Here is a 44,099-nt window from a genome sequence, read left to right on the forward strand (position 1 = left end):
GTGGGCGCGGCGGGGGCTGCCCTCCCGGCCCCGGCGGCGGCCGGGGACGGGACCGCCGACAGCGTGACCGTGGCCGTCGCGACGGGTTCCAGCGTCGCGCCGAGGGACGGCACCGCCGTCACCGTGATCGGAGGAACGCGCTCCACCGAGGGCTGGGAGGACGGCGCCGCGGTCGCGGTGACCCGGTCGGCGGGAGTCCGCGCGACCCCGGGCGTCGCCGGCGGGGTCACGATCTCCTCCGGCGGGAGGCTCGGCTCCACCTTCGGCGCCACCGGCGCCCCGCTCGGGACCGCGGACGCCTCGGGCGACAGGACGGGAGGCAGAGGAACGGGCCGGAACAGCACGTATCGTCCGTCCGCGCTCATCGACAGGTCCGCCGCGCCCCGGCTCGACGAGGTCCAGGTACGGCTGTCGCCGGTGCCGGTGTCCGTGACCACGAGGTCGCCCGTCCCGGGCGTGCCGCGGCAGGGGACGGTGGTGTAGGCGATCGTCGACCCGTCCCCGTCGACGGCCAGCGAGGTGATCCGCCTGCCCTCCGGAGGCCCGTACGGCAGCACCCCCCACGAGCCGACCGTGCCGTCGTCGGCGATCCTGAGCTGGAAGATCCGCGGACGGCAGTCGGCGGTGCGCGAGGCGACGTAGAAGAGCCGGTTGTCCTGTGCCGCCTGGATGGCGGAGTAGGACTCGCCGTCGGCGGGCGGGTCGACCGTGCCGGTGACCTTCCCGTCGCGGACGCTCTTGATCGTGACGCCGTCGGGGCCCGCCTCGGCGAAGTACGACGGCGCGGACGGCGGCCCCGCCGTGGTGCCGGCGGCGACGTTCATCGCCCCGCCCCCGTGGCGGGCGACGGCCGCGCCGCCCGCGACCGCGACGGTCACGGCGGCGGCCGCGGCGATCGGGACCAGCCAGGGCCGGCTCGCGCGGCTCGTCCGGGTGCTCGGCCGGGCCTCGGGCTCGAACGGCGGCACCTCGTCGACCGTCTCGCCCACGGCCCTCGTCGCGTCGCGCAGGCGGTTGATGATCTCGTTCATCGGGGTTCTCCCAGGAGGCGGCCGAGCGCGTCGAGCGCCCGGGAGGTGGTCGACTTCACGGTCCCCCGGCTGACCCCCATGACCTGCGCGGTCTCCTCTTCGGACAGCTCCGCGTAGTAGCGCAGGACGAGGGCCTCCCGCTGGCGGCGCGGCAGGCGGTGGAGGGCCTCCATGACCTCGCGCCGCTCGGCGCCGAGCAGGGCCGCCGACTCCGCCGACCAGACCGGCGGGTCGTACGTCCCGGCGAACCAGGACGGCAGCCGGCGGCGCCGAAGGACGCTTCGCGCGTTGTTGAGCACCGAACTGCGGAGGTAGACCAGGGCCTTGTCCCGGTCGCGCAGGTCGCCGAACCGGCGGTGCAGGCCGAGGAACGCGTCGTGGACGACGTCCTCCGCGCTCTCGCGGTCACCCACCATGATCAGCGCGAGCCGGGTCAGGCCGAGGGCGTGCTCGGCGTAGAGGCCCGTGATGGCGGCGTCGGCGCCGGCCGGTGGGGGCGAGGAGGTCATCGGCTCCCCGGGGGGTTCGTCGAGATCCAGCGTTTCGGCCTTCATGTACCAGAGACGCCCGACGCCGGGTCAGGTTGCTTCGTCCCGCCCGCCGCCGTTTCCCGCCGCCGCTTCCCGCCGCCGCGTCCTTCCGTGCGGCGCCCGTTCGGTCAGGCGAGGCCGGGGCTGCGCAGGGCGAGGGTCATGGCCTCCACGGCGATCTGCGGGTTGACGTTGGCCGCGAGGCGCTCTCGGCACCGCATGATGGCGTCCGTACGGCGCATGGTGTCCTCCGGGGACGAGGCCCGGGCCACGGCCTCCACCTCGTGGCGGCGGTCCTCGTTGGCCAACTCGACCCGGGCGCCGAACTGCACGGCCAGCACGTCGCGGTAGAACGCCACGAGGTCGAGCAGCGCGAGGTCGAGCGAGTCGCGCTTGATCCGGGTGGCCCGCGACTTCTGCAGCGTCTCCAGCTCCTTCAGCGCCCCGGCGCCTCCGCGGACCAGGCCCTTGTTGAGCCCCTTGCCCGAGGAGCCCTCACCGTAGACCTTGCGCAGCTCGGCCGTCTCCACCTCGTTGAGCGCTGTGGTGGCCGCGTCGGCGTCCTCGGACGAGGTCTTCACCAACCGCTCGGCCGCCGTGATGCACTCGGCCACGCCCGTGAGCGACCGGGGGATGGACAGCACCTCGTCTCTGCGGCGCCGCGCCTCCTCGTCGAGCGCGAGCCGCCTGGCCCGGCCGATGTGCCCCTGCGCGGCGCGGGCCGCGAACAGCGCCGTGTCGTGCGGCACGTCGTCGCGGGTCATCAGCACATGGGCCACGGACTCGGTGGCGGGGGTGCTGAGCGTGACGACCCGGCAGCGCGACCGGATGGTGATGATCATGTCGTCGGGCGAGGGGGCGCACAGCAGCCACACCGTCCGCGGCGGGGGCTCCTCGATGGCCTTGAGCAACGCGTTGGCCGCCGCCTCCGTGACCCGGTCGGCGTCCTCGAACAGGACGATCCGCCAGCGGCCGAGCGTCGGCGCCCCCGCCGCCTTCAGCACCAGCTCACGGGTCTGCCGGACGCTGTAGGACAGCCCCTCCGGCCGCACCCACGTCACGTCAGGATGCGAGCCCACCTCGACCTGGTGGCACGCGTCGCAGTGGCCGCACCCCTGGTCGGGGCAGAGCAGCGCGGCCGCGAACGCCCGGGCGGCCGTCGACCGGCCCGAGCCGGGCGGCCCGGTGAACAGCCAGGCGTGGGTCATGCCGGCGCCGCGGCCTCCCGCGACCGCCTCGGCGGCGGCGGTGGCCGCAGCCCGCAGGACGGCGACGGCCCTGTCCTGGCCCACCAGATCCCCGAACACGCTCACGCCATCAACCTACCCTCGCGATCACGCCGTCCGGGCCGGACGTCCACAGCCTGTGGACAACCTCAGTCGCGGATGGCGGGCATGGTTCCCGTCGCCGCCTCGGCCTCCTGGGGCACCGGGTCGGGCAGGATCTCCCGGACCCGGTCCTGGATGAGGCGGGACACCTCCTCCTGCGGCAGCGTGCCGTCCACCACGAAGTAGCGATCGGGGCCGGCCGCGGCCAGCGCCCGGAACTCCCGCCGCACCCGCTCGTGGAACTCCAGCGGCTCGGCCTCGATCCGGTCGGCAGGGGAGGCCATCCGGCGCAGCCCGACGGACGGCGGCAGGTCGATCAGCACGGTCAGGTCGGGCACGAGGCCGCCCGTGGCCCAGGCGTTGACCCGCTCGACCTCCGCCCGGTCGAGGGAGCGGCCGGCGCCCTGGTAGGCCAGCGACGAGTCCACGTACCGGTCCGAGATCACCGTCGACCCCCGGTAGAGGGCCGGCCTGATGACCTTCTCGACGTGCTCGGCCCGGTCGGCCGCGTACAGCATGGCCTCGGCCCGCGGCGACAGGCCCTGGTGGCTCGCGTCGAGCAGGATGGCCCGCAGACGCATGCCCACCTTGGTCGAGCCGGGCTCACGGGTCTGGACGACGTCGAAGCCCTGGTCGCGCAGCCAGATCGCGAGCAGCCGCGACTGCGTGGTCTTGCCCGATCCCTCTCCGCCCTCGAAGGCGACGAACAGCCCGCGCGGCTGCTCGTCCTCCTCCGGGACGAACGTCTCGCCGCGCAGCGCGGCGAGCAGGTCGACGCCGATGGGGATGCCCCTCCGGTCGTCCATGTGCCGCAGGGCGAGCAGGCCGACGGCGACCGCGAGCAGCGCGGCCAGCACGAGCACGAGGTTGGTGCCGTCGAAGTGGTAGGTCATCCGCCCGACCGCGAGCACGTGGCGGCCGAAGAACGCGGCCAGCGTCGAGGCGACGGCCACCACCAGCAGCAGCACGACCCGGGCCAGCGACTGCAGGAACGCGAACGTCCGGCCGCGCAGCCCGTCCTCCACCTCGAGGCCGATGGTCGTGTAGCCGATGATCCAGGCGATGCCGGCGCAGGCCCCCAGAATGACGGTGAGCACGACCACGACGACCAGGTTGGGGATGAGCGCGATCGCGGCCAGCGTCACCCCGGCCAGGATGATCGCCAGGCCGAAGAGCCGGCGCCGCGACAGCCCCTTGAGCAGCCGCAGGCCGAAGAACATGCCGAACGCCATGCCGAGGAAGACCGCGCAGAACACCGCGCCGTAGCCCGCGTCGCCGCCGTTCAGCGTCCCGACGTACGCCTTGGCGACCCCGACGACGGCGCCGCCCGCCGCGAAGGCGCCGATCATGCCGATGATCAGGCCGCGCACGACCCGGTCGCCGCCGGCGAAGCGCCAGCCGTCCACGATCTGCCGCAGCACCGAGGGCGCCGACACGTGCCGGACGTGGTTCTTCGGGATGGCGCGCAGCGTGAAGATCAGCACCGCCGAGACCAGGTACGCCAGGGCGTTGACGGTGAGGGCCACGTCGGTGGCCGTGATCCCGACCCCGGGGGCCGCCTTTCCCACCATCGTCACCACGGCCGACACGATCGCGAACACCGCCGCGGCGACCGGGGCCGTGCCGTACGTGACGAGGAGGTTGAGCTGGTTGGCCTCCTCGAGCCGGTCCTTCGGCACGAGGTTGGGGACGGTGGCGTCCTTGGCCGGCACCCAGAACAGGTTCACGCACTCCACCAGGAACGTGGCGACGATCACCCACTGGTAGGTCGCGACGATCGGGATCGACAGCACCACGGCGAACCGGGCCACATCGGCGGCCACCATCGTCGTCCTGCGGTCGAACCGGTCGGCCACCGCCCCGGCGAGCGGGCCGAGCAGGATCGCGGGCAGCATCTTCGCGACGAAGACGCCGCCGATGGCGAGGCTCTGCGCCTGGAAACCGGACCCGGCGGTCAGGTTCCCCGCGAGGGCCGTCAGGGCGATGATGTTGAGCCAGTCGCCGAGACTGCAGACCGACATCGCCGTCCACAGACGGCGGAACGGCGCGTTCGCCAGCACGTGCGGCGCCTTGCGTCGCGTGGCGGCCCGGCCAGGGGTGCTCATGATGTCAGCGTATCCAGGTGCTCGCTGGGCTGGGGAAACGGCGAGCGGGCCGGATTTGCCCCGCCTGCTCGTCGCCTGAGGGTATTACGTCTGCCGTGTCCCCGCAGTCCGGACGCGGGCAATGCTCTGACCCATTTCCCCGCCCCTACCCGGCCTGCGGGTGGAGCTCGATGAGCGTGATCTCCGGCGGGGCGCCGACGCGGACGGGCGGCCCCCAGAAGCCGGCCCCCCGGGTGACGTAGATCTGGGTGTCGCCGCCCCCGGCGCGGGGGAAGCGGGCCAGCCCGGCCACCACCGGCTGCTGCAGCGGCACGAGCAGGTTGAACGGAGCCATCTGCCCGCCGTGGGTGTGCCCGGACAACTGGAGGTCGACCCCGCGTGCCGCGGCCTCCTCCACCTGGAGGGGCTGGTGCGCCAGCAGCACGACCGGCCGGGAGGGGTCCCGCCCGCCGAGGGCCTTGTCCAGGTCGGGACCGTCGCCGGACGCCCGGCCGTTCAGGTCGTTCACCCCGGCGAGTTCGAGCGACGCGCCGCCGCGGCCGATCGTCACACGCTCGTTGCGCAGCGGGTGGACGCCGAAGGAGCGCAGCTCCTCGATCCATTCCTGGGGCCCGCCGGCCGTGTAGTACTCGTGGTTGCCGGTCACGAAGAACGACCCGAAGGGGGCGTGCAGGTCCATCAGCGGCGTCGCCAGCTCGCCCAGCTCGGCGACGGTCCCGTCCACGAGGTCGCCCACGATCGTCACGACGTCGGGCCGCAGGCCGTTGATCATACGGACGATCCGCTCGGTGTGGCCCCTGCCCGACAGCGGGCCGAGATGGATGTCGCTGACCACCGCGACGCGCAGCCCGGCCAGCTCCGGGCCGAGCCGGGGCAGCCGGATCGGCACCCGCTCGACGACCGGGTCGCCGAGCGCGGTCCGCATGCCGTAGCCGACCGTCGCCAGGGCGCCGGCGCCGACGATCGCGGCGGCGGTCCGGGAGACGAACAGCCGCCGGTCGACGAGCGGCCCGCCGGCCTTGTCCCCCTCCCGGGAGGCCGGGTCGCCCTCGTGGAGCGGCGCATCCGGCGCAGCCACGGTGCCCCCGCCAGCCGGCCCGATGCGGGACGCCGACGCCGACGCGGCGGCCGTCGCCGCGACGGGCGCCGCGTCCGCCTCCTCCGCCGCGCCGGTACGGCCCCGCCGCCGCAGGACGAGCCCGGCGACCGCCCGCGGGATCTCCATCAGCAGCCCGAACACGAACAGGTAGAACATGATCGCCAGCCACAGGTACCCGGGCCACGCGACGACGCGTTCGATCTCCATCCCGAACAGGCGTCCGCCCGCGACGGTCAGCACCAGCAGGGCGGCCAGCACGACCACGGCCCATGTGAGGATCCGGCGCGTCCGCGATCCCGGCCTCGTCGCCGCCCGGACCAGGCGCCGCCACAGGTAGTAGTGGACGACGACCACGGCCGCCAGGATCAGGAACAGGAACCCCACCGTCGTCTCCCCTCGACCGGCCGTCGATCTCCGGGAGACGATGATCCCACGACGTCCCGGCCCGGCCGTACGGAGACGGCCGGGACCGGACGCCGGTCAGGACTTGGCGGCGGGCTTCTTCGCGGGGGCCTTGGCCCGGGTCGTGGTGCGCTTGGGGGCGGGGGCCCGCTCCCGGCGCTCGACCAGCAACTCGGCCGCCCGCTCAAGGGTGATGTCCTCGACCGTGTCGCCCTTGCGCAGCGAGGCGTTGGTCTCGCCGTCGGTGACGTACGGCCCGAAGCGGCCCTCCTTGACCACCACCGGCTTCTTCGAGTTGGGGTCCTCCCCCAGCTCGCGCAGCGGGGGCGCGGCGGCGGCCCGGCCGCGGCCGCGGGTCTTCGGCTGCGCGAACAGCTCCTTGGCCTGCTCGATCGTGACCGTGAGCAGGTCGTCCTCGGACGCGAGCGAGCGCGAGTCGGTCCCCTTCTTGATGTACGGCCCGAAGCGGCCGTTCTGCGCGGTGACCTCCTCGCCGTCGATCGCGCCGACCACCCGCGGGAGCTGCAGCAGCTTCAGCGCCTGGTCCAGCGTGACCGTGTCGAGCGTCATGGTCTTGAACAGCGAGCTCGTGCGCGGCTTGACCGCGTCGGCCTTCTTCGTCCGCCGCTTCCCGTCGGCCGGCGCCGGCTCCTCGGGCAGGATCTCGGTGACGTACGGGCCGAACCGGCCGTCCTTGGCCACGATCGTGCGCCCGGTCGCCGGGTCGACGCCCAGCTCGCGGTCGCCGCTCGGGCGCGAGAACAGCTCCTCGGCCTTCTCCGCGGTCAGCTCGTCCGGGGCCATGTCCTCGGGGACGTTGACCCGGGCGCCGTCGCGGTCGAGGTACGGGCCGTAGCGGCCGACCCGGATGACGATGTCGGTGCCCTTGATCGGGAAGGAGCTGATCTCCCTGGCGTCGATCTCGCCGAGGTCGGTGACCATCTCCTTGAGGCCCTCGTCGCCGTCGTCGCCGTAGTAGAACCGGCGCAGCTCGGGGACCCGCTCGGCCCGGTCGTTGGCGATGTCGTCGAGGACCTTCTCCATGTCGGCCGTGAAGTCGTAGTCGACCAGGTTGCCGAAGTGCTGCTCCAGCAGGTTGACCACGGCGAACGCGAGGAACGACGGCACCAGGGCCGTGCCCTTCTTGAACACGTACCCGCGGTCGAGGATCGTTCCGATGATCGACGCGTACGTGGACGGGCGGCCGATCTCCCGGTCCTCCAGCTCCTTGACCAGCGACGCCTCGGTGTACCTCGCGGGCGGCTTGGTCGAGTGGCCGAGCGCGGTCAGCTCCGCCGCCGTGAGCCGGTCGCCCTCGCTCAGGGCCGGCAGGCGCTTCTCGGAGTCGTCCCGGTCGGTCGAGGGGTCGTCGGCGCCCTCGACGTACGCCTTCAGGAAGCCGTAGAAGGTGATCGTGCGGCCGGTGGCCGTGAACTCGGCGCGCTCGCCCGCGCTGGAGGCGCCCTCGACCTTCACCGAGACCGACTCGCCGACGGCGTCCTTCATCTGCGAGGCGACCGTGCGCTGCCAGATCAGCTCGTACAGGCGGAACGAGTCGCCCGACAGGCCCGTCTCGCCCGGCGTGCGGAACTCCTCGCCCGACGGCCGGATCGCCTCGTGCGCCTCCTGGGCGTTCTTCACCTTGCTGGTGTAGACGCGCGGCTTGTCCGGCACGTACGCCGAGCCGTACAGCTTGATCGCCTGGCCGCGGGCGGCGGCGACGGCGGTCTCCGACAGCGTGATGCTGTCGGTACGCATGTAGGTGATGAAGCCGTTCTCGTACAGGCGCTGGGCGACCTGCATCGTGTACTTCGCGGAGAAGCCGAGCTTGCGGCTCGCCTCCTGCTGCAGGGTCGTCGTCCGGAACGGCGCGTAAGGCTTGCGCGTGTACGGCCTGCGCTCGACGGACCTGACGGCGTACGACGCCCCGTGGAGCCGGGCGGCGAGGGCGCTCGCCGCCGCCTCGTCCAGGTGGAGGACGTCGGACCCCTTGAGCCGGCCGGTCGAGGCGAAGTCGCGGCCCTGGGCCACCCTCCTGCCGTCCACCCCGGTCAGCGTGGCGGTGAACGTGCGGGGGTCGTCGGCGTCGCGGCCGGTGTCGAACAGGGCCTGCAGATCCCAGTAGTTGGCCGCGGTGAACGCCAGGCGCTCCCGCTCGCGCTCCACCACGAGGCGGGTCGCGACCGACTGGACGCGACCGGCCGACAGCCGGGGCTTGACCTTCTTCCACAGGACCGGGCTCACCTCGTAGCCGTACAGGCGGTCGAGGATGCGCCGCGTCTCCTGGGCGTCCACCAGGCGCAGGTTGAGGTCGCGGGGGTTGGAGACCGCGTCCCGGATGGCGTGCGGGGTGATCTCGTGGAACACCATGCGGTGCACCGGGATCTTCGGCTTGAGCACCTCGCGCAGGTGCCACGCGATGGCCTCGCCCTCGCGGTCCTCGTCGGTGGCGAGGTAGAGCTCGTCCGCCTCCTTGAGAAGCTGCTTGAGCTTCGACACCTGGGACTTCTTGTCCGGGTTGACGACGTAGAGCGGCTCGAACTCGTGGTCGACGTTCACCCCGAGGCGGGCCCAGGCCTCGCTTTTGTACTTCTCCGGGATGTCCTCGGCCTTCTCCGGAAGGTCACGGATGTGGCCGATGCTCGACTCCACGATGTAGCCGCGCCCGAGGTACCCGGCGATCGTCTTCGCCTTGGCAGGCGACTCGACGATCACCAGGCGGGTTCCGCCGGCGTTGCCGTTGTTGGCTGGCACGCTGCTTCCTACCTCGCTGTCCGCTGTCGTTCCCCGTGTCCCGGGTTCCGTGCTCCCCAGGCTCTGTGGTCCCTCGTCCTTCCGGCTCGGCGCCGCGCGCCTACGCCCGCTCCGCCCGGTCCATCGGGTGGCCCCGAGGGGCCGTTTCGAAGGTACCTGCCGCGGCGAGTTCTTCCCTCTCGGGCTACCCGGTTATGTCCGGGAATGTAACTCGCCTGGACCTGTTATCCACGAGGACGCAGAATAGAGCCCATCCGGTTCCCTAGCACGCCCCGGAGACTAATGGCTGTGCTCGACTACTCCTACTTGGACCTGTATCTGCCGCGCGGCACCTCGCGTGAAGTGGCCCGCCAGATGCTCACCGAGCATGCGGAACACGGAGATTGGGAGCTCCAGAGACTGCGGTTGTATCCCGACGGCAGCAGGCGCATCCGGTTGCGCCGCAAGGTCATCCGCGCCTCGCGCACCATGTGAGTCGGGCCTCCTGCCGATCGTGCTCGTCCGGGACCGTACGGCGCCCCTGACCTTCTCTTTAGGGCCTGTCTGAAGACAGCGCTTTGCCCGCCCCGGGCCGCGCCCCCGGAGCGGGCAAAGCATCCGTGCCACCCTCCACTGGCTGGGAGGGAGCGTTCAGTGTCGCCCCGCCTGGCAGGCGGCCGGGTCACCCGGTGGCGGGCGGCTGGATCGCCGCCGCCGCCATGAGGCGGCCCGGTGCCGCCGCGTCGCCTGGCGCGAGCGAGAGATATCCCTTACTTCCGCCCGAGGCGGAAGCGGCGGGTGACGGCGAACAGGCTCGCCGAGGCGGCGAACATGGCGCCGAGGACCAGGGCGGCGAACGAACCGGAGTTCATCCCGGTCAGCCCGTTCGGCTGCTCCGCGCTCATCAGGCCGAGGTTGTCCAGCGGCAGGATGCCGGCGGTGTCCCGCAGGTCACCGGTCGGCAGGCCGCGCCCGGCGTCCTTCAGGGCGCCGCCGACGGGCAGCGAGCGGGTCGCGTCGTTCACCGTACGGGTGGAGGGCAGGGTGCGGGTGGTCCCGTCGAGCGAGCCCGTCACGTCGGACAGGGCCGGGACGTTCGAGGTGCGGGAGGAGCCGCCCGGCAGGGCGGGGACCTTCGGCGTCTCGGGCAGGCCCAGCATGTTCGGCAGGTCGCCGACCACCGGGGCCGACGGCGTCGCGGCGGCGCTCATCTGCTGCGGGACGCCGCTCGCCTCCTTCAGGCCGGACAGCATCGGCGCGGCGGGCATCGCCGGCATCATCGAGCCGCGCGAGACGGCCTTGGTCTCCTGACGCCAGTACCACCTGTGGTGCCCGTCGCGACCGCCGACGCGGGCGCCGCCGAGGCACCCCGCGGCCGCGTCGCCCAGGACCGCGACCGAGTTGCCGCAGACATTGATCGGGGCCGTGATCGGCGCCACGACCTGGTTGCCACCCAGGATCGAGGAACGGCCCGAGGTGACGTTGCCGCCTCCGCCGACGCCGCCGAGGACCGCCGCGCCGCCCGCGCAGCCCGCGCGGGACCGGCCGAGGACGGCCACCGCGTTGCCGCAGACATTGATCGGAGCGGTGATCGGCGCCACCACCTGGTTGCCACCCAGGATCGAGGAACGGCCCGAGGTGACGTTGCCGCCCGCGCCCCAGCCGCGGCCCCAGCCGCCGTGCACGGTGGCGCCGCCCTTGCAGCCCGCGAACGCCTTACCGGCGACGGCCACCGCGTTGCCGCAGATGTCGATCGGGAGGGTGATCGGCGCCACCACCTGGTTGCCGCCGAGCACGCTGTGCCGGCCGTCGGTCACGTTGTGACCGGAGCCGCCGCCCCAGTGACCGCCGTGGCCCCAGTGGCCTCCGTGACCCCAGTGGCCGCCGTGGCCGCCCTTCCAGCCGCCCTCGCAGCCGCCGTTGCCGTTGCCGCACACGTGGACGGGCGGGGTGACCGGCGCGATCACCTGGGTGCCGCCGCCGCCGGAGTAGCGGCCGTCGGTGTCGTGCCCGGACGAGCCGGGGTGCGTCCAGTGCCCGCCGCCGTGGCTCCAGTGGCCGCCGTGGCCCCAGTGCCCGCCGTGCCCGCCGTGCCCGCCGCCGACGGAGGATCCTCCGTGGCAGCCGGAGAAGGCGTCGCCGAGGACCGCGACCGAGTTGCCGCAGACGTTGACCGGAGCCGTGATCGGCGCCACCACCTGGTTGCCGCCCAGGATCGAGGAACGGCCCGAGGTGCGGTTGCCGCCGGAGCGGACCATCCGGGCGCTCTTGACGTAGGCGCCGCCGTGGCACCCGGCGGCGGCGTCGCCGAAGATCGCGATCGCGTTGCCGCACAGGTTGACGGGCGCGGTGATCGGGGCCACCACCTGATTGCCGCCCAGGACGCTGTCGGCGCCGCTGGTGACGTTGCGGCCCGCGCCGCCGCCGCGCCGCCCGGAGCCGCGGACGGCAGCGCCGCCCTTGCAGCCCGCGCGGGAGCGGCCGAGGACGGCCACGGCGTTGCCGCAGGCGTCGATCGGGGCCGTGATCGGGGCGACGATCTGGTTGCCGCCGAGGATGCTGCCGTACCCGGAGGTGCGGTTCTGCCCTGCGCCGCCGTTGCCGCCCTGGACCGCGGCCGCACCGCCGCGGGAGGCGGCCCGCGCGTCGCCGGCCACGGCGACGGCGTTGCCGCTGATGTCGATCGGAAGGGTGATCGGCAGGTTGACCTGGTTGCCGCCGCCGATCGAGCCGTCGCCCGTGGTGTCGGCGAAAGCCGTACCGCTGCCAAGGGTCATGACACCGGCGGCGAGGAACGCCGCGGGAGCCGAGCCCTTCGCCCACGTTCGCATAATGGTTACTCCTAGTGATTCTTAGGGGGATTTGCCTGACAGCTCGCGACAGAGGTCCATGCCGAGGCACAGCGGGGCTGTGGACGGTCACGAGGGTGAGAGACTCCGCGTCACTCGCGGGGAGAGCCCGCCAGCCCGGGCACCACGGCGCAGGGCAGGCTCGCGCACCGGTCGGCCGCACAGGGGACCGGTGCCAAGGGCGAGGTCAGTCGGGAGAGAAAGAAGGGTCGTCCGCCGCTGTGCGCACGACCGGGGGAACCACCGCCGCCAGTGGGGCGGGCAGCTTCGTGAAGCGCGGCTCGACTACCGGCCGCGCGACGTCCCCGGAAAGAGGGGATCCACCGTTCGTCTGCGGAACGAGCCCGCGGTCGCCCGGGGCGTGGTCCACGGTGGACGGTGGCGGGAGCACGGGCTTCGACTGGCTGGTGAGCCCGTCGACCGTGCGCCCGGCCATGGCCTCGGCGTTCGCCGAGGTCGGGTCGATCGCCGTGGGGAAACCGTCGGACCTCCCCCTGGCGGCGGAGCCGGCGCTCGACGCGAGCGACCCGGCGGAGCCCGCCGCGGGGAATCGGTCGGGGAGAGCCGACCCGGCGACAGAGTGTGAGGGAGCCGCCCCGGCCGCGGAGGACACCGCGCCGAAGAGGCCGCAGACCGCGCCGAACAGCCACCCGAGGGCGATCAGCCCGCCGATGACCAGTAGGCGCCCCAGACGGGAGCCGGCCGCGAACCGCGCCATCCGGCTGATCCCGCCGGACCCGGGAGGAGTGACGGGCGCGCCCGGATCAGCGGAGGGCGGAACCGCCCCCCGCTGCTCTTCCGGCGTGCGCGTCACGCGACCTCCCGAGTCCGCTGGGTCCGCCCGGTGCGGATCCAACCCTCAACGGAGAGTTACTGTAGCGGCACTCCACGTGATCGCAACACTTTTCTCAGCAGTAATCGAGGAATCGGTCAAGCACCCGTACGCCAAACTGGAGCGAATCCACCGGAACCCGCTCGTCGATGCCATGGAACATCCCGGAGAAGTCCAAGTCTTCGGGCAGGCGGAGGGGCGCGAAGCCGTATCCGCGGATGCCCAGCGTGCTGAACGCCTTGAGGTCGGTGCCGCCGCTCAGCGTGTACGGCACGGCCCGGGCCCCCGGGTCCTCCTCCTGCAGGGCGTCGGCCATCGCCTTGACCAGCGGGCCCTTGAACGAGGTCTCCACGGCCACGTCGTGGTAGACGAACTCGCGGGCGACGTCCGGCCCGAGCAGCTCGTCGACCGTCTGGAAGAACTCGTCCTCGTAGCCGGGGAGGAACCGGCCGTCCACGTGGGCGGTGGCGACCTGGGGGATGACGTTGGCCTTGTACCCCGCCTGGAGCATGGTGGGGTTGACGGTGTTGCGCAGCGTGGCGCCGATCATGCGGGCCAGCGGGCCGAGCGCGGCCACCGCCTCCTCGGCGTCCTCGGCCTTCACCTCGACCTCGAAGACCTCCTCGAAGAACGCCTGGACGGTGGGCGTGAGCCGGACCGGCCAGCGGTACCGGCCCAGGCGGCCGACGGCCTCCGCGAGCGCGGTCACCGCGTTCTCGTCGTTCAGCATCGAGCCGTGGCCGGCCCGGCCCTTCGCGGTCAGCCGCATCCAGGCGATGCCCTTCTCGGCGGCCTCGATGAGGTACACCCGGCCCTTGTCGCCCATCGTCACGCTGAACCCGCCGACCTCGCCGATCGCCTCGGTGCAGCCCTCGAACAGCTCGGCGTGGTTCCGTACCAGCCACTGGGCCCCGTAGTGGCCGCCCGCCTCCTCGTCGGCGGTGAAGGCGAGCACGACGTCACGCGACGGCCGCCGGCCCGCGCTCAGCCGCTGCCGCACGACCGCGAGGATCATCGCGTCCATGTCCTTCATGTCCACCGCGCCGCGGCCCCAGACGCAGCCGTCGGCGATCTCGCCGCTGAGCGGGTGGTGCCGCCAGTCGGCCGCGTCGAACGGCACCACGTCGAGGTGCCCGTGCAGCAGGAGGCCGTCCCGTGTCCGGTCGGTCCCCTCGATGCGGGCGATCACACTGGCCCGCCCGCTGTCGGACTCGAGGATGCGCGGCTCCAGGCCGACGTCGGCGAGCCTGCCCGCCACGTACTCGGCCGCCTGCCGCTCTCCGGGGCCGCTGTTGTCCCCCGCGTTCGTCGAGTCGATCCGGATCAGGTCGCGGCACAGCTCGACGACCTCGTCCTCCCCGTTAACCGGGATCATTGCGCCTCCTTCGTACGGCCGGCCGGCGAGCCGGATTCGCATGCTCCATTTCCTCACAGGTTGCCCCCCGGGGCGCGCGCGGGTTCGCGTCCGGGCCGGAGTGGGCGGGCGGAATCCCGGTATGAAGCACGGCGGGGACAGTGCTAACCTGTATCAGCCGACGCGGGATGACGATCCCGCGTAGGGCACCACGTCCGGGTGGCGGAATAGGCAGACGCGCTAGCTTGAGGTGCTAGTGCCCAGTGATGGGCATGGGGGTTCAAGTCCCCCCTCGGACACCAAGATCATTCTTGGGATCATATGAATATGCAAGATTGAGCTGACGCTCGGGCAGGATTGTCCGGGCGTTTCGCTTTTATCCGCCAGCTCAGCCTGGATGCACCGAGCCGATTCTGATGTGATTGCTGTGAAATGAGAGGAGGTGCCCTGCGAGCTGGGATGATGGGAGTTCTCTAAGCTTCCAAGATCCGCAGTCGAAGGACACCTCTCACGTGCGATTGTTTCATCAATCTCGGCGATCAACGCGATCGTGGTCTTGACGTTCAGGCCGTAACACGCCTGACCGGGCTGGACCCTTCGGGCGCCGCCGCGGTCGTCGCGTGACCACACGAGCAACGCCACACCGGCATCCGGTATTCGACCGTCTCCGGCCTAACCCCCGGCAGCTTCGTCACGTGCGCGCGGACGAACCCGGCGTCGTTCGGTCGGGGCCCGCTGTCATCTCCATCCGTGTGCCCCTTTCGGCAGCGCCGGCCGCCCGGCGGACGCTTGGGCCCATCCACCCCGTGGCGGCCCCTTCCGCGGCGCCGGTGAGGGCCGCGACCACGAGATCGCCGAGCGTGGACAGGTTGTAGCCGCCTTCCTGGATCATGACCGTGGGTCCGAGCGCGGCCAGTGCCGCGCACGCCGTGCGATAGGCGCCAGCAGTGACCCGCAGCGGGCTCTCGGGATCGTCGGCGGCCGCGTCCAGCCCCAGGGAGACGACCAGAGCGTCGGCGCGGGCCTGCCGGCACAGCGCGTCCACCGCCTCCAGCCACTCGTCGTCCCCGCTGCCCGGGGCGAGCGGCAGGTTGAGATTCGCGCCCTCGCCGGGACCCCGGCCGCGCTCGTCCGCGAAGCCCGCGTAGTGCGGGAACCATCCGGCCCCCGGGTCGACGTGGACCGAGCCGTACCGGACGTCGGCCCGGTCGTAGAAGATCGCCTGGGTGCCGTTGCCGTGGTGGGCGTCGATGTCGACGATCGCCACCCGCTCGGCCCCGCCCTCCCGCAGCGCCTGCGCGGCCACCGCCGCGTTGTTCAGGTAGCACGAGCCGCCGAACGCGTCGCGCGTCGCGTGGTGCCCGGGCGGCCGGCACAGCCCGTACGCCACCCGCGCGCCCCCGGCCACCAGGTCGGCGGCGGTCAACGCGACGTCCACGGCGGCCCGGATCGCCTCCCAGCTGCCCGGCCCGATCAGCGTCATCGTGTCGTAGCAGTGGCGTCCCGCCCTGCCGTGCGGGGCGCGCGGCTCCCGGAGGGGGAGCCCGGCCAGCATGCCGTCCGTGGGGAACAGGTAGGGGACCACCCGGTCCCGGCCGTGCTCGGCGGGATATCCGGCCCGCTCCCACTCCGCCCAGATCGCGGCCAGGTGATCGAGCAGCTCCGGACCGTGCACCGCACGCAGCACCGTGTCGTCGTGCGCGACGGCGGGCGTGATCGGGGCCCCCGCTGCGGCGAGCGCGTCCCGGATGACCACCGCCCGCCCGGCCACCTCGGTGCCCGCGTCCCGCACGCCGAGCCAGACCTCGCCCGCCGGATCGTGGCGTAGACAGGCGGGATCCCACACGACTGGAATATCACTGATTGTCATAGATCATCCCTGTATGAGTGGATATCATGCCGGCCATGCCGCGCCTTTCTGATCTCAACGTCGCCCTCGGCCCCTACCCCTCCGGCCGTACCGGATCCGTGCTGGACGTGCCGGGAGCCGGGCTCGGCCACGCGACCGTCTGGCGGGACGAGGAGCCACCGCCGGCCGGGCGCGGGATCGCCCGCACCGGCGTCACGGTGGTCGACCCGGGGGGCGACCTGTTCGCCTCGCCCGTCCCGATGGGCGGCGCGGTGCTGAACGGGGCGGGCGAGTGCACCGGCTTCATCGCCGGGCGGGAGTGGGGGCTCGCCGAGTCGCCGATCTTCCTCACCTCGACCATGCAGCTCGGCCGGGTGTACGACGCGGCCTGCGAGCTGCTCATGGAGGAGCAGCCGGCCATCGGCGACGACGACGTGATCATCCCGATCGTGGCGGAGTGCGACGACAGCTTCCTCAACGACGCCCGTCGGATGCAGGTGACCAGGGACGACGTCAGGGGCGCTCTGACGGCCGCCCGGGCTTCGATCGGCGGCTCGGAGTTCGCCGAGGGCGCGGTCGGCTCGGGGACGGGGATGAGCTGCCTCGGCTACAAGGGCGGCATCGGCACGGCGTCCCGGGTGCTCCCCGGCGGCCACACCGTGGGAGTGGTCACGATGACGAACTTCGGCGAGCGGGGCCGGCTCACCGTGGCGGGCGTGCCCGCCGGGAGGCTGCTGCGGCCGCCCGCCTCGCACGGCGAGCCGACGGCCCCACCCGCGGGCTCGTGCATCGTCGTCGTGCTCACCGACGCGCCCCTCGACGCGGCGGCGTGCACTCGCCTGGCCACGCGGGCCGGGCTCGGCCTGGCCAGGACCGGCAGCACCGCGCACCACTCGAGCGGGGAGATCTTCCTCGCGCTCGCCACCGGCCTGCGCGCCCCGCGGGGCGAGGCGCCGCGGGGCACGCCGCTGACCGGCCGTGCCCTCGACCCCTTCTTCGCGGCCGTGGTGGACGCGACGGAGGAGGCGGTGCTCAACAGCCTGCTCCAGGCGCGGACGGTCACCGGCCGCGACGGGAACACCTCCTACGCCCTCCCCGTGGGCGAGCTGGCCGCGCTGCTCCGCTCGCATCAGGCGGACGCGGCCTTCCCCGCCCCCGATTCCACTCCCTGATCGCCTGCGTACGGGTGGTGGCAGGCGGCCTGGTGGCCGGCGCGCCCGGCGGACAGGATCGGCGGGTCGGCGCCGAGGCACCGGTCCAGGTGGCCGGCCCGTTCGGCGGCGCCGGACGCGACCACCGGGCAGCGGGGGTGGAACCGGCAGCCGCCCGGCACCCGCACCGGGTCGGGCGGCTCCCCGGTCAGCACCGTCGGCGGCGTCCCGGCCTCGGGGAGCACCGAGACCAGCGCCCGCGTGTACGGGTGCCGCGGTGCGCCCAGCACGTCCTCCACCGGCCCGCACTCGACGATCCTGCCGAGGTACATCACCGCGATCCGGTCGGCGATGTTCCAGGCCAGACCGAGGTCGTGCGTGACGACCAGCGCGGACAGGCCGAGTTCGTCGCGCAGCCGCAGCAGCAGGGCGAGGATCTCGCCGCGGACCGACGCGTCCAGCGAGGCGACCGGCTCGTCGGCCACCAGCACCTGCGGTTCGAGCACCAGCGCGCCCGCGATGACGACGCGCTGGCGCTGCCCGCCGGACAGCTCGTGCGGGTAGCGCTGGAAGAACCGCTCCGGCGGGCGCAGCCCGCAGCGCGCCAGCGCGGCGGCCACCCGCTCCTCCTCGTCGCCGATGCCGTGGACGCGCAGCCCCTCGGCCACCGCCTCGTACACGGTGTGCCGGGGGTTCAGCGCCCCCGTCGGGTCCTGCAGCACGAGCTGGGCCCCGCGCCGGAACCGCTTCAGCGCCCTGCTGGTGTACGCCAGCGGCTCACCCCGGAACGTCACCTGCCCACCGTCCGGCCGTGCCAGGCCGAGGAGGGCGCGCGCGAGCGTGGTCTTGCCGCAGCCGGACTCGCCGACCAGGGCGACGATCTCCCCGGGGGCGACGTCCAGGTCGACGCCGTCGACCGCGCGGGCCGTACCTCGCCCGTGCGCGGCGTAGTGCACCCGCACGTCGCGTGCGGCGAGCACGGCCGTCTGGCCGGAGGGTTGGGCGGCGGGCCGGGCGGCGGACGCGGTCACGGGGAGACCTCCTCGGCGCGAGCGGACGTCCCGGTGGGCGTGCCCGTGGACGTTTCTGTGGACTTTTCTGTGGACACGGCGACGCGGACGCAGGCGGCGGACCTGTCCGGCCCGGCCGGCCACAGGACGGTGCGGGCGGTCGCGCACTCGGGCTCGGCGACCGGGCAGCGCGGGTGGAACGCGCAGCCCGTGGGCAGATGGGCGGGGTCGGGCGGGTCGCCCGGCAGGCCGCGGGGGTTGCGGCGCGAGCGGGGGTCGCCGATCACCGGGAAGGCCGCCCCCAGCGCGGCGGTGTACGGGTGGCGGGGGTGGCCGAACACCTCCGCGGCGGGTCCCCGCTCCACCACCCGCCCCGCGTACATGACGGCGAGGTCGTCGCAGATCGACGCGAGCACCGACAGGTCGTGACTGATCACGATCAGCCCGAGGTCCTGGGACGCGACCAGGTCCTGGATGAGCGTGAGCACCTGGGCCTGGATCATCACGTCCAGGGCGGTCGTGGGCTCGTCCGCGATGATCAGGCGGGGCGAGCAGGCGAGCGCCATGGCGATCATCACGCGCTGCCGCTGGCCGCCGGACAGTTCGTGCGGATAGGCCCGGGCGCGGGCGGCCGGCAGCCCGACCCGTTCCAGCAACTCGGCGACCCGCCGCGCGGCGGCCTCCTCGGTCGCCCTCTCGTGCAGGAGGATCGGCTCGGCTATCTGCCGGCCGATGCGCTGCACCGGGTTGAGCGAGTGCATGGCGCCCTGGAAGACGATCGACACTCCGGCCCAGCGGACGGCGCGCAGCCTGCCCCAGGACATGCCGAGCACGTCCTCGCCCTCGAACAGGACGCGCCCGGTGACCTCCGCGGTCCTGGGCAGCAGCCGCAGCACGGCGGAGACCAGCGTGGACTTGCCGCAGCCCGACTCGCCGACGACGCCGAGCGTTCTGCCAGGACGCACCGACAGGTCGACGCCGCGCAGCGCGGGCACCTCTCCGGAAGCGGTTCGGTAGGTCACCGTGAGGTCGGAGATTTCCAGCATCAGCGCTCCCGGAGGGCGGGGTTGAGCACGGCTTCCAGCGCGCGGCCGCACAGGGTGAACGCCAGCACGATGGCGACGATCCCCAGGCCGGGGGCGAGCAGCCACCACGGGTTGCCGGCCGAGACCGCCCCCGCGTCGAACGCCTGCTCAAGCACCGTGCCCCACGAGATCAGGATCGGGTCGCCGAGACCGAGGAACGACAGCGTGCTCTCCGACAGGATCGCGATCGCGACGGTGAGGATGGTGTTGGCGAAGACCATCGGCATCACGTTGGGCAGCACGTGCCGGGTCATCTGATGCCAGTGCCCGGCGCCGAGCGCCCGGGCCCGCTCCAGGTACGGGCGGTGCTCGACGGCGAGGGTCTGCGCCCAGATCAGCCGGGCCGTGGCCGGCCACGAGGTCAGCCCGATCACGGTGACGGTGGTCGTCAGCGAGGGGCCGAGGATGGTCTGCAGCACGATGGCCAGCGGCAGGAACGGGATCACCAGGAACCAGTCGGTCACGCGCATGAGCAGCGCGCCGGGCGCGCCCCGGAAATGCCCGGCGAGCACCCCGGCCACGGTGCCGATGACCATGGACAGGACGGTCGCCAGCAGCCCCACGAGCAGCGAGATGCGGCTGCCCCAGATGACCAGCGTGAGCACCGAGCGCCCGGCCTTGTCGGTGCCCAGCGGATAGGCCAGGCTCGGCCCGGCGTTGCTCGGCCCGGTCGCCTGGGTCACGTCCAGCCCCGACTCGGCGGCGAGCACCGGGGCGAGCAGCGCGATCGCCGCGAACAGGACGAGGATCACGAGGCCGGCCATCCCCGCCCGCTCGGCGCGGAACAGCCGCCAGCCCCGGGCGATCGAGGCCCTGCGGCGGGCCAGTGCCAGCACGCGCGCCGACGTCATGAGTCCCTCACTCTCGGATCGAAGACCGTGAGCAGCACGTCGGACAGCAGGTTGGCGACGATCACGGAGGCGGAGAACACCAGGAACGTGCCCTGGAGCACGGGGAAGTCCGGGGTCTTGAGCGCGTCGTACGACAACTGGCCGAGGCCGGGCCAGGAGAAGATCCGCTCCACCGTCACCGCTCCGGAGATGATGAAGCCGATGTTGAGGAAGATCAGCGTCATCGTGGGCAGCAGCGCGTTCGGCACCGCGTGGCGGCGGCGCACCAGGTCGTCGCGCAGGCCCTTGGCCCGCGCGGTCGTCAGGTAGTCGGCGCCCATCTCGTCCAGCAGCGAGGAGCGCATCACCATGCTGTACTGCGCCAGATAGGTGATGGTCATCGCGAGCACCGGCAGCACCAGGTGCCAGGCCACGTCGAGCACGCCCTCGGCGGACAGCGGGTCGAGGCCGTGGGTGATCATGTTGCCGGTCGGGAAGAGGCCGCCGAAGGCGATGAGCAGCACCAGTCCCAGCCAGAACGTCGGCACCGCGTAGAGCGCGTTGGTGAGCAGGTCGGAGATCCGGTCGAACCGGCTGCCGCGCTTCCACGCGCTCCGGATGCCAAGCCACACGCCGATCGCGGCGGCCAGCAGGGTGGACAGCCCGACCAGAAGCAGCGTCGGCCAGAAGCGGTCGGCGATCAGCCGTGAGACCTCCGTGTGGTACTGCCAGGAGATGCCCAGGTCGCCGGTGGCGGTGCTCTTGAGGTAGGCCAGGAACTGCCGCCACAGGGGCTGGTCGAGGCCGAAGCCACGGCGCATCTCCGCGATCTGCTCGGGCGGCACCGCCCTGTTCCTGGTCAGGTTCTTGGCCGGGTCGCCCGGCAGCACGCGGAACAGGAAGAAGTTGAAGACCAGCACGAAGGCCAGGGTCAGCACCGCCGCCCCGACCTTCGTGCGGATCGTCCGGAGCAGGCCGTGGCGGCTGCGCAGCTCCTGTGCGGCCGCGGCCGTGCTCCCGTCGAGGACGAGGGACATCCCTACTCCCGCTCGTCGGCGGTGCCGGTGCGCCTGCGGCGGATCAGCAGGAAACCGCCCGCGGCGACCACGACCACGGCGCCCGCGCCCCACAGCAGCGCGCCGCCGGAGCCGGACGCGCTCGCGGGCTTCGCCGCCGCGGTGACGGGGGCGACGGTGCGGTAGCTCCACTGGGCCGACGGCTGGAACAGCAGCGGCCCGCCCGGCTGCGGCATCGCCACCAGGCCGGTGAACCTGTCGCTGTGGTACGCCTGCAGCGTGTCGTAGTAGTAGGTGACCACGTACGCCGCGTCGTCGTAGAGCAGCTTCTGCATCTGCTTGACCTCGGCCGCCCGCCTGACGTCGCTCAGCTCCGACTTCTGCTGCTGGTAGAGCGCGTCGTAGTCCTTGTTGCAGTAGAAGCTGTCGGACAGTCCGGCGGAGTATTCGCCCGGCTTGCCGGTGGAGCGCTGCCCGCAGGTGAACGTGGACAGCTGGAAGTCGGGGTCGGGCTCGACCCCCCAGCCCCACTCGAACATGTCGAACTCGCCGTTGCCGATCACCTCGGTCAGCTTGGCCTCTGCCATCACCTTGAGGTCCACCTCGATGCCGAGCTGCTTGAGCCAGCCCTGCACGTACTGTCCGACCTGCTGCGACTCGGCCTGCTCCTGGCGGGCGAAGAAGCGCAGCTTGAGCGGGCGGGTGCCGTCCGGCATCCGCCGGACGCCGTCCGGGCCGCGCTTGTAGCCCGCCGCGTCCAGGTCGGCGTTCGCCCGGGCGACGTCGAACGCCTGCAGCTCGTCCTGCGCCGGCTCGTAGTGGTAGTTCGCCCAGGTCGGCGGGATCGCCGTGCTGCCTGGCCTGCCGTACCCGCCGATGACCTTGTCGACCAGGGCCTTGCGGTCGATCGCCCGGGAGACGGCCCGCCGGACCGCCGGGTCCTTGAGCGCCGGATGCCCGTCGCCGATCGGCTTGCCGTCGACGGTGGCGGCGCCGGTGTTGAAGCCGATGTCGTTGAAGCTGCCGGCGTCGGCGTGGATCGGGGTGATGCCGGCGACGCCCTTCAGCGTGTCGAACAGGGTGCTGGACAGGTTGTTGGCGAAGTCGATCTCGCCGTTCTTCAGCGCCTGGACCTCGGCGTCGGCATTGTTGAACACCCGGAAGACCAGGGAGTCGACCTTCGGCGCCCCGCCCCAGTAGTTCTTGTTGGCGCGGAACTCGACGTACTGCCCGACGGCCCGTTTGACCAGGATGAACGGGCCCGACCCGACCACGTTCTCCTCGTTCTTGAAGGTCGCCGTGGACTTCTCGTCGATGTCCTTCCAGATGTGCTCGGGCAGGATCGGCACGATCAGCCGGTTCATGATCGAGCCCGGCTTGCTGACCTTGATGACGAGAGTCTGTGGATCGGGGGCCGACGCCTCCGTCATCAGCGACGTGTAGCTGGCGAAGTTCACCTGCTCGGTCTCGCCGTGGATGATCCGGTTGAAGGTGTACGCGGCGTCGGCGGCGGTCAGCGGCACCCCGTCCGACCACTTCACCCCCTTCCGGATCTTGTACGTCCAGGTCAGCCCGTCGGGCGAGCTGGACCAGGACTCGGCCAGCCGGGGGGTGGGCGTGCCGTCCCTGGCCGAGTAGTCCATCAGCTGGTCGTACGTGACCCCCATGAGCTCGTAGAAGTTGCTCTGCACGCCGACGAAGGGGTTGAGCGAGTCGACGTCCTCGTTCATGCCGACGGTGAAGGTGATCTTCGACGGCGAGGCGGGCGCGTCGGCGAGAGCTGCCGTGGGCAGCAACGCGAACGTGGCGGCCGCGGCGACGGCCGGCATCCGGTGGCGGGCGTGGTGCTGCATGGCTCTCCCTGGAGGTCTTGCTGACTTGTCACTCAGTAATCCGGATGCTCTTCCCTCTGCCGCCGGGGCCCTGTGATGGGCTACCGTCCCGGGCATGCAGAACCGCTCCGCCGACCCGTACGCCTGGATGCGTGACCATGAAAGCCCTGCTTTTCTGGCCAATCTCACGGCGGAGCGGGCGCTGTACGAACAGCAGACGCGACATCTCCGCTCCCTCCGCGACGAGCTCCACGCCGAGCTTTCCGCTCGCACACTGCTGAGTGATGAGTCAGTAGCCTGGCGATCTGGGGGCTCTTTCTACTACACCAGGACCGTGGCGGGAAGAGACTTCGAGCAGCTCTGTCGTTTCCGCGGCGTTAACGATTCCGTCGAGGTGCTCCTGGACGAGAACGAACTGCTGGACGATCCGGCCTGCCGGGGCGGCTTCCTCAGCCTGGGCGTGCGTCAGGTCAGCCCGGACGGATCGCTGCTGGCCTACTCGGTCGACTTCACCGGCGACGAGGTCTACGAGCTGCGGATCCGCGACCTGGTCACCGGGACCGACCTGCCCGGCCGCGTCCCGCGCACCTACTACGGCGCCGCCTGGTCGGCCGCCTCCGACGTGCTGTTCTACGTCGTGCACGACGAGCTCTACCGGCCGTACCAGGTCTGGCGGCGCCGGCTCGGCGGCGGCCCCGACGTGCTGGTCTTCCAGGAGGACGACGCCCGCTTCGAGGTCACGGTGCGGGCCACCCGGTCGGGCGCGTACGTCCTGATCGAGACGGCGAGCCGCGACACCACGGAGACGCTGCTGATCCCCACCTCGGCCCCGCAGACCCCGCCCGAGGTCGTCCGGCCCAGGCGGCGCGGCGTGGAGTACGCCGTGGAGCACGGCGGCGACGAGCTGTTCCTCGTGACCGACGACGAGGCGGTGGAGTTCCGGCTGGTCACGGCCACGGGACGGGAGGTACTCGCCGGGTCGGACGACACCCGGCTCGTGCGCTGCGACGCCTTCGCCCGGCACCTGGTGGTCACCGAGCGGCACGGCGGGGCGACCCGGCTGCGGGTGATCGACCGGGCCTCCGGCGCTCACCGGCTGATCACGGTGGACCCGCACGTCGCCCTCGACCTCGGCGTCAACGAGGACTACGACGCGGCCGAGGTCGTCGTGCGCACCCAGTCGCTGATCGACCCGCCGTCCTGGCACGCGGTGGACCTGGACACCGGGGAGTGGCGGCTGCTCAAGCGCCGGGATGCGCCCGGCCACGACCCGTCCGCGTACGTGACCGAGCGGATCCACGCGACGGCCGCGGACGGCACGTCCATCCCCGTCACCGTCGCCTACCGGCGCGGCCTGCGCCGGGACGGGACGGCCCCGTGCCTGCTCAACGGGTACGGCGCGTACGAGTCGTGCTTCTGGCCGGAGTCCGAGCCGGGCACGGCGTGCCTGCTCGACCGCGGCTTCGTCGTCGCGATCGCCCACGTCAGGGGAGGCGGGGAGGGCGGGCGGAGATGGTGGCTGGAGGGCAGGCTCGGCGCGAAGGTCAACACGTTCACCGACTACCTCGCGGCCGCCGACATGCTCGTCCGGGACGGCTGGGCCGGGCAGCTCGTCACCCGCGGGCTGTCGGCGGGCGGCCTGCTCCAGGGCGCCGTGTTCTCGATGGCGCCGGACCGGTGGCGGGGCGTCGTCGCCGAGGTGCCGTTCGTCGACTGTCTGAACTCCATGCTCGATCCGTCGATCCCGCTGACGGTCAACGAATGGGACGAGTGGGGCGACCCGCGGGAGCCGGAGGCGTACGAGTGGATCCGCTCCTACAGCCCGTATGAGAACGTCCCGGCCGGGCCGCGCCCGGACCTGCTGGTCACCGGCAGCCTGCACGATCCCCGCGTCCTGGCGCACGAGCCGGCGAAGTGGGTGGCGAAGCTGCGCGCGACCGGGGACGGCCGCGTGCTGTTCCGGGCGGAGACGGGCGCGGGCGCGCACACCGGACCGGCCGGACGGGACGGGCGGCTGCGTTACGAGGCCGAGATCCTGGCGTTCGTGATCGAAGTGGGAGGCAGGGATTGAGTACCGTGTCACGGGTGGCCCGCAAACGACCCGAAGCCCGCCGGGAGGAGATTCTCACCGCAGCGGTCGCCGAGGTGCTCGAGCGCGGGCTGGCCAACGTGCGAGTGGCCGACGTCGCGGCCCGGCTGGACGTCAGCCAGGCGCTGGTCTTCTACCACTTCGAGACCAAGGAACGCCTGGTCGTCGAGGCCGTCGCGCACGCCGCCCAGCAGGATCTGGCCCAGCTGACGGCGGTCACGGCACGGGCCGCGAGCGCGCGGGAGCGGCTGCGCGCCGCCCTGCGGCTGTACGCGCCCTCCGGCACCGCGCCGGGCTGGACGCTGTGGATCGACGGCTGGGCCGCGTCGCTGCGCATGCCGGAGCTGCGCAGGATCCTCCGGGAGATCGACACCCGCTGGCGCGAGGAGATCACCGGCCTCATCGCGGAGGGCGTGCGGGCGCGGGAGTTCCGGTGCGACGACCCGGAGGGGGCCGCGGCGCGGATCATGGCCTTTCTCGACGGCCTGTCGGTCCAGCTCGTCGCCCGGCAGCGGAGCCTCACCAAGAAGCAGGCCATGGCCTGGCTGTCCGGTCTCGTCGCGGCCGAGCTGGGCGTTCCCGTGGAGCAGATGGCCCTCGCCTGACCCTCCCCCGCCACGCCATTGACGGCGATTCGCCGTGGATCCTAGGCTGCGACCCATCCGATCGATCGATCGATCGGGAACGCGTCGAAGGATTCCCCGTGACCGCACCGACCGTCGAGTTCACCCGCGTGGACGAGACCGGCCTCATCCACCTGAACCGGCCGCACCGGCTGAACGCCGTGACACCCGGGCTGGTGGACGACCTTCTGGCCGCGCTGGACGAGGCCGCCGCCACCGGCGTGCGGGCCCTGGTGCTCGCCGGCCGGGGCCGGGCCTTCTGCGCCGGTCACGACCTCAAGGCCGAGCCCGAGGTGCTCGACCCGGTGGCCGGCCGCGAGCGGCTCGACCGCATCCAGGACGTCACCCGCCGGATCAGGCGGGCGCCGTTCCCGGTGATCGCGGCGGTGCACGGCTATGCGCTCGGTGCGGGCTGCGAGTTCGCGCTGAGCTGCGACCTGGTGGTCGCCGAGGAGCCCGCGCAGTTCGGGTTTCCCGAAGTGAGCGTGGGCCTGAGCGTGACCGGGGGCATCTCCCGGCTGCTCACGCTGACGGTCGGCCCGATCGAGGCCAAGAGGCTCATCCTTCTCGGCGAGCGGTTCGGCGCGGCCGAGGCCGCCCGGCTCGGCCTGATCACCCGGGTCGTCCCCGCGGGCGGGCACGAGGCCGCGGCCCTGGAACTCGCCGCCTCCTGCGCGGCCAAGCCGTCGTTCGCGCTGGCCCTGGCCAAGCGTCTGGTGGACGAGGGGATCGACGGCACGGTCGAGGAGGCCCTGGCCCGGGAGGTGACCGGCGCGCTGCTGACCGAGCGGTCCGGTGAGCACGACCAGCCTCGCGAGGAGTTCGCCCGATGACCCCGCCGCCGACCTCCCCTGCCCAGCCGACCCCGCCGCCGACCCCGCCGCCGGTCTCCCCGGCGGCCCTGCCGGGGACGCTGGCCGAGGCCGTACGGGGGTCCGCCGCCCGCTGGCCGGACCGCACCGCCTGGGTGTTCGACGCCCTCGGCGAGTCCCTGACCTTCGCCGACGTCGAACGGCGTAGCGCCCACCTGGCAGGCGTCCTCGCCGCCCGTGGGGCACGGCCCGGCGACCGCGTCGCGGTCCTGCTGCGCAACGTCCCGGAGTTCCCGCTGACCTGGCTGGCGCTGGCCCGGCTGGGCGCCGCGATGGTGCCGATCAACGTCAACTACCGCAGCCACGACGCCGGCCACCTCGTCCGCGACTCCGGCGCGCGGCTGCTGGTGACCACCGGGGAGTTCACCGACCTCGCCGGCCTCCTCCCGGTCGATCCGATCTTCGTCGAGGACCTCCCCGCCGCCGCTCCGGCCCCCCTCGACGACGTACGGCCGGACGACCTGGTCAACGTGCAGTACACCTCGGGCACGACCGGCCGCCCCAAGGGCTGCATGCTGTCGCACCGCTACTGGGCCGAGCTGGCCGGCAGCCTCGTCACCTCCTTCCCGCGCCTCGGACCCGGCGACGTGATGCTCACCTGCCAGCCGTTCCACTACATCGACCCGCAGTGGAACGTCGCGGCGGCGCTGCTGTCCGGCGCGCGGCTGGTCGTCCTCGACCGGTTCCACCCGTCGAGCTTCTGGGCGAAGGTCCGCGAGCACGAGGTCACCTACTTCTACTGCCTCGGCCTCATGCCGACCGTGCTGCTGCGCATGCCGCCCGACCCGCTCGACCGGGCCCACCGCGTACGGGCCATCCAGTGCTCGGCCATCCCGCCCGCACTCCACGCCGCGCTGGAGGAGCGCTGGGGCGCACCCTGGTACGAGGCGTTCGGCATGACCGAGACCGGCGCCGACCTGCGGGTGAGCGAGGAGGACCACGACGCCGCGCTCGGCACCGGATGCATCGGCAGGCCGCTGCCGCACCGCGAGGTGAAGATCGTGGACGCCGAGGGGAAGCCGGTGCCGCCGGGCGAGACCGGCGAGCTGGCGCTGCGCGGCTCCGGGCTCATGCGGGGCTATCTCGGCCTCCCCGACCCGTTCCGCGACGGCTGGTTCCACACCGGCGATTTGGTCCGGCAGGACGCGGAGGGCCGGGTCTACTACATGGGCCGGCTCAAGGACATGATCCGCCGCAGCGGCGAGAACATCTCGGCCGCCGAGGTCGAGGAGGTCCTCCACCAGCACCCGGAGGTGCGCGTCGCCGCCGTCGTGCCCGTGGCCGACGAGCTGCGCGGCGAGGAGGTCAAGGCGTACGTCGTGCCGCGGGCGGCCGAGCCGGACCCGGAGGAGCTGGCCCGGTTCTGCGCCGAACGGCTGGCCTACTTCAAGGTGCCGCGCTACTGGCAGTTCCGCACCCAGCTGCCGATGACGGCCTCCGAGCGGGTGTCCAAGGGCGGGCTGCCGCGCGAGCGCGCCGGCGCCTACGACAGCGTCGACAAGGTGTGGCGATGACGCCCCACTTCTCCTGCGACAGCGAGGTCTACTTCGACGAGCTGGACGTCAACGGCGTGCTGCATAACAGCCGCTATGCCGTACACGTGGAGCGGGCCCTGACTGCCTGGTTCGAGGCGGCCGGCCGGGGCTGGCGCGACCCGCGGGACCGGCACGAGGACATCGTCTACGCCGTACGCGAGTTCACGGCCGAGTTCCTCGCCCCCGTCACGGCTCCCACCGTGCTCCGGGTCGATCTCCGGCTGGACCGCGTCGGGCGGACCAGCGCCGTCCACCGCTGGCGCTGCTCGGACGCGGGGGTGGTGGTCGCCCGCGGGCAGCGCGCGATCGTGAAGATCGATCCCGCCACGGGTACGGCCAAGCCGTGGACCGGCTGGTTCCGCTCCCTGGTCTCGAGCGAGGTTTAGATGCGCATCGACACCATCCTCACCAACGTGAACGCGGTGACGATCGACGCGGCCCGGCCCCGGGCCCACCGGATCGGCATCCACCACGGCCGCATCGTCGGGCTCGACGAGGAGCTCGACGGCGTGCGGGCCGCGTGGGTGGAGGATCTCGACGGCGCCACCGTCGTCCCGGGCTTCAACGACGCGCACAACCACATGGTCCTGTACGGCATGTCGCGCATGGAGTTGGACCTCAGCGCCATGCGGTCGGTCGAGGAGATCTACGCGGCGGTGGCCGAGCGGGCCCGGATCCAGCCCCGGGGCACGTGGATCGTCGGCTCCGGGTACGACCAGAACAAGACCGGAGCGCATCCGCACAGGGACGCGCTCGACCGGGCCGCCCCGGACCACTTCGTGCTGCTCAGGCACACCTCCGCGCACATGTCCGTGGTCAACTCCCGGGCGCTGGCCGACGCGGGCGTGCTCAACGGAACCCCGGCTCCGGAGGGCGGCGTCATCGCCGTGGACGAGGACGGCCGGCCCAACGGCCTGCTGGAGGAGCAGGCCCAGACGCTGGTACAGGCGTTGCGCTACCCGTACCCGCGCAAGCAGATCGTCGATGCCATCGCCACGGCCTCCGCCGACTACCTCCGCGAGGGGATCACCTCCTGTACCGAGGCCGGGATCGGGCGGGGCTGGATCGGGCACGCGCCGGACGAGGCCGCCGCCTACCAGGAGGCCCTGGACGCCGGCCAGCTACGGGTCAGGGTGCAGCTCATGGCCTCCGGAGACAACGTCCACCCGGACGGGCTCGGCCTCGGCCTGCGCACCGGCTTCGGCGACGACCGGCTCCGGCTCGGCGCCGTCAAGATCTTCTCCGACGGCTCGCTCATCGGCCGTACGGCCGCGATGTGCTGCGACTTCGCCGACGACCCCGGCAACCAGGGCTACTTCCAGGCCGCGGAGGCCGGGCTGCGCGACCGGATCGTCGCCGCGCACGCGGCCGGCTGGCAGGTCGCCACGCACGCCATCGGCGACCGGGCGATCGACTTCGTGCTCGACTGCTACCAGGAGGCGCAGGCCCGCCATCCCCGCCCCGACCCCCGCCACCGCATCGAGCACTGCGGGGTCACCCGTCCCGACCAGCTCGGGCGGCTCGCCCGGCTGGGCGTGATCCCGGTGCCGCAGGCGACCTTCGTGGGGCAGATCGGCGACGGCATGCGTGCCGCGCTCGGCGAGGACCGGGTGGGCTGGTGCTACCGGCACCGCTCGTTCCTTGACGCCGGGCTGATCGTGCCCGGCAGCTCGGACCGCCCGGTGGTGCGGGGACGACCGCTGCTGGGCGTCCACGACATGGTCAACCGGCTGACCGAGACCGGGGCCCAGTTCGCCCCGCAGGAGGCCGTCGACCCGCTCGACGCGCTGCGCGCCTACACGCTCGGGTCCGCGTACGCGGGGTTCGACGAACGGGTCAAGGGCAGCATCACCCCCGGCAAACTCGCCGACCTGGCGGTGCTGGACGACGACCCCACCGCCGTCGCGCCCGACCGCATCAAGGACATCGAGGTCGTCGCCACCATGGTGGGCGGCGAGTTCGCGTTCGGCCCGCTTCTGCGGTAGTCCTTCAGTTCCCGGCAGCCCTTCCAGGAGCCCCGCCATGCCTGTCCGTCACGCCGTACCGGCCGACTTCGACGACATCTGCGACATGCTGCTCGCGCACGCGGCGCACGAGGGCGGCACCATGACCCTGCACCGCGACGAGCTCCACGAGACGCTCTTCGGCGAGCGGCCGGTGGGGCGGGCGCTGATCGCCTCGGCCGAGGGCTCGGACGCGGCGGCGGGGTGCGCTCTGTGGTACCCCACGTTCTCCACCTGGGCCAGCAGGCGCGGCATCTGGCTGGAGGATCTCTACGTCCGGCCCGAGTGCCGGCGGCTCGGGCTCGGGCGGGAGCTCCTCCGCTTCCTGCGCTCGCTGACCACCGGCCGGGTCGAATGGGACGTCTCGCACGGGAACGACGCCGCTGAGGCGTTCTACCGTTCGCTCGGCGCGGGCCCCGTCGGCGGCTGGACCCGCTACCGCTGGGCGCCGACGACCGAGACGCCCGGCGCGGAGACGGTGGGCGTATGAGCGGCCCGGCCCACGACACCGACGAACGGGTGCGCGCCGCCGCCGTACGGCTCTTCGCGGAGAAGGGCTTCAACGGCACCGGGATCAGGGAGCTCGCCGACGCGGCCGGCCTGTCCTCCGCCTCGCTCTACCACTACATGGGCACCAAGCAGGACCTGCTCACCGAGATCATGGAGACCAGCCTGAACCGGCTGGTCGCGGCCGCCCGGATGCTCGCCGGGCGCGGCGACGGCCCGGCCGCGACGATCGCGGCCCTGGTCCAGATGCACGTCGCGGCCCACGCGCTGCGCCAGGACGAGACGATCGTGGTGGACAACGAACTGCGCGCGCTCACCCCGGAGCGCCGCGTGGCCGTGCTCGCCCTGCGGGACGCGTACGAGCAGGTGTGGCGGGAGGTCATCGACGACGGGTGCGCCCGCGGCGCGTTCCGGGTGCCCGACGCGCGGGTCGCCCGGCTGGCCCTGCTGGAGATGTGCACCGGGGTCGCCCGCTGGTACTCGCCCGGCGGGCCGCTCAGCCTCGCCGAGGTCACCGCGGCGCACGCGGCGATGGCGCTGGCCATGCTGGGCTGCGCCGACCCGCCGGCGGCCGACGGCTCGGCCATCGAACTCCTCGCCGAACTGTGGCGCTGAGGCCGGTCGTCACCGGGCCGGGATGACGGTGCGGACCATTCGCAGGCACTGAAGCCGGGGGTTGCTCTCCAGGGGCTCCCGCTCGCCCGTGTCCCGGAATCCGAACCGTTCGTAGAACCGGCGCGCCCGGTCGTTGGTCTCCGTCACGAACAGGCCGACCGTCTCGACCCCCTGCTCCCGCGCCCCAGGACAGCACCTCGTCCGCAAAGAGGCCGGCTGCGGCGGTGCCGCGTGCCCAGCAGCTCGGCGGAGCCGGGCAGCTGCCGATCGCGGTGTTCCGGGTACGCCTTGACCAGCGCGTCCTGCAGAGCTCGTGCATGTGACGGAACGAGGCGACCGCCGCGATCAGCGCCAGTAGCGCAACGCCCCGCGATCGTCGTCCGCTGGATCCGGCGTACGGCAACGAGGTCTGGGGCTATCGCTGGTCAGGCCTCCCCGTCCAGGAGCAGGTCGTCCGTAGCGATCCGAGCATAGTGATTTGGTTCAAGCCCCCCTCGGACACGCACTCTGGTACATGTTGGGCCTGGCCTCAACTGCGACCACTCTCTCCAGGGGGTCGTAGACGAGGTGCAGGCCCATCTGCGTGTAGAGGTCGTTTCGGTCGGCGGGGTCCGCCTTCTTGATGACCTCGGCCATCTCGGCCAACCGTGGAATCATCTCCGTGATCTCCTTTTCACTGATCTCCCTCTTCCTGGTTCTCCCGGACGTAGACCGTGCGCGGGTGGTCGATCTTGTTGGCCACCGCGTATTAGGTCGGGAACGTGCACCGATAGTGCGGCCTGCCGTTGTTCCAGCTGCCTTCCATCCGCCGCGTGCAGACGCAGCAGTACAGCAGGCCGCGGAGCACGTACGGACGCGGTGTCCTGCGCGGCTTCCGCTCCGTCGCGGGCCGCTCCTCCGCGGACAGCAGAGCCTCGGCCCGCTCGAAGGTCTCGATGTCCACGATCGGCTCGTGCACGAGTTTCTCGGACCAGACCCACTGGCTGGCGGGAATCCACTTGAGCTTGGTGATGTGCCCCCGTGTGACAGCGTGCACGTCCAGCAGCTCTTCCTGCTTGCGCTGCTTGTTCCAGACCTGGCGGCCGGTGTAAACGGGGATTGAGGAGGATGGCCCGTACCGCCGACTTCGACCAGGCGATTCCTCGTCGCCAGGGTTCCTGCCGTTGGGGTGCGCGGCGGCATGCCGCGCACCGGTGGGTCGCATCGCCGTCCCGTGCCGTATACCGGCCGGGTCCTCGCCGTCGGTGCCGTACTTGCCGGGCGGCGGCCAGGCGGTCTTGATGCTGTTCGCCTTGCTACCTCCGGAGCGTGCCCGTCTGGTGATCGGGCGGTCGCCGGTGTAGCGACTACGGCATCGACCTCGACGACCTCGCCCCCGCCCACAGCCTCACCGCCGACCCCACCGTGGCACGGCTGCGCGAGGCCGCGAAACTCCTCGGCGAAGACGTCTGGATCGCGGTGAAACTGCCCGGATCCTACGAGGGCGATGACGACCTGCCCGAAGGTGCCGCGGCCTGCCGCTGGACCACTGTGGCGCTGTACCCGGATGAGCTGGACTGGCTGCGCGAGGCCCTGGCCCTCAACGCCGCCGACGAAGACGACGAACTGGAGCTGCTCGACTGAGCGCGCCACACCGCCCCGGTCACCCCGTTGGTGCTCACGGGGCGGGTGCCGGCTGGCCTACTTCCTGCCGGCGAGGGTGTGAGCGACCAGTGCGTTGGCGTGGCCGTGCCCGAGGCCGTGCTCGGACTTGAGCCAGCTGACGAGGTCCATGTGTTTGGTCAGGGGTGAGGAGTTGATGAGATTGATCCATTCCTGGACGGGACGCCCGTACCTCTTCTCGATCGAGGGAAAGTAGCTGGCGGGATTGCCCTTGGCCGGTTCGGTCATGTTCTGGAGCGCCCTTCTGCTGGTGGAGGGGGTCAGGCGAAGGCCGCGTGGATGATCTCGGCGCAGGCGGCGATGTGGAGCGCCAGGCCTTGATGATCGCCGGGGAAGATGAGCGGCTCGACGCCGAGTCGTTCGGCCAGCACCCGGGCCGATAGGGCGGGAACGCCGTCGCCCGAAGCCGTTCCGACGCCGACCGCGACCGGCACAGGGCCCGAGCGCAGCGCGGTGACGTCGGGCTCGAAGCGAAGCACGGGCAGCAGCACGTGGGCCAGGAAGTGGTCGAGGTTCTGCTGGATGCGGCCCATCATCTCCAGCGCCTCGGGCGGCATCTGGGAAGGATCGGGCAGCGCCGCAGGAGCGGCGTTCTCCCCTTCGACGGTGGTGATGAACTTGCCCATCGCCGCGCCCGCCCCATGGCTGCGGTAGGTGTCGTAGATGTCCTGGAAAGCCGCCCGCCAGTGTTCGCGGGCGGGCAGCAGTTCGGGGATCGGCGGCTCATGTACCACCACGGCGCGCACCCGCTCGGGGTGGCTCACCGCCAGGTCCAGGGCGGTAAGCCCGCCGCCGCTGTTGCCCAGCACATAGGCGGGCTCGTCACCGAGGGCGGCCAGCAGGCGGTAGGCGTCCTGGCTGAAGACCGCGACGTCCTGGCCGGCGGGCGGTCCCGTCAGGGGGCTGCGGGACAGGCCGCGCTGGTCGTAGGTGACGACGGTGTAGCGGTCGGACAGACCCGCGGCGAGCCCGGCCAGCGCTCCGGCGTCGGCGGGTGCGCCGGGGATCATCAGCAACAGCGGTCCGGTTCCCCGGATCTCGTAGTGCAGGCGTGCGCCGGGAACCTGGAGCGCCCCGGTCTCGACGTCGTTCATTGATGTCTTCCCTTCTCGTTCAGTGGGATATGGATCAGGCAGGCTGGTAGGCCAGGTCGAGCACACCGGTGGTGAAGGCGGCCGACCGGGTGAGCTTCAGGGGCACAGAATCGGTGCCTTCGGGAAACAGGCGCTGTCCGGTGCCAACCGCCAGCGGGTGAACCAGCAGGCGCAGCTCGTCCAGGAGCCCGGCTGCCAGCAGGGCGCGGACCAGGCTGATGCTGCCCGACAGAGCGACCGTGCCGCCCGGCTGCTCCTTGAGCTCCTTCACCGTGGCGATGAGGTCGTCTTCGATGACGCTCGCGTTGCTCCAGTCGACCGTCGTGAGGGTGGTGGAGGCGACCAGCTTGCGGATGCCGTTGATCGCCTCGGCCATTTCGCCGGTCTGGTGAGGCCACACCGCGGCGAACGCCTCGTAGGTCACTCGTCCCAACAGAAGCGTGTCGGCCTCGGCGTACATCTGGCCGACCGCCGTCCCCATCTCCTCGTTCATGTACGGGAAGTGCCAGGTCTCCGGCGCCTCCACCACCCCATCAAGGGAGATGAACAGCCCAGCCACCAGCTTGCGGACCGCACGCACTCCACTGATTCCTTTCACCCACGGCTCACCCGCGGCACGTTTCCCTGCGTCCGCGTAGTGAGGACCAGACAGATAAACGATACGTATCGTGTCGCCAAGAGGATGGCTGCGGAGCCCGGGTCCTGTCAACACGACACGTTCCGTTTCCTTTAGGCTGAGGGTATGACCAAGGCACCGAACGCGGCACGCCGCAGTGAGAGCAGCCGGCGGGCGATCCTCACCGCCGCCCAGGAACTCTGCGGCGAGAACGGCTACGGACGGCTGACCATCGAGGCCATCGCCGCTCGCGCCGGGGTGAGCAAGAAGACCATCTACCGCTGGTGGCCGTCCAAGGGCGCAGTCGTCCTGGAACTCATCGATGAGACCGCGACCGCCACCGCCGACCCCCCTGACACCGGCGATCTGGCTGCCGACCTGCACACCCAGTTGACCGAGGTCATCGGCATCCTCACCCCGCCGCACACCTCACCCGCCGCCGGACTGATCGCCGAGGCTCTGCACGATCCTGACCTTGCCCGCGACCTGCGTCAACACCTCATCGAACCGCGCATCGCCAGATTCAAAGACCGGCTTCGCCGGGCACAGGACCAGGGGCAGCTACCCTCGGACGCCGACCTCGACGTCGCGCTCGACCTGCTATACGGCCCCCTCTACCACCGCCTGGCCTTCCATCTCGGCATGCCCGACCCCAGCTACCTCGACACCCTGATCACCCATGCTCTGCGCGCGCTCACCGCACCGCACTCCACCGGCGCAACGGGCTGAACCCCGCAGTCCCTTACGCCCCCTTGCTCCCCGCCGCTCGCTCGACTGCCCGATACACCGTCGAGCGGGCCACTCCAAACAGCTCTGCCAGCTCGGCGCTGGTGTGCTCGCCTGCCTGGTGCAGCGACGAGCGCCGATTCAAGTTGTGCCCGTCGGTAGCGGAGGGCCTGCGGTTCACAATTTCGGCGGTGTCCGTAACGGGGAGCCGCGCGAAGGTGACGGTTGCCCGGTGATCGCGACCTTCACCTACGACTTCGTATACGAGCGCGGCGCCTGGCGATTCGTCCCCGACGCCGAGCAGCAGCAGGAGTACAAGACCAAGTCCATAGACCAGATCGTCCGCGAGGAGCGCGCGGCCGGGGTATGCGGCTGAGCAGGTCCTGCCGGCACCTCGCCCAAACCCGTAAGGGGAGTCAGGCGGCGTCTGCCGGCCAGGGCTGCTGCGCTGGTAGCTCGGCTGATTGTGGGCATGCCTTCGGCCTGGCGGAGGAGAACCAGGGCGGCGGTTCGTTCGGCTTGGGTCCGGTGGATCCAGTCCGAGACGACGGCCGGGTCGGCTCCGGCGTCGAGGATGGCCTTGTAGCCCTTGAGCTTGCGCTCGCACTCAGTTACCCGGCTCCGAGCTTCAGCCGCCAGGACGGGGTCCTGGCTCTGCTTGGAGGCCGCCTGAGCGAGAGCGTCGAGCGTTTGGTCGATTCTCGCGGGGCCGAACTCGCCGGCGAGCCAGCGGTCCAGATGCGGCAGGACGGCGTCTTCCCTGATACAGACCTCTAGAACCACAGCGTTCAGCCCACCCACGTCCGCGACCTCTACGGAACCGTCCAACATGAGGGCGCACGCACCGGCATCATGATCACAACCTCGGGATACGGTCCGGAGAGAGCTACAAATTTGCAGCAGGCAAACCCCTCAACCTCATTGACGGGACCGGGCTGCTGGCACTTTGCCATGATCACGACATCCCGACACGCATCGTGCCGGGCAAGGGGAAGAAGCCGAAGCCCTGACGAGGTGCGGGAGATGTTCTACTGGTTTCGGGTGTTGTCATCAAGTCTCTGACATGTACGTATCGAGCAAGAGGAGAGCTGGCGAGTTTGCCGTCTTTGGCACGAAGACGATCAGACTCACCACCGGCGTGGGCCGGGTTGACTTGCCCGCTGGAGTGGCTGAAATTGGACGTTTAGCCGCACCTCGAGTGCCTCAGCGAGACGTTCCAGCATGGGGATGGTAGGCATTGTGCCTCCCGCCTCGAAGCGGGCGACTGCCGGCTGCTTCAGGCCGGCTCGCTCAGCCAGTTCAGCCTGCGTGAGCCCGAGTTCCTCGCGGCGCTGCCGTACCGCCTCTCCCAACTCGAACCGAAGGCGAGCGGCCTCGTAAGCGGCACCGGCACCCGGACGGCTCATGATCTCGGCACGCTTGTCGGCCCACGCCTTGCGCTCCCCCATGGCCCTCACTCCTCATCTGCCGTGTGAGACTCGGCGATACACCGCTCCATGGCCCGCATCGCCCGCTCGATCTCAGCGGCCTCGCGCATCCGCTGCTTCGTGAACACCGTGAGCAGGATGATCCTCCTGCCCGAGGCGATCCAGTACGTGATGCGCACAGCCTCGCGAGAGAGATGGAAGCGAAGTTCCCGAAGCTTGCCGCGCAACTGCCTGGTGTACGGCTCGCCGAGCAGCACGCCCCGCTCCGCCAGGAGGTCGACATAGAAGACCGCCGTCTCCTGATCATCCTGACCGAGCGAGTCGAACCACTTGTCGACCTCGGGCTCCAGTTCCACCTCTCCCCACTTCATAACACAGACGTTATATGGCGGGCAAGTCTCCCGTCCGGCGAATAACGCATCAGCCAAGTTCACCGGCCAGGCCCGACTTCTCCACCAGGCGCCCCCAACGAAGAACGGTCGAATGCCTCAGCGATCGCTTCACCGCTCGCGAGTCGTCGTGAGCTGGATCCAGCAGTCAGGACGCTCACACTCCCACCGTTCCAGCCAGGAACTCGGTGGTCAGCGCCCATTAGGATTTGGTTGGTGTCGACCCTCGGGCACCAGGAAGGCCCCGAGAAGATGCAGGTCATCGACTCGGCTGCTTTGTCGTGTCCGGCCCCGGTCCAGCGGTCCGTGATGCTCCCCGATACTTCGCGAAGTTTCAGCGCATCAGCCCGTCGTCCAGCGACGGAGTTTCTCCGGGTTGCGCACTACCCAGATGTGCCTGATGCGGTCGCCCGCGACGTCGAAGGCGAACACCGTCACGGTCACCCCGTCCTGCTGCGCCACCAGCCCGGGCTGGCCGTTGACCGTGCGTTCCAGGATCGTCGTGCCGGCCGAGGCCCGCTTGGCGAGCTCGATCCAGGCGCGTGCGATCTGCGGGCCGCCTTCGATGGGGCTCACGAAGGCCATGGCGAGGCCACCGCTGTCGGCGATCGCCGTGGCGTCGGGGTCGAGCAGGCCGATCAGGGCGTCGATGTCCTTCGCCTCCCATGCCTGCTTGAAGTCGCTGACGACGGCGGCCCGGCGGGGTGCCGGGGTCGCGGGCCCCTGCGCGGTACGGATGCGGCGACGGGCTGAGGACGCCAGTTGACGGCAGGCCGCCGGGGTCCGGCCGACGATCTCGGCCACCTCGGCGAAGGAGTAGCGGAAGACGTCGTGCAGGATGAGCGCGACACGCTCGGCCGGGGTCATCGACTCAAGCACGACGAGGAAGGCCATGCTGATCGACTCGTCGAGGGTGACCCGGTCGGCCGGGTCGACCGCGATGCCGCCCGGCCGCTCGGTGATCCACTCCATGCGTTCCGGCAGCGGCTCGGGGATCCATTCCCCCACGTAGGTCTCGCGCCGCGTCCGTGCCGCGCCGAGCACGTTCAGGCAGATGCGGCCCGCGACCGTGGCCCGCCAGGCACGGGGGGACGCGATGGCGTCCTGCTGCTGCGCGGACATGGCGTACCAGCGGGCGTAGGTCTCCTGGACGGCGTCCTCGGCCTCGGCGAGAGAGCCCAGCAACCGGTACGTGAGATTGACCAGCTGACGCCACTCGCTCACGATCGCGCTCACGTGCGGATCGGCCCGGTGATCTCCTGGCCCGGATCGGTCGGTCATGGTGTCGCCGGCTCCCTCGTTCGCTCGTGCCCTCACCAGTCAGACAAGACAGCGCGCCGGAATGTGAGGTCCGCGCGCCAGCTGACATTCCGGGGGGCTGCGTTGTCTTACTGCTGAGACGCAGCCGGCCAGGGACACCTCCGGGACCGAAGGAGCTTCGGGCCGGGACCCGAAGCCACCGTCACCGTGCCGCCTGCGCCTTGAGCCACATCGACGAGCAGGCCAGGAGGGCATCATGACCACCTCGATTCCGGCGACGTCGTTCGCCGCCCCGGCGTCCGCGCAGCGCCTGGAGCGGGCGGCCGACGCGCTGAGGGCACACGGTTTCACCGTCGAGATCCTCGACGACGCGGCCGCCGCGCGCACCCGCGTCAAGGAGCTGATCCCCGAGGGCGCCGGCGTCCTCACCGGGGCCAGCGAGACCCTCCGCCTGTCCGGCATCGACGACGACATCAACGCCGGCGGGCGGTACCAGGCCGTCAAGCCACGGGTGCTGGCCATGGACCGCGCCACCCAGTCGGACGAGATCCGGCGGACGGTGGCCATCCCCGACTTCGTCGTGGGAAGCGTCCACGCGGTCACCGAAACCGGCTCCCTCGTGGCCGCCTCGGGCAGCGGAAGCCAGCTACCCAGCTACTCGGGCGGCGCCGCCCGCGCGATCTGGGTCGTCGGGGCGCAGAAGGTGGTACCCGACCTGGACACCGCACTGCGCCGCGTCGAAGAGCACTGCCTCCCGCTGGAGACGGCCCGGACTCTGGCGCTTTACGGGCGGCCGAGCGCCGTCAACCGCGTGCTCATCCTCAACGCGGAGTACTCCCCCGGGCGCGGCACCGTCCTACTGCTCCGCCAGGCCATCGGATTCTAAGACCGCCAGGAGTCACACGTAGGCAGCAGTGGTCCGTCCTCCCCGTGGGATCCGTCGGATGCCACGGGGAGCCGCCGGCCTGCGAAACCCTGCGACCGGTCAGGGTTGGAGGTCGGTCATTCCTTTGCCGGTCGCGATGTCGAGCGGCACGGAAACCTGGTCGTGCGCGATCAACCAGGTGCCGTCGATCTTCCGGAGACAGAGAGTGCCCCGGACCCACATGCCGCTCGTCGCCGTCCCGTTCTTCAGCGTGCCGCTGAGCCGGCCGAAGAAGTGCCCGAACGCCACATCGTCGCCCACGGCGAGCGTCAGGTCGCGGACCTCGTAGGTCACGTCCTCGAAGGTCGTGAACACCCTCTCCCAGTTCTTCATTTTCGCCGCCGTCCCCACATGAGCCAGGGGCGGCTCGACGTCGAAGGACACGACGTCCGTCGTGTAGAGCTGCTTCAGTCCCTCGAGATCCTTGTCCTGAATGCCTTTGACGATCCTGTCGATGTGCTGACGGATCTCGGATTCCTCAACCTCACGCCGCATAGCCATCGCTATCCATTCCTTTCATTCCGTACGGAATCTCGACTTGTCACTGAGGGATCACCCCGCGGGCCTGGTGACGGTGCGCGGGGCGGAGGCCGGCTGCTCGGGACGCGGGCCGCCCTTGGGCCAGAACAGGGAGCCCGGCCTGCGGGCCTCGCGGCGGATCTTCCACACCCCGAGCCTGCACGTCAGCTCCTTGTACGCCGCGCTGATGCGGCCGCCGACGTAGACGTTCACCGGGGTGTCGTCCTTGCGGGCGAGCTGTCGCACAGCGGCGTGCCGGCCGAGGCTGACGCAGGCCCCCGTGAAGGCCAGGTCGATCACCGCCGGTTCGGTCCGCGCGATGTGGCTCAGCACGGTGTCGGCGGCCTGCGCCCCGAGCGGCCCGGCGGCGTAGCAGCTCATCCGCAGTGGCCGGCCCGACGGTGCAGCGGCGTCCCCGGCCGCCACGATGCGATCGTCGTCGACGCTGGTCAGGGTCTCGTCGGTGAGCAGCCGGCCGAGCGCATCGGTCCGCAGCCCGCTCGCGGCCGCCAGGTCCGGCACGCCGAATCCCGCCGCCCAGATGGTCAGCGCGCTCGCGCACAGCGCACCGTCCGCGAGGACGACAGCGTCCGGCCGGACCTCGGTCACATCGTTGGCCTCGATCACGGCGACACCGTGCCGGGACAGCCATCTGGCGACGTACCGGCGACCCGGCGCACTCACCGAGGGCGCCAGGACGCCGCCGCACACCAGCGTGACCCCGCGTCCCCGCTCGGCCAGTTCGGCCGCCGTCTCGATGCCGGTCAACCCGGCGCCGACCACGGTGACCGGAGCATCGGGAGGCAACTCCTCCAGCCTGGCGCGCAGCCGCTGCGCGGACTCGAGTTCGGCGACGTGGAACGCGAACTCGGCCGCGCCCGGCACCGATGACGGTGTCGTGCCGGTGCTGCCGACCGCGTAGACGACGTAGTCGTAGTCCAGGGCGCGGCCCGACGCCAGCCGCACGGTGCGGGTGGCGGCGTCGATGCGCGTGGCACTGTCGACGAGCAGCCGGATCCCCCCGCCCAGCAGGGTGCCGTAGTCCACCGTAGCCTCGCCGGTGCCGGCCACGAACTGGTGCAGCCGGACGCGGTCGACGAAGTCAGGGCGGGGGTTGACCAGGGCGATGTCGACGTCGGCGCGCGTCCGCAGCCGGTTGGCCGCGAGCGTGCCGGCGTAACCGCCGCCGATGACGACGACCTTGTGAGGAGTGTGCTGTCCGGACGTGGACATGGTGAGGGTCTCCCTTACGAGCCGTGCCCGTGGTGAACGGTTCTCAGCAATCCGACGAGGCAACCCCGCGAAATGTCAGGCGCCGCGCCCGGGCATCCGGCCGCCAGTCGTGACCGGGCCCTGACAGCACAGGGCCGCGGGCGTGGCTCTCCGCCGGCACCGCGGCCCTGTGACCTGTTGTTCCGTACGGTGATTCAGAATCCGATGGCTTCGCGGAGCAGCAGGACGGTGCCGCGCCCGGGATGGGGTTCAGGACCGTTCGCTGTGGGACCTCGGCCAGATCGCCGAGGGAAGTGCGATGCTCGACCGGGCGATCGAGCTGAGCGGGCGCGGTCCCTACGTCGTCCAGGCCGCGATCGCCTCGCTGCAGACGCGCCGGCGGATCGACTGGCCGCAGGTCGCCCGGCTGTACCGCCGGCTGGCCGACCTGACCGGCTCGCCGGTGGTGGAGCTCAACCGCGCTGTGGCGGTCGCCCAGGCAGGCGATCCCGCCGCCGCGCTGCGCGCCGTGGACCGCCTCGACCTGGACGGTTACGTGTATCTCCACTCCACCCGGGGTGAGTTGTTGCGACGTCTCGGCCGCCACGACCAGGCACGGGAGGCGTACCGGAGGGCGCTGGAGCTGGCCACGTCGACCCCTGAGCGACGGTTCCTGTCCCGGCGGCTCGAAGAGCTCTGAGCGTGTCCCCTGCGCGGGCGCCAGTGGTCGTCGAGGACGTGAGCACGGCGGGGCGAACACCGCAACGGGCATGACGCGATCTCCCGCACCGATGACATACTGGACAGGTGACTGTCGATGCGACGCCCGACCCCTCCCGGAAGCGATCGCGGCTCTCCCTCCTCCTGCGCCTGCTCCACCGCGAATACGCCGTCGGCATCGAGACCGCCCTCGCCGAGGCGGGCTACGGTGACATCCGGTCCGGGGACGCGAAGGTGTTCCCGTTCGTCCCACCCGAGGGAATCCAGATCCGCGATCTGGCCATCCGCGCCGGCGTGCGCAAACAGACCATGGCGCAGTCGGTCGACCAGCTGGAGCGGGCCGGTTATCTGGAACGCCGCCCGAACCCCCGGGACGGCCGGTCGCGGCTGATCGTGCTCACCGAACGCGGAGCGGCGGTACGACCGCTGGCGGCCGGTGCGGGCGACCTCATCGAGAAGCGATGGGCCGAACTGACCAGCCCCGAGGACTTCGAGACCCTTCACACGCTCCTGCGCCGCCTGCTGGACCGCATCGGCGAGGCAGATCCGGAAGCGGCCGAACGCCTGACGTCGATCGACGGGGACCGCCTCGACTGAAGGGCGCGGCGTCGATGAAATTTTCACCGCCACGCCGACGGCGTCCGCGGCTTCTTTCCTGGTCAGAAACCGAATGCATACGCGGTTTCCGGTGAGAGATCCGCGACGAGAAGCCGCATGCTTGACACATCTCCTGACTTAATATTTGCTCCGCTGCACCACCACCTCCAGTCGCCCGGAAGAGAGGAGCACCGGGGAGCCTCCGATTTTGTTAACGTTAACATTTCGTCGGCTTAACGACAGGCGGGACAGTTGGATCGGCAGAGCGCATCGCGGGCCGCCCTCATCTGATATTCGGCGGAATCACACGACGCATTCCGAGGGCCGGCCATATTCTCCATCGGCACCGCCGATGAGAGAACGCGCACGCGGCCTGCCGGCGCCGGCGGATGTCTTCGCCCTGCTCTTCCGCGGCGGGAAAAGGGGGTCGCGCACGCGCGGCCGCCGTACTGCCCCGGGGTGACTGATGGTGGGCTCACCTGGCGCTTCGAATCCGTCTGGGGAGACGCCGCCCGACCGGCACGCGCCCAAGCCGACACCGGACGCTCCCACCCGCTGAGGGACATGAATCGCTTTCCCATCGACGCATGTCGATTTGTTCGAACGACAAAAGGGAGTTGCGTGACGTTGAAACAGAGATCTATTTTCGCCGCCATCGGGGCCGCCGTGCTTCTCGTCCTGGCCACGGGACGCATGGCCTTGAGCGACAGCCTCGGCGCCACCACGTCGTCCACGACCGCCGCCGTCGCGGCGGCGACCTCCGGATGCGGTAAGGCTCCGACGCTGAGAAGCGGTTCGCAGACGATTACAACCAGCGGCAAGAATCGCACCTGGATCCTGAGGATTCCCGACAACTACGACAACAGCCACCCCTACCGGCTGATCATGGCGTACCACTGGCTGAACGGCACCGCCCAGATCGTCGACTCGGGCGGATCGGACGGAGCCGTCTGGGCCTATTACGGGCTCAAGCAACTGTCGAACAACAGCACGATCTTCATCGCGCCCCAGGGCATCAACAACGGCTGGGGCAACAGCAACGGCGAGGACCTGACCTTCACCGACGACGTGCTGAGGCTTGTCGAGAACGATCTGTGCGTCGACACGACGCAGCGCTTCGCCATGGGGTGGAGCTACGGCGGCTCGATGAGCTTCGCGGTCGCGTGCGCCCGGCCGACGGTCTTCCGTGCGGTCGCGGTCTACTCCGGCGCGAACCTCAGTGGGTGCAACGGCGGCACGCAGCCCGTCGCGTACATGGGGATCCACGGAATCCACGACTCGGTGCTCAACATCTCCAACGGCCGGTCGCTGCGTGACAGGTTCGTCTCGAACAACGGCTGCACCCCGATGACCCCGCGGGAGCCCACACAGGGCAGCCTCACGCACATCACCACCACGTACTCGGGCTGCCGGGCCGGGTACCCGGTCGTGTGGGCCGCGTTCGACGGGGATCACACCCCGTCTCCCAACGACGGGTCCACCTCCACCAGCGGTGCCAGGACCTGGACGTCGGGAGAGGTCTGGAGGTTCTTCACGCAGTTCCAGTCCGGCCCGTCGCCCTCGCCGTCGCCCTCGCCGTCGCCGTCGCCGTCCCCGTCTCCTTCGCCCTCCCCGTCCCCGTCTCCTTCGCCGTCCCCGTCGCCGTCTCCCTCGCCGTCGCCCAGCGGCGGAT

Annotated in this window: 43 protein-coding genes, 1 tRNA gene and 2 pseudogenes; 19 read left to right on the forward strand and 27 right to left on the reverse strand. The window is 71.4% G+C overall.

The annotated features are described in order from the left end of the window. The 6 genes and pseudogenes from MPTA5024_RS14355 to topA form a co-directional block, all read right to left on the reverse strand. Positions 1–1,031 (reverse strand): annotated as a pseudogene (locus MPTA5024_RS14355) (hypothetical protein); the annotation flags it as partial. After that, entirely contained in the window at positions 1,028–1,540 is a 513-nt protein-coding gene (locus MPTA5024_RS14360; protein ID WP_051458420.1) for a SigE family RNA polymerase sigma factor, read from the reverse strand. The pseudogene MPTA5024_RS14355 and the gene MPTA5024_RS14360, both read right to left, overlap by 4 nt. 149 nt (positions 1,541–1,689) lie before the next feature. Beyond that, positions 1,690–2,874 (reverse strand): DNA polymerase III subunit delta', encoded by a 1,185-nt coding sequence (locus MPTA5024_RS14365; RefSeq protein ID WP_036324528.1) that lies wholly within the window; start codon positions 2,872–2,874, stop codon positions 1,690–1,692. 62 nt (positions 2,875–2,936) lie between these two features. Continuing rightward, positions 2,937–4,994: a dTMP kinase gene (gene tmk, locus MPTA5024_RS14370; RefSeq protein WP_036324531.1), complete on the reverse strand. Its 2,058-nt coding sequence runs from the start codon at positions 4,992–4,994 to the stop codon at positions 2,937–2,939. Between the two features lie 145 nt (positions 4,995–5,139). After that, complete coding sequence (locus MPTA5024_RS14375; protein ID WP_036324534.1) at positions 5,140–6,477, reverse strand: metallophosphoesterase; 1,338 nt, start codon at positions 6,475–6,477, stop codon at positions 5,140–5,142. 96 nt (positions 6,478–6,573) lie between these two features. Further along, on the reverse strand, positions 6,574–9,249 hold the full coding sequence (gene topA, locus MPTA5024_RS14380) for a type I DNA topoisomerase (protein WP_036324537.1): 2,676 nt from the start codon (positions 9,247–9,249) through the stop codon (positions 6,574–6,576). A 282-nt stretch (positions 9,250–9,531) separates the two neighbouring features. Between topA and MPTA5024_RS14385 the strand changes: the two genes are divergently transcribed. Continuing rightward, positions 9,532–9,723, forward strand: coding sequence for a DUF5703 family protein (locus tag MPTA5024_RS14385; protein WP_442922048.1), 192 nt, complete (start codon positions 9,532–9,534; stop codon positions 9,721–9,723). 275 nt (positions 9,724–9,998) lie between these two features. Here the strand turns inward: MPTA5024_RS14385 and MPTA5024_RS43490 are convergent, their stop codons facing one another. The 3 genes from MPTA5024_RS43490 to MPTA5024_RS14400 form a co-directional block, all read right to left on the reverse strand. Continuing rightward, positions 9,999–12,059: a chaplin family protein gene (locus tag MPTA5024_RS43490; protein ID WP_036324540.1), complete on the reverse strand. Its 2,061-nt coding sequence runs from the start codon at positions 12,057–12,059 to the stop codon at positions 9,999–10,001. Positions 12,060–12,264: 205 nt separating this feature from the next. Then, positions 12,265–12,891, reverse strand: coding sequence for a hypothetical protein (locus MPTA5024_RS14395; protein ID WP_036324542.1), 627 nt, complete (start codon positions 12,889–12,891; stop codon positions 12,265–12,267). A 94-nt stretch (positions 12,892–12,985) separates the two neighbouring features. Beyond that, entirely contained in the window at positions 12,986–14,284 is a 1,299-nt protein-coding gene (locus MPTA5024_RS14400) for a M20/M25/M40 family metallo-hydrolase (RefSeq protein ID WP_036324544.1), read from the reverse strand. Positions 14,285–14,476: 192 nt separating this feature from the next. On the opposite strand from MPTA5024_RS14400, the gene MPTA5024_RS14405 reads away from it, so the two are divergent. After that, a tRNA-Leu gene (locus tag MPTA5024_RS14405) sits at positions 14,477–14,565 on the forward strand. A 389-nt stretch (positions 14,566–14,954) separates the two neighbouring features. Here the strand turns inward: MPTA5024_RS14405 and MPTA5024_RS14410 are convergent. After that, entirely contained in the window at positions 14,955–16,133 is a 1,179-nt protein-coding gene (locus MPTA5024_RS14410) for a histone deacetylase family protein (protein ID WP_084369705.1), read from the reverse strand. Between the two features lie 35 nt (positions 16,134–16,168). On the opposite strand from MPTA5024_RS14410, the gene MPTA5024_RS14415 reads away from it, so the two are divergent. Continuing rightward, positions 16,169–17,284: a P1 family peptidase gene (locus tag MPTA5024_RS14415; RefSeq protein ID WP_198167151.1), complete on the forward strand. Its 1,116-nt coding sequence runs from the start codon at positions 16,169–16,171 to the stop codon at positions 17,282–17,284. On the opposite strand, the gene MPTA5024_RS14420 is transcribed toward MPTA5024_RS14415, so the two are convergent. From MPTA5024_RS14420 to MPTA5024_RS14440, 5 genes are read right to left on the reverse strand one after another with little or no spacing between them, the layout of a single operon-like run. Beyond that, positions 17,242–18,294, reverse strand: coding sequence for an ABC transporter ATP-binding protein (locus MPTA5024_RS14420; protein WP_051458166.1), 1,053 nt, complete (start codon positions 18,292–18,294; stop codon positions 17,242–17,244). The two genes, MPTA5024_RS14415 and MPTA5024_RS14420, sit on opposite strands and share 43 nt — an antisense overlap. Beyond that, positions 18,291–19,319 (reverse strand): ABC transporter ATP-binding protein, encoded by a 1,029-nt coding sequence (locus tag MPTA5024_RS14425; RefSeq protein WP_084369706.1) that lies wholly within the window; start codon positions 19,317–19,319, stop codon positions 18,291–18,293. The genes MPTA5024_RS14420 and MPTA5024_RS14425 overlap by 4 nt, the downstream gene beginning before the upstream one ends. Beyond that, the gene (locus MPTA5024_RS14430) at positions 19,319–20,209 is read right to left on the reverse strand and encodes an ABC transporter permease (RefSeq protein ID WP_036324547.1); all 891 of its coding nucleotides are present in this window, start codon (positions 20,207–20,209) and stop codon (positions 19,319–19,321) included. The genes MPTA5024_RS14425 and MPTA5024_RS14430 overlap by 1 nt, the downstream gene beginning before the upstream one ends. Continuing rightward, positions 20,206–21,225 (reverse strand): ABC transporter permease, encoded by a 1,020-nt coding sequence (locus tag MPTA5024_RS14435; protein ID WP_036324550.1) that lies wholly within the window; start codon positions 21,223–21,225, stop codon positions 20,206–20,208. The genes MPTA5024_RS14430 and MPTA5024_RS14435 overlap by 4 nt, the downstream gene beginning before the upstream one ends. Before the next feature lie 2 nt (positions 21,226–21,227). Next, on the reverse strand, positions 21,228–23,057 hold the full coding sequence (locus tag MPTA5024_RS14440) for an ABC transporter substrate-binding protein (RefSeq protein WP_036324553.1): 1,830 nt from the start codon (positions 23,055–23,057) through the stop codon (positions 21,228–21,230). A gap of 94 nt (positions 23,058–23,151) precedes the next feature. On the opposite strand from MPTA5024_RS14440, the gene MPTA5024_RS14445 reads away from it, so the two are divergent. The 8 genes from MPTA5024_RS14445 to MPTA5024_RS14480 all read left to right on the forward strand — a co-directional run bounded on the left by MPTA5024_RS14445 (position 23,152) and on the right by MPTA5024_RS14480 (position 31,280). Beyond that, positions 23,152–25,107, forward strand: a complete 1,956-nt coding sequence (locus MPTA5024_RS14445) for a S9 family peptidase (protein WP_084369708.1) — start codon at positions 23,152–23,154, stop codon at positions 25,105–25,107. 14 nt (positions 25,108–25,121) lie between these two features. Continuing rightward, the gene (locus MPTA5024_RS14450) at positions 25,122–25,730 is read left to right on the forward strand and encodes a TetR/AcrR family transcriptional regulator (RefSeq protein ID WP_036324556.1); all 609 of its coding nucleotides are present in this window, start codon (positions 25,122–25,124) and stop codon (positions 25,728–25,730) included. A gap of 98 nt (positions 25,731–25,828) precedes the next feature. Continuing rightward, a complete protein-coding gene (locus MPTA5024_RS14455; protein WP_036324559.1) occupies positions 25,829–26,581 on the forward strand; it encodes an enoyl-CoA hydratase/isomerase family protein in 753 nt (250 codons plus the stop codon). Then, positions 26,578–28,134: an AMP-binding protein gene (locus MPTA5024_RS14460; RefSeq protein ID WP_051458170.1), complete on the forward strand. Its 1,557-nt coding sequence runs from the start codon at positions 26,578–26,580 to the stop codon at positions 28,132–28,134. The genes MPTA5024_RS14455 and MPTA5024_RS14460 overlap by 4 nt, the downstream gene beginning before the upstream one ends. Beyond that, positions 28,131–28,541: an acyl-CoA thioesterase gene (locus MPTA5024_RS14465; protein WP_051458171.1), complete on the forward strand. Its 411-nt coding sequence runs from the start codon at positions 28,131–28,133 to the stop codon at positions 28,539–28,541. The genes MPTA5024_RS14460 and MPTA5024_RS14465 overlap by 4 nt, the downstream gene beginning before the upstream one ends. Beyond that, positions 28,542–30,140 (forward strand): amidohydrolase, encoded by a 1,599-nt coding sequence (locus MPTA5024_RS14470; protein WP_036324564.1) that lies wholly within the window; start codon positions 28,542–28,544, stop codon positions 30,138–30,140. A gap of 37 nt (positions 30,141–30,177) precedes the next feature. Next, on the forward strand, positions 30,178–30,648 hold the full coding sequence (locus tag MPTA5024_RS14475; protein ID WP_036324566.1) for a GNAT family N-acetyltransferase: 471 nt from the start codon (positions 30,178–30,180) through the stop codon (positions 30,646–30,648). Continuing rightward, positions 30,645–31,280, forward strand: coding sequence for a TetR/AcrR family transcriptional regulator (locus MPTA5024_RS14480; RefSeq protein ID WP_036324568.1), 636 nt, complete (start codon positions 30,645–30,647; stop codon positions 31,278–31,280). The genes MPTA5024_RS14475 and MPTA5024_RS14480 overlap by 4 nt, the downstream gene beginning before the upstream one ends. Before the next feature lie 9 nt (positions 31,281–31,289). Here the strand turns inward: MPTA5024_RS14480 and MPTA5024_RS40855 are convergent, their stop codons facing one another. The 3 genes from MPTA5024_RS40855 to MPTA5024_RS14485 form a co-directional block, all read right to left on the reverse strand. Next, the gene (locus tag MPTA5024_RS40855; RefSeq protein ID WP_157099471.1) at positions 31,290–31,487 is read right to left on the reverse strand and encodes a GNAT family N-acetyltransferase; all 198 of its coding nucleotides are present in this window, start codon (positions 31,485–31,487) and stop codon (positions 31,290–31,292) included. A gap of 276 nt (positions 31,488–31,763) precedes the next feature. Further along, positions 31,764–31,916, reverse strand: coding sequence for a hypothetical protein (locus MPTA5024_RS40860; protein WP_157099472.1), 153 nt, complete (start codon positions 31,914–31,916; stop codon positions 31,764–31,766). Positions 31,917–32,028: 112 nt separating this feature from the next. Then, entirely contained in the window at positions 32,029–32,316 is a 288-nt protein-coding gene (locus tag MPTA5024_RS14485; protein WP_036324570.1) for a hypothetical protein, read from the reverse strand. Between the two features lie 368 nt (positions 32,317–32,684). Here MPTA5024_RS14485 and MPTA5024_RS14490 point away from each other — a divergent pair, with 368 nt between their 5' ends. Next, entirely contained in the window at positions 32,685–32,903 is a 219-nt protein-coding gene (locus MPTA5024_RS14490; protein ID WP_036324572.1) for a hypothetical protein, read from the forward strand. A gap of 57 nt (positions 32,904–32,960) precedes the next feature. Here the strand turns inward: MPTA5024_RS14490 and MPTA5024_RS14495 are convergent, their stop codons facing one another. Genes MPTA5024_RS14495 through MPTA5024_RS14505 form a run of 3 tightly spaced genes read right to left on the reverse strand, consistent with a single transcriptional unit; the run spans position 32,961 to position 34,616 of the window. After that, a complete protein-coding gene (locus MPTA5024_RS14495) occupies positions 32,961–33,170 on the reverse strand; it encodes a DUF4287 domain-containing protein (RefSeq protein ID WP_036324574.1) in 210 nt (69 codons plus the stop codon). A gap of 32 nt (positions 33,171–33,202) precedes the next feature. Next, positions 33,203–34,036, reverse strand: a complete 834-nt coding sequence (locus MPTA5024_RS14500; RefSeq protein WP_036324576.1) for an alpha/beta fold hydrolase — start codon at positions 34,034–34,036, stop codon at positions 33,203–33,205. 34 nt (positions 34,037–34,070) lie between these two features. Then, positions 34,071–34,616 carry a dihydrofolate reductase family protein gene (locus MPTA5024_RS14505; protein WP_036324578.1) on the reverse strand — a complete coding sequence of 182 codons (546 nt, stop codon included), beginning with the start codon at positions 34,614–34,616 and terminating at the stop codon, positions 34,071–34,073. Between the two features lie 162 nt (positions 34,617–34,778). Here MPTA5024_RS14505 and MPTA5024_RS14510 point away from each other — a divergent pair, with 162 nt between their 5' ends. Continuing rightward, positions 34,779–35,381, forward strand: coding sequence for a TetR/AcrR family transcriptional regulator (locus MPTA5024_RS14510; RefSeq protein WP_036324580.1), 603 nt, complete (start codon positions 34,779–34,781; stop codon positions 35,379–35,381). Positions 35,382–35,394: 13 nt separating this feature from the next. Here the strand turns inward: MPTA5024_RS14510 and MPTA5024_RS43495 are convergent, their stop codons facing one another. Then, positions 35,395–35,559 (reverse strand): helix-turn-helix domain-containing protein, encoded by a 165-nt coding sequence (locus MPTA5024_RS43495; RefSeq protein WP_232326469.1) that lies wholly within the window; start codon positions 35,557–35,559, stop codon positions 35,395–35,397. A 51-nt stretch (positions 35,560–35,610) separates the two neighbouring features. Here MPTA5024_RS43495 and MPTA5024_RS43500 point away from each other — a divergent pair, with 51 nt between their 5' ends. After that, entirely contained in the window at positions 35,611–35,754 is a 144-nt protein-coding gene (locus MPTA5024_RS43500) for a hypothetical protein (RefSeq protein ID WP_232326470.1), read from the forward strand. Positions 35,755–36,170: 416 nt separating this feature from the next. Then, a pseudogene (locus tag MPTA5024_RS44630) lies at positions 36,171–36,440 on the forward strand (restriction endonuclease); the annotation flags it as partial. Between the two features lie 65 nt (positions 36,441–36,505). On the opposite strand, the gene MPTA5024_RS14520 reads toward MPTA5024_RS44630, so the two are convergent. The 3 genes from MPTA5024_RS14520 to sigJ form a co-directional block, all read right to left on the reverse strand. Continuing rightward, complete coding sequence (locus tag MPTA5024_RS14520) at positions 36,506–36,826, reverse strand: helix-turn-helix domain-containing protein (RefSeq protein ID WP_036326153.1); 321 nt, start codon at positions 36,824–36,826, stop codon at positions 36,506–36,508. 5 nt (positions 36,827–36,831) lie between these two features. Next, complete coding sequence (locus MPTA5024_RS14525; RefSeq protein WP_036324583.1) at positions 36,832–37,176, reverse strand: type II toxin-antitoxin system RelE/ParE family toxin; 345 nt, start codon at positions 37,174–37,176, stop codon at positions 36,832–36,834. Between the two features lie 360 nt (positions 37,177–37,536). Then, a complete protein-coding gene (sigJ, locus tag MPTA5024_RS14530; protein ID WP_036324585.1) occupies positions 37,537–38,475 on the reverse strand; it encodes an RNA polymerase sigma factor SigJ in 939 nt (312 codons plus the stop codon). 235 nt (positions 38,476–38,710) lie between these two features. On the opposite strand from sigJ, the gene MPTA5024_RS14535 reads away from it, so the two are divergent. After that, positions 38,711–39,340: an LUD domain-containing protein gene (locus MPTA5024_RS14535; RefSeq protein WP_036324587.1), complete on the forward strand. Its 630-nt coding sequence runs from the start codon at positions 38,711–38,713 to the stop codon at positions 39,338–39,340. A gap of 99 nt (positions 39,341–39,439) precedes the next feature. Here MPTA5024_RS14535 and MPTA5024_RS14540 read toward each other — a convergent pair whose 3' ends face one another. Continuing rightward, a complete protein-coding gene (locus MPTA5024_RS14540) occupies positions 39,440–39,874 on the reverse strand; it encodes a YybH family protein (RefSeq protein WP_232326471.1) in 435 nt (144 codons plus the stop codon). 57 nt (positions 39,875–39,931) lie between these two features. Further along, positions 39,932–41,131: an NAD(P)/FAD-dependent oxidoreductase gene (locus tag MPTA5024_RS14545; RefSeq protein WP_036324591.1), complete on the reverse strand. Its 1,200-nt coding sequence runs from the start codon at positions 41,129–41,131 to the stop codon at positions 39,932–39,934. 298 nt (positions 41,132–41,429) lie between these two features. On the opposite strand from MPTA5024_RS14545, the gene MPTA5024_RS14550 reads away from it, so the two are divergent. The 3 genes from MPTA5024_RS14550 to MPTA5024_RS14560 form a co-directional block, all read left to right on the forward strand. Next, entirely contained in the window at positions 41,430–41,810 is a 381-nt protein-coding gene (locus MPTA5024_RS14550; protein ID WP_198167153.1) for a tetratricopeptide repeat protein, read from the forward strand. Positions 41,811–41,917: 107 nt separating this feature from the next. Continuing rightward, positions 41,918–42,427: a MarR family transcriptional regulator gene (locus MPTA5024_RS14555; protein WP_051458172.1), complete on the forward strand. Its 510-nt coding sequence runs from the start codon at positions 41,918–41,920 to the stop codon at positions 42,425–42,427. 621 nt (positions 42,428–43,048) lie between these two features. Then, on the forward strand, positions 43,049–44,099 hold a 1,051-nt coding region (locus MPTA5024_RS14560; protein WP_232326472.1), incomplete at its 3' end, for an alpha/beta hydrolase family esterase.

The sequence above is a fragment of the Microbispora sp. ATCC PTA-5024 genome (assembly GCF_000511135.2).
In the GTDB taxonomy this organism is placed as follows: Bacteria; Actinomycetota; Actinomycetes; order Streptosporangiales; family Streptosporangiaceae; genus Microbispora; species Microbispora corallina.

What these genes read in the sequence shown, in the direction of transcription:
- MPTA5024_RS14400 (WP_036324544.1), bottom strand. Translation starts at nt 14,284, where the DNA reads ATGATCCCGGTTAACGGGGAGGACGAGGTCGTCGAGCTGTGCCGCGAC.
- MPTA5024_RS14435 (WP_036324550.1), bottom strand. Translation starts at nt 21,225, where the DNA reads ATGTCCCTCGTCCTCGACGGGAGCACGGCCGCGGCCGCACAGGAGCTG.
- MPTA5024_RS14440 (WP_036324553.1), bottom strand. Translation starts at nt 23,057, where the DNA reads ATGCAGCACCACGCCCGCCACCGGATGCCGGCCGTCGCCGCGGCCGCC.
- MPTA5024_RS40860 (WP_157099472.1), bottom strand. Translation starts at nt 31,916, where the DNA reads ATGGCCGAGGTCATCAAGAAGGCGGACCCCGCCGACCGAAACGACCTC.
- MPTA5024_RS14550 (WP_198167153.1), top strand. Translation starts at nt 41,430, where the DNA reads ATGCTCGACCGGGCGATCGAGCTGAGCGGGCGCGGTCCCTACGTCGTC.
- MPTA5024_RS14525 (WP_036324583.1), bottom strand. Translation starts at nt 37,176, where the DNA reads ATGAAGTGGGGAGAGGTGGAACTGGAGCCCGAGGTCGACAAGTGGTTC.
- MPTA5024_RS14410 (WP_084369705.1), bottom strand. Translation starts at nt 16,133, where the DNA reads ATGACAATCAGTGATATTCCAGTCGTGTGGGATCCCGCCTGTCTACGC.
- MPTA5024_RS14475 (WP_036324566.1), top strand. Translation starts at nt 30,178, where the DNA reads ATGCCTGTCCGTCACGCCGTACCGGCCGACTTCGACGACATCTGCGAC.
- MPTA5024_RS14415 (WP_198167151.1), top strand. Translation starts at nt 16,169, where the DNA reads ATGCCGCGCCTTTCTGATCTCAACGTCGCCCTCGGCCCCTACCCCTCC.
- MPTA5024_RS14460 (WP_051458170.1), top strand. Translation starts at nt 26,578, where the DNA reads ATGACCCCGCCGCCGACCTCCCCTGCCCAGCCGACCCCGCCGCCGACC.
- sigJ (WP_036324585.1), bottom strand. Translation starts at nt 38,475, where the DNA reads ATGACCGACCGATCCGGGCCAGGAGATCACCGGGCCGATCCGCACGTG.
- MPTA5024_RS14540 (WP_232326471.1), bottom strand. Translation starts at nt 39,874, where the DNA reads ATGCGGCGTGAGGTTGAGGAATCCGAGATCCGTCAGCACATCGACAGG.
- tmk (WP_036324531.1), bottom strand. Translation starts at nt 4,994, where the DNA reads ATGAGCACCCCTGGCCGGGCCGCCACGCGACGCAAGGCGCCGCACGTG.
- MPTA5024_RS14425 (WP_084369706.1), bottom strand. Translation starts at nt 19,319, where the DNA reads ATGCTGGAAATCTCCGACCTCACGGTGACCTACCGAACCGCTTCCGGA.
- MPTA5024_RS14470 (WP_036324564.1), top strand. Translation starts at nt 28,542, where the DNA reads ATGCGCATCGACACCATCCTCACCAACGTGAACGCGGTGACGATCGAC.
- MPTA5024_RS14500 (WP_036324576.1), bottom strand. Translation starts at nt 34,036, where the DNA reads ATGAACGACGTCGAGACCGGGGCGCTCCAGGTTCCCGGCGCACGCCTG.
- MPTA5024_RS14360 (WP_051458420.1), bottom strand. Translation starts at nt 1,540, where the DNA reads ATGACCTCCTCGCCCCCACCGGCCGGCGCCGACGCCGCCATCACGGGC.
- MPTA5024_RS14445 (WP_084369708.1), top strand. Translation starts at nt 23,152, where the DNA reads ATGCAGAACCGCTCCGCCGACCCGTACGCCTGGATGCGTGACCATGAA.
- MPTA5024_RS14480 (WP_036324568.1), top strand. Translation starts at nt 30,645, where the DNA reads ATGAGCGGCCCGGCCCACGACACCGACGAACGGGTGCGCGCCGCCGCC.
- MPTA5024_RS14510 (WP_036324580.1), top strand. Translation starts at nt 34,779, where the DNA reads ATGACCAAGGCACCGAACGCGGCACGCCGCAGTGAGAGCAGCCGGCGG.
- MPTA5024_RS14430 (WP_036324547.1), bottom strand. Translation starts at nt 20,209, where the DNA reads ATGACGTCGGCGCGCGTGCTGGCACTGGCCCGCCGCAGGGCCTCGATC.
- MPTA5024_RS14385 (WP_442922048.1), top strand. Translation starts at nt 9,532, where the DNA reads ATGGCTGTGCTCGACTACTCCTACTTGGACCTGTATCTGCCGCGCGGC.
- MPTA5024_RS14520 (WP_036326153.1), bottom strand. Translation starts at nt 36,826, where the DNA reads ATGGGGGAGCGCAAGGCGTGGGCCGACAAGCGTGCCGAGATCATGAGC.
- MPTA5024_RS14545 (WP_036324591.1), bottom strand. Translation starts at nt 41,131, where the DNA reads ATGTCCACGTCCGGACAGCACACTCCTCACAAGGTCGTCGTCATCGGC.
- MPTA5024_RS43490 (WP_036324540.1), bottom strand. Translation starts at nt 12,059, where the DNA reads ATGCGAACGTGGGCGAAGGGCTCGGCTCCCGCGGCGTTCCTCGCCGCC.
- MPTA5024_RS14495 (WP_036324574.1), bottom strand. Translation starts at nt 33,170, where the DNA reads ATGACCGAACCGGCCAAGGGCAATCCCGCCAGCTACTTTCCCTCGATC.
- MPTA5024_RS14535 (WP_036324587.1), top strand. Translation starts at nt 38,711, where the DNA reads ATGACCACCTCGATTCCGGCGACGTCGTTCGCCGCCCCGGCGTCCGCG.
- MPTA5024_RS14465 (WP_051458171.1), top strand. Translation starts at nt 28,131, where the DNA reads ATGACGCCCCACTTCTCCTGCGACAGCGAGGTCTACTTCGACGAGCTG.